Origin of the sequence: Paraburkholderia sp. A1BS-2L, from assembly GCF_051125205.1 — a bacterium.
Classification (GTDB): Bacteria; Pseudomonadota; Gammaproteobacteria; order Burkholderiales; family Burkholderiaceae; genus Paraburkholderia.
Genome location: NZ_CP120430.1, coordinates 283,425 through 341,095 on the forward strand (window position 1 = coordinate 283,425; position 57,671 = coordinate 341,095).

Consider the following 57,671-nt stretch of genomic DNA (forward strand, 5'->3'; position numbering starts at 1 on the left):
CTTGGTGAAAGTGACACCGGTGACCACCGCGTGACCCACGCCATAGAGCGAGGCCAGCACAATGCCCCAAATGGTGTCGTTGTTCTCGGGGAAGGCCTCGTCGTAGATCGTGAAGGCCGAATCCAGCACCACACCCAGGGAGGTGTAGATGTACATCCACTTGCCTGCGCCCTCCGCTGTTGCGCAGTCCGGTCCGCCGGACGAAAAGATCCACGGGCAGGCAGCGGCCTGCGCGACAATCTCGCCGCCCAGGGCGAACTTCGTGAGCGTCTTGGTCAGCGGGTCCACCACGCCTGTCCCGGTGGTCGGCCGTACATCGAGGGCGGCGGAGATAAAGGCATAGGTTGCCATGGAGACCACGGAGGCAATGCCCATGAGCTCTTGCGCGGCGTTCGGCGTACTTTCCGCGGCGGGCGTGGCCTGTGCCCGGGTTGCCTTGACCGATACGGCTTTGCCCGTTGCGCTGGTCGGCGCGAGGCCGGAGTTGGCCAGCATCGTTTGCGCGCTGAAAGAAGCCTTGAAGCTGTCCACGCTCGCCTGGTCGGGGAAGGGTGCCTTGCCGTAGATTGCCTTGTAGATGATGGTCGAGGGAATCGCGAGCACGAGTGCGAACAGGTCACCGAGGCTCAGTTGCGATCCATTGGTCAGCCAGCCGTAGAACTGGGTCACGAAGGGGATGTTCCAGTCGGCGGTGAACAGGTCCTTGAGCGAGCTCAGGAACGTCTGCACCAGTTGCAGCACCCCATCGACGACGGCCTGAACGCCCGAAAGCATGGCGTTGGCGAGACCCTGCATGACGCGCAACAGCGCGCTGAGCAACTGGCTGAAGATCTGGTCCGGACTGCCGCCCAGGTTGTTCATGTACGCGAGGGCATCATTGAACGCCGGATCGTTCTGCACCGAAGTTGCCAGGTTCTGGATCTGCTGGGTCAGGATGTCCCATGGGCCGGTGTTGGATGGCGGCACCACCGTGGTTTGCTTCGCCGCGGGCGAGTTTTCCACGGTGGCGTTGAGCACGATGTTGTTGGCGTTGCCGGAGCTGTAGACCGGCGCTGTCGGCGTTTTCGAGTCGGTGTAGCCGCCCAGCGTCGACGTCCCGCCTACGCTGTTGACCAACTGGTCGAAGATGGCGCTTATCTGGTCCTTGACCTGGGCGATGCCCTGGTCGAACCTGGTCTGGATGCCGCCGACCGCGCCGGGAAGGAAGTCGAGGAATTGCTCCAGCGTGTAGTAAAGCGCATCGTGGGTGCGCAGGATGTCCGGCCAGGAGAACACGAAGCCAAGCCATTCGAAGATCTGCTCGAAGATCACCTTCACCTGGGCAAAGAACACTTCGACAAGGTCGAAGGCATCCTGCACGAACTGCACCACGGTCTCGAAGAGGTACTGCACGCCGTTGACCACGAAGGTGATGGCCGCTTTGACGGCGCTGCCGACCGTGGTGATGATGGTGTCGACAACGTTCACGATGCCGCTGACCACCCCTTCGACGAAATCGCCGATGCTGCCGAACCAGTCCAGGATGCCACCCGCTGCTTGCGTGGTCAACACGTGCCGGGCACGTTTTTCGTGGATCAGGTGTTCGGCCTGCTCGGCCGTCATCGTGCGGAATTTGGGCTTCCCAGCGCTGAATTCGAGCTGCCAATGCCGGGCTTGGGTCGCCGCGCCCAAACGGGTGAGGTCGGTGGTTCTGTCGGCATCGACACATGACACACCCACCTTGGGCGCCGCCCCGAGAACCGGCGTCTGCAACGCGCGCTTCACATAAGCGGACTGCGTGATCGCCATGCACTGGTTGAAGGCCGATGCCAGTTCATTGGTCTGTTCGACGGTGCGGTACTGGTCTTGCAGTAGGTACTGCCCATCGGCCGTGCGTGCGTTCATCAGGTCGGTGCCGCTGACCGTGGCGAGTTGCTCCTGTACCCCGGCGTATTGTTCGAGTGCGATCGCTTGCCCCGACGGCATCAGGTTGACCAGATTGATCTGCAGCGCGGGAATGCCGAGCATGCCTGTGCCTTGCGTGATGCTCAGGGTGCCGCCGGGCGAACAGGTGAGGTTGGCGGGCGTATGGGCATCCACGGTGTAGCTCGCGCCGTTGACGACGATCTGGGTTTGCGACGAAGCCCAAACCTGTACAGGGGCGTTGGGCAATGGCGCGCCGGCGGCGTCATAGACCATCAGGTCGGTGGAGTAGGAGATGAATTCCTCGACCTGCCCCGAGGTTGGCACCTCCAGAGGCGAAATCTGCCAGTTGCCGCTGTCCTGCTCCTTGATCAGGTGGCTGAGCGTGGCCTGGGTCGTTCCTACCGTGAAGGCTTCGATGTTTCCCTGGTCGAGTTGGGTAACCCCCAGCAACGCCACGCCCGTCTGGATCGCCATGGTGTTGGACCATCCCGTGGCCGATTGCTGATCCGGCGCGAAATGACATAGCCGCGCGCCGGTGTCGAGCGTGAAGAGTTCGATCTGCCCGGACGCGGACACGGCGCTTTGCACGTCCCGAAAGCTCATGCTTTGGGTCACCTGAGCCCAGCTATAGGGGAGGCCGCCCGAGCCGCCCACCATCTGGTAAAGGTTGCCGTCCGACAGCACACTGAAATACCTGTTGTTGCCGGCGGGGTCGAGGCTCGTCGCGACGGCAATGGACTTGAATGTGGCCGCGAACGGATAGCGCTTGACCTGCTGCGTCGAGACGTTATAGCCGAGGAATACCGTATCGAGCACCGTGAATTCGGCGGTACTGGCTGATGATCCGGACCAGACGCAATTGAGCGAAGACAGGGTCACGGAAGTGGACTGGAATACGCCTGGTTTTTGATCCCAGATGGACGTCGCCAGGGAATAGGAGCTGCCGGGGGACGCGCTCTGGAATTTGGTGAGCGCAGCCACATAGAGCTTGCCTGCTATCTGCGCGGCATACAGGCCGGCGATGGCCGTCGCGTTGACGGGCAGCGGCAAGGTGGCGGTCATCACGCTTGACCAGCGGTCGGATCCTGTCTTGCTGGTCTCGACGACGTAGTTCAGGTTCAGATTGTTTGCCGCAAATAGCACGATACGTCCCGCGGAATTCAGGCCTGCCACCACCCAGCGCGCGGCCAGGCCCGTGCTTATTGCGCTGTAGCCGGTGTCGCTCGCCGGGTCAGGGAAAAAATTCCAGACGGTACCGTCGGTGCCGACGGTGAAGGCTTCGACCCGACCGTTGCCGTTGCGTACGGCGACAATGTCTCCTCCGCCGTGTACAGCCGCAGCGATCCGGTATTGCTGCATGAATTTCGTTTCGGTCTCGAGGCGGGGCGAAGCAGCGCCGGTTGACCGGGCGTAGGGCCTGGCCACGGCTTGCGCCACAGGCGTCCTGATGCTGGGAGGTTTCTGGGTCATGGCTGACAACTCCTGTTGAAGTGGTCGGGCAGACCCGGAAAGGCATGAAGCCCCCGTGCTCCCCGATGGTTTCGAGATCCGCCAGAGCATGGCGGAGCAAACGAAATGGATGTCTTGGTCTAAGTGCCTCAGGTCGGCGTGACAAAACCGTTACCCGTGCATCGGCTGTTCTTGTTTCTTCAATACTTCGTCAAGTGCCGGCCTTGTCGGAATTCTTCCCGCACACAAGACGGCAATACCGCTATGGGCATTTCATCCGCTTAATTGATTTAATATGGATTGCTAACAAAAATGAGCCGCGAAGCACCCGGAAGATCCCAACTGACAGCTTTCAGGCACGGCCCGCTTACGCCGATAGCTGAACGACGCGTGACGAAAAGGCCGTCGCCGGATAAGCCACGTTCGAGCTTCGCAATTTTGAATATGGTGAATCGATCATCGTATTGCTGTGTGGTCTAACCGGATAAGCAGCGCCCGCAATTGTTTGCAATCATCTGCCTCAATGGCATGGGGGAATCGCGGCGCACTAAGGAGGGTGGGGGTAATGGAATGGCAGGTTCATCGCTTCTCCTTGTCCAGTCAAAACGACACCTGCTGCGTAATCTAATCCTCAGAGGGAATATGCAAATAGCTGTTGGAGTTAGCAGGTTGAGTTAACGTCTAGAGTGGTCTATGGCCAATTTGATGGCGGCAGGCGGCCATCGAATCGAATCGGAATACATGAAGGAAGCACCTCAGGGAATGAACCGGCGGCAGCCACGCTACCAGTCTCCCCCCGCCTTCTTCGCTTTCCTGTCAGGTGCAGCTAGTGGTCGCCGCGCCGGTCCGTTTCTGGGTGTCCCAGCGTTGCGCCGATGAGCTCGCGGGCCGATCACATACTCGAAGTCCAGCAAAAAGCGTAACCGTTCGAGGCCGGTGACACCTTTGGGGGTGGCTTGCCTTGTCAGATGAAATGCTATGCCTATACTCTTCTCAATTGCCTGAGGATTTCCGGTGATCAGGTTCATGACAGCCGCGGCTGCGACTGAGGTATCAATCGACGCTGCCTGAAACGCCTGTATGAGCCGAAGGGGCGCCGAGAAGCCCTCGTTTGGAATTTGCCGTCCGGACAATGCCTGACCCGGCGACCCAGGCTTGCCGGCAGCGCCACGCGATCATGCCGGAGCCTCGTGCACATAGGCGACGGTCCGTCTTGAGGAGGTGCTCGTTCGAACGAAATATTCGAGAGGCATCTGAGCGTCAGGAAAAAGAGCTGTCATGCCGCGCGAGCGCGCTGGCGATCGCCTGTGAGGCGAGAGCAGTGCGGTGACGAAGGCATCGACAAGCCATTGGTAACCCTAAGGGAGGGGCACCACGATGACATTGCTCGACCAGGAAATTGCACACATCACCCGCGCGGTGCGGTCCTCAGATTGGAGGGACGCCGGCGCGTCCATCCTGCCTGCCGGGTACTGGCGCCAGCGGCTCTACCGGCTGCTCGACTCGGGGCACGTCACGAAAGCGCAGTTATGCGCGATCGACGCCCTGCTGCTCGAACTGGACACGTGGGAGGTGCAACGCCATGAACAGCGAGAGCACAGCCGGGGCGATACCTGAAACGGGTCGTTGAGCCGCCACCGGGCATGATTGCCCCCCCGGCCTGTGCGCTCAGCGTCGGGGGCGGAGTCCGTATGGCCGTTCGGTGAAGCGATCCACCGCTTACAGCTGCAGCGCGTCCGGCGCCTTGGCGCGTCCATCGCACTGCCGTGCGTTCCACGCCGCGGACGGCGCGAACCGCTGTGCTTGAGTTGATCGAATTTCCCTGCGAGGCAACTGGCGGATATGTCGAATGCTGGCAGCAGCGAATCGGGCGTGTCGAGTCAAGTGAAGCGAGGCCGGCATCTGCGTCACTCCTCAAGACACTCGCGCAACGTCTGCGCGAGCCGGGCGGCCTCACCCGCATCGGCGACGTTCGCGAAGCCCATTACAAGGCCGCGCGGTGTGTGTTGCGTACGGCCATTCGCGTACCAGATCGAAAGCGGCAGCACCGCGAGCCCCGCCTCGCGTGCGCGCGCAGCAACGGCGACGTCGTCGACCGGACCATCAGGGCCTTCGGCGAAGCGCACCGCGAACTGGATGCCCCCCGGCGGCAATTCGACAGTCAGCCGTTCGCCGAAAGCCTGCTCGAGAGCGCGCACGATCAGCACGCGCCGCTGCCCGTACAACGCACGCATGCGCTTCAGATGCCTTGCAAAATGCCCCCGCTCGACGAAATCCGCCAACGCTGCCTGGAACAGCGTCGGCGATCCGGCATTCATGCTGTACGCCACCCTGGCGACGCGCTCGACGGCCCGCTCCGGCACCACCGCATACGCCAGCCGCAAACCGGGAAACATCACCTTGCTGAACGTGCCGCAATAGATCACATGATCGTGCCGGTCGAGGCTTTTCAGCGCCGGCAAAGGACGGCCGAGATAACGGAACTCGCTGTCGTAATCGTCTTCGATGATCCAGCTCGATGCCTGCTCTGCCCAGTCCAGCAGCGCCATGCGCCTCGCGAGAGACAGCGTGCGCCCGAGCGGGCTCTGATGCGACGGCGTGACCAGCGCGAAGCGCGCCTGCGCGTCCAGGCGTTTGCCGCGTTCGACGTCGATGCCTTCATCATCCGCCGGTACCGCTATGAGCTGAACGCCGGTCTCGGCCAGAAAACCGCGCGCGAGCAGATAGCCCGGATCTTCGAACCATACGCGATCGTTCGGGCGGGCGAGACTGCGCAATACGAGTTCGAGCGTCGCACGATAGCCGCCGGTCACGAACACCTGCTCCGGCAGGCAGGTCACCCCGCGAGACAACCCGAGATAGGTGGCGATGTGCTCGCGCAGGGGCCGGTATCCCGCCGGATCGGGGTACGCGAACATCGCGCGCTCGCCGCTGCGCGCGCGATGTGAAACAAGACGATTCCATACCTTGATGGGAAACGCGTCGAGTGCCGGCAACCCGGGCTGCAACGGTCGTGGCTCGCCGCTCATGGCGGCAGCGATGGCAAGCGTGCGCGGCGCCACGGGCGCGCCGCGCACGTCGGCCGGTGCTTCCGGCGCGGCCTTTCCCTTCGTGTTTTGGCTGCCGTTCGACTCCCTCGCGACCTGCGCATGCCGCGTGACCGACGCCGGCAGCGACGGTGACACGAAGGTGCCTGCCGCACCGCGCATTTGCAGGTAGCCCTCGTCGACCAGGATCGTGTAGGCCAGTTCGACCGTGCCGCGCGCCGTATTCAGCTGGGTGGCGAGGCTGCGCAGGGCGGGCACGCGGTCGCCGGGACGCAGGTGCCCGGCAGCGATCGCCGTTCTGAAGCGCTCGCAGATCTGCAGGTAGATCGGCGAGTGCTGCTGGCGATCGATATCGATGGTGAAGGTGGCGGGCGGCGCGGGCATGACTGTCTTGCTGGCAAGGAGCTCGGAAATGACTTGGCCTGGTCGAAACGGTAATTCTTGGCACTTTTCGATGGTTCATGATCTTCCCACAATAGCCTCACGCGATGCGCCGGCGGCGAAATCTTTCGGTCGATGCGACCCGCCAGGCGCTTTCGCGCGTTCATTGCCTCTCATCTGGAGAATCTGTCATGAAGATCGTCGTAATCGGTGGTTCCGGCCTGATCGGGTCGCGTCTTGTGAAGCTGCTTGGCGATGCGGGACATGAGGCGCTTGCCGCGTCGCCGCGTAACGGTGTGAACGCCGTGACGGGGGAGGGCTTGAGCGGCGCGCTAGCGGGTGCGGACGTCGTCGTGGATGTGGCGAACGCGCCGTCGTGGGAGCCCCAGGCGGTGCTCGACTTTTTCCGCAACTCGGCGCGCAACCTCGGCAAGGCGGAAGTGGCCGCTGGGGTACGCCATCACGTCGCACTGTCCATCGTCGGCTGCGAACGCACACCGGAGAATGCGTATTTCGTCGCCAAGGTTGCGCAGGAAGAAGCGATCGAGGCGGCGGGCGTGCCTTACACGATCGTGCGCGCGACCCAGTTCATGGAATTCATCGGCGCCATCGCCGATTACGGCACAGAAGGCGGGACGGTGCGTGTTGGGGACGGGCTGTTTCAGCCGATAGCCGCGGATGACGTCGCGGCAGCCCTCGCTGAGGTCGCGCTCGCCGCGCCGCTGAACGGCTCGGTCGACATCGCCGGCCCCGACCGCGGACCGTTCGCGGAGATCGTCTCGCGCTATCTGAAATCGGTGGGCGATGGCCGCCCGGTCGTGACGGATCGCGATGCGCTCTACTACGGCGGCCGTGTCGAGGAACAATCGCTTGTCCCGCTCGGCGATGCACGGATCGGCCGCATCAGTCTCGACCAATGGCTGGCGCAGACAAAAAAGGGCTGAGTGCGCTTCGCTTGATTGGAGCCGTCGGCCCGGCTTTGGCATAAACTCCTCGCGGGGTTGAGGGAGTCGCCCACCGCAAATAGACCGGACACGACTGTTTGCGGGTAATCCTGAGGTAGACCGGCCTGGCTTTCGTCGGCCGATATGCAGAGGGCCAATCAATACGCAGGCGGCCGCGCGCGCCCCGAGCATAGCGTTCGAGGCATCCGGGATTCCCTCAGCAGAGCAGGAGTAGCCATGCGCCACGCGCTTCGTTCGGTTTTGTCCTGTCTTGTCGCTGTAACGACGCTGCTCGTCACGCCGGCCGCGTCGCTCGCCTGCACGCGGGTTGTCTATCTGGGCGCCGACAACGACGTCATCACGGGCCGCTCGATGGACTGGAAGCAGGACGTCGCCACCCATCTCTACATTCTTCCGCGTGGTATCGCGCGCAACGGCAAGGCCGGTCCGAACTCACTGAAGTGGGTTGCCAGATACGGCAGCGTCGTCGCAACCGGCTACGACGTCTCCACCACCGACGGCATGAACGAAAAGGGCCTCGCTGCGCAACTGCTCTGGCTCGCCGAGTCACAATATCCGCCTTTCGACAAGAACTCGAAACCCGGACTGACCATCGCCGCATGGGCGCAGTACGTACTCGACAACTTCGCTACCGTTTCGGAAGCCGTGGACGCGCTCAGGAAAGAGCCCTTCACCATCGTCACGGACAACGTCCCCGGAGACCAGCGTCTCGCCACACTGCACCTCTCGATGTCGGACGCCACCGGCGACAGCGCCATCATCGAGTACATCGGCGGCAAGCAGGTCGTCCACCACGGCCGGCAGTATCAGGTCATGACCAATTCACCGACCTTCGACGAACAACTCGCCCAGAACGCGTACTGGAAGCAGATCGGCGGCACCGCCTGGCTACCGGGCACCAATCGCGCGGCCGACCGCTTTGCGCGCGCCTCGTTTTACATCAACGCGATCCCCAAGAGCGAAGACCCTGACATCGCACTCGCCAGCGTTTTCAGCGTAATTCGCAACGTGTCGGTGCCATACGGAATTAGCGCTGAGAATGAACCGAATATCTCATCCACGCGCTGGCGCACCGTTGTCGACCATAAGCGCATGCTCTACTTCTTCGAATCCGCCCTTACCCCCAACACGTTCTGGGTCGACCTCAAGAAGGTGGACTTTTCCTCGGGCGCGCCCGTCAGGCGTCTCGACCTCGGCAAGGATCAGCGCAATACCTTCAGTGGCGAAGTTTCCGCAGACTTTCAGCCCGCGCAGCCGTTTCCGTTCCTCGGTCTCGATGCAGGAAAGTCCCGCTGATGCAAACAGTGATCAACGAATCGTTAGCGTGACAGAAGGAAGTAAACCTGCTGGGCCTCCATAAGCAAATTGGCTGTGGCTGCAATAAGGCGTACCCACCAGGCGCAGGAAAGCTGCGCCTCTCGCGCAGCAAGGTCAACTCACGAATGCGCGAAAATCGGGCCAAGACCGGGAATCTCGGAGCCGTCCACGCGGGCACCCGAGGCCCAAGTGCCCGCGGCCGAGCCGCCATAAGACGCCGTGGCGACACGGTCGTGCGCGTGCAGGCGTGCTTCGGCCTGCTGGATGTTTCTCGGGTACTGCGTTTCGTCTGCGGAAGGGTTGTAGCCGGCCTGTTCCAGTGCGACCAGTTCCTGATGTACCTGGGCGCGCGTGAGCGGCTGGGTCGACTGGGCAAACGAGAGAGCGGGCAGGGCGATGGTGGCGGCAACGATGAGCGATTTGACGAGGTTCACGGTGTTCTCCAGAAGAAAATTTAAAGGGCTTGCAGGCGGGTATCGCGTTCCGGTTTTCGTTCGGTGCTGCATTGCGTCCTGCCATGGAAGTATTTGACTGCGCGCACGTATCTCGCTTGTGTCGGGAGTGAGGGGCGGGTGCAACGCTGTGTATCGGCTGGCAGCGCGGATACATGCGGATACAAAATCTGTATCGTGACCGTGATTGAGAAACAAAACTGAAAGATTGTTGGCGCGTGCAGCGGCGATTGTTGTCGGCGCAGTCATAGAGTGATGCCGCGCGCGACGGTTGTGCTGAGCCGTCTGGTCAGCTAATCTGTGCATATACACAGAAATGCCCGACGCTTTTGCGCGCACTGCGTCCGCTCCTGTGCAACGCTCTGGTGAAGGACACGGCGGGCGCAAGCGATTGCCGCCGCCGTCGCTTCGCACTTGCGCCGGCGGGCCTTGCGCGGCTTGGCGAGCGGGTGTGCATTGGCGCGCGGCGCAAGACGAGTTCGAGCAGCGCTTCGGAGCGATGCATGCCGCATGCCGCCTGTCGCGTGGCCGTGGCGCGAGGGTAATTACGCGCGTGGTCGGAAGTTTCCGGTGATTCACGCATGGGCCGCTTTCAGTTGTTCGGCGGCTTTTTTTAATTTTTATAGTGCATATGCACAGGTGATCGTCATGTCGAGTCCTTCCACACCCGCGCCGGCTGAATCGCGGCGCGAGCGCGTCGGCCTGCCCTGGAGGCGTCTCGCGGTGGGCGCGGTGGCGCTTGTGCTCGCGATCGCGGGTGGCTACTGGTTTTTCGTGTTGCGCTTCATACAAACCACCGACGACGCCTACGTGGGCGGCAACGTCACGGTGATGGCGCCGCGCGTGAGCGGTTTCGTCTCCGGGATCTTCGTGCAGGACAACGAGCGCGTGCATGCGAATCAGGTGCTCATGCGGCTCGACGCGCGAGACTACGACGCGAAGCTCGCGCAGGCCGACGCCGAGCTCGCGAGCGCGCGCGCCGCAGTGACGGAGCTCGAAGCGCAGCGCACGCTGCAGGCCGCGGTGATCGGCCAGCATCAGGCCGAAGTGCGCGCCTCGGACGCGGAGCTCATTCGCAGCGCGCAGGATCAGACGCGCTACCGCGAACTCGTGAAAGACGATGCCGTGTCGAATCAGCTGGTCGAGCGCGCCGATGCTGATTATGCGAAAGCGCAGGCCTCGGTGGCGAAGAGCGGCGCAGCGGTGGTGGCCGCGCAACGCCAGCTCGACGTGCTCGCCGCGCAGATCGCCGACGGCGAGGCGCGCGTGGCGACCGCCGAGGCGAACCGGCGTCTCGCCGCGCTCAACGTCGATTACACGACGATCCGCTCGCCGGTGGACGGTTACGTCGGCAACCGCACGGCTCGGGTGGGCATGCTCGCGAACGCGGGCGCGCCGCTGCTCACGGTGGTGCCGGCCACCGACCTCTGGGTGGACGCGAACTTCAAGGAAGACCAGCTCAAGAAAATTCACGCAGGAGACCGCGCCGACGTCGCACTCGACGCCGCGAGCGGCACGCTGCACGGCACGGTGGAAAGCCTCGCGCCCGCCACGGGCGCGACCTTCAGCGTGCTGCCGCCCGAGAACGCCACGGGCAACTACACGAAGATCGTGCAGCGCGTGCCGGTGCGCATCCGCGTGAAGGTGCCGCAAGGCATGGAAGGCGTGCTGCGGCCCGGTCTTTCCGCCACGGTGACGGTGCATCTGGGCGACGGCGCGCAGACCGGCGCCTCCGCGCGCTGAACGAGGGCGGCACGCCATGAACGACACGACTTCCATCATCGAAGTACGCCCTGTAACGGCCGGGCACGAGGCCCGCGCGGCGCACCTCAAGCTCGCGCCGCACGAGCAGCCCATGGCGCAGCGCGCCTTCGCCTTTGCGCTGATGTGCATCGGCTTTTTCATGGCCACGCTCGACATCCAGATCGTCGCCTCCTCGCTGCGCGATATCGGGGGCGGGCTTTCCGCGAGCCAGGACGAGCTGTCCTGGGTGCAGACCGCCTACCTGATCGCCGAGATCATGGTGATCCCCCTGTCCGGCTGGCTCTCGAAGGTGTTCTCCACGCGCTGGCTGTTTGTGGCCTCGGCGGTGGGCTTCACGATCACGAGCATGCTGTGCGGTCTCGCCTGGGACATCCAGTCGATGATCATGTTTCGCGCGCTGCAAGGCGCGCTGGGCGCGGCGATGATCCCCACCGTGTTCACCACGGCCTTCGTGCTGTTTCCGGGCAAGCAGCGGCTTGTGGCGTCCACGACCATCGGCGCGCTCGCCTCGCTCGCACCCACGCTCGGCCCCGTGATAGGCGGCTGGATCACGGACCAGTGGTCGTGGCACTGGCTGTTCTACCTGAACCTCGTGCCGGGCATCGCCGTGGCCGCGCTCGTGCCGAAGTACGTGCATATCGACGAGCCCGATCTCTCGCTCATCAAGCGCGGAGACTATCTCGGCATCGTGCTGATGTGCGGCTTTCTCGGTTGCCTCGAATACGTGCTCGAAGAAGGCCCGCGCAAGAACTGGTTCGGCGACGACGCCATCGTGGCCTGCGCATGGATCTCGGCGATCTGCGGCTTTCTCTTCGTCGTGCACGCACTCACCGCGAAGGATGCGGTGGTCGACCTGCGCGCGCTCGCGGTGCGCAATTTCGGCATCGGCAGCCTGCTTTCGTTCGTCACGGGCATCGGCATTTTCGTGGCGGTGTTCCTCACGCCGCTCTTTCTCGCCGAAGTGCGCGGCTTCAGCTCGTTGCAGATCGGGCTTTCGCTGCTCTCGGTGGGCGTGTTCCAGATGCTCGCGCTCGGCGTTTATGCCTTCGCTACGCGCTTTTTCAGCCTGCGGGTGTTGATGCTGTTCGGCCTCGTTTGCTTCGGCCTCGGCTGCTATTTGTACGTGCCGATCACGCACGACTGGGGCTGGCAGCAATTCCTGCTGCCGCAGGCCCTGCGTGGCGTGGGCCAGCAGTTCGCGATTCCCCCGATCGTCACGATGTCGCTCGGCTCGCTGCCGCCCTCGCGGCTCAAGTCGGCAAGCGGCCTGTTCAACCTGATGCGCAATCTGGGCGGCGCAATCGGCATTGCGGTCAGCTCGACCATGCTCAACGACCGGCTCAACTTCCACTATCTGCGCCTGAACGAGCACGTCGTGCAAGGCGTGCCACAAGTCCAGACCTTGCTCGCGGGGAGCACGGGCCACTGGGCCTCCGTAGCAGGCAACACGCTCGACGCGTCACAAGCGAGCCTTGCGCAACTGCATGCGCTCGTGCTGCGCGAGGCGCAGGTGATGACGTTCTCCGATACGTTTTTCGTACTCTCGCTGTGTTTCGTGGTTGCCATTGCCTGTGTGGCGTTCTCAAATCCGATCCATGGGGCGCCGCCGCCCGATGCTCACTGAGTTCATGAGGTTTCCTATGCTATCGATAAACCAACGTTTCCGGAGCTCGGCACGCATGGGACTCGCGGCGCTAGCGGCGGCCGTGTTGGCCGCCTGCGCCGTGCAGCCCGCGCAGCACGCCGACCTGCCTGCCGCCGTGCAGGCGACGGCTCCTGCCGCATGGCGCATCGACGCGCCTGCGGATGCCGTCGACGTGCGCGCGTGGTGGGCCCAGTTTGGTGACCCGACGCTCGACGCGCTGCTGTCTACCGTGCTGAGCGGCAATCTCGACCTGCAAGCCGCCGCCGAGCGTGTGAAGCAGGCGCAATCGATCACGACGCAGAAGCACGCCGCGCTGCTGCCGCAACTGGACTTCACGGCGCGCGGCGCGTACGCGCGGCAGAACACGCCGCCGCCGCTCGGCTACGTGAAGCAGGCGGGCGCGGGTCTGGCGTTGGGCTGGTCGCCCGACGTATTCGGCGGCGAGCGCCTCGAACTGCTCGCGGCTCAGGCGAATCTGGTGGGCCAGCAACACGCGCTGGACGCAGTGCGGCTCGCGCTGGCGGCGGACACCGCGTCGGCGTATATGGACTTGCGTTGGGCACAAGCCGAATTAAAGATACTCCAGGATAACGTATCGATCAGACAACGCACGTGGCAGCTGACTCAGGACCGCCTGAAATATGGCCTTTCGACGCAACTCGACGTATCGCGCGCGCAAACGCAGTTGAGCGAGTTGCAGGCACGCATTCCGCGTGCGCAGGCGAGCGTCGATCATCAACTGAACCTGATCGCGGTGTATACGGGGCGCACACCCGAATCGGTTGCGCAGCTTGCGCTGGCTGAGCCCGCGCCGATTCCCGCCGCGCCCGCGAGCGTGCCGCAATCGCTGCCCTCGGAGGCCCTGCTGCGCCGCCCCGACATCCAGGCCGCTTACGCGACCGTGCAGCAGCGCGCTGCGGAAGTGGGCGTCGCGCGCGCGGAGCGCTATCCGAAGTTCACGTTGAATCTCACGGACGGCGTGCTCGCTTCGTCGTATCTCGGCCTGCCCACGCTTACCGACAATCTTTTCAGCGCGGCACTCAGCGCCACGAGCCCGATCTTCAACGCGGGCCGCATCACCGCCGACATCGAGCAGAACGAGAGCCGCATGCGCGAGTCGCAACTGAACTTGCAGCAGACGATGTTGCAGGCGCTGCGCGAAGTGGAGGACAGCCGCAGCGACCTCGTGAGCACGGCGGGACAGACGCAGCAGTTGCGCGACGCCGTGGCGTCTTCCGGGCAGGCGCTCAAACTCGCGAATCAGCTATACAAGGGCGGCGCAACCGACTTTCTCGACGTGCTGAGCGCGCAGCAGACCTGGCTTGCCGATACCGATCTGCTCAACGACGCGCAGCGCGAGCGCGCGCTCGCGGCGGTGGCGCTCTACCGGTCGCTGGGTGGCGGCTGGAGTCAGAGCGGCGAGGTGGTCGCGGCGGGCGCAAGTATGGCGGCCACGCGCGCGGCTCGAGGCGGATGACCATGCGCGCCGCGGTGCGAATCTGCGTGCGGCCGGAGCAGTCGTTTGGGTCATGGCGCTCATGTACCCGCGCGCACTGTAGCGCGCCATTGCGCGGGCGTCATCCCCACGTGTCGCTTGAAGCTGCGCTGAAACGCGGCATCGGACTGATAGCCCACGAACTCGCCGATCTCGGCTACCGGCTGGCCACCTTGCGCGAGCAAGCGGCCGGCGAGCGTCATGCGGATGTCGGTGAGCACCTCGGTTGCGCTGCGCCCGATTGCTTCGTCGAAGTGGCGCGCGAACGTCGCGCGCGACATGTGGCACAGCGCGGCGAGCTCCGGCAGCGTCCACGGCTTGCCGGGCGCATCGAACATGGCGTCGATGGCCGGTTGCAGGCGCGGTTGCCGTGCGAGCGCGAGCAGGCCGCGCGGCGGCACATCGGCACGGCTTGCATAGCGCAGCGTGAGCGCGAAGAGCGCACCCGAAAGATGGTTGACGAGCGATTCGCTGCCGGGCTGCGCGTCGAGCGCCTCGTCGCGCAGCAGCGCGATCAGGCGCACGAGACGCTCGGGCGGGTTGTCGCCGGCACTGGCGCTGTGCACCACGAGCCGCGCGGGCAGATTCTCGCGCAGCAGGCGCTGCGGAACGGCGGGCAACAGGAAGCTGCCGCAGAGCACATCGGCGGCGCGGTTTTCGGCAAGGTTGGTTTCGACCGCATGACCGTGCTCGAAGCGCCGTTCGACAGCGGCCGGCGGCGCGCCGCTGCCATCGTGCAGCAGATGGGGCGCGCCCGAAGGATACAGCACGATGTCGCCCGCATGCAGGGCCGTGGGTGCGCCGTGCGCATCCTCGACGATGGCCTTTCCGCTCAACATCACGTGATAGCGGATCTCGCGCGCGTCGGCGGCGGGCTGATCGATGCGCCACGGCGCGCCGAAGTGGCAGCGCACGTCGAGGCGGCCCGCGACGGGCATGAGCGTGAGCAGGCGGCTGAGGATGTCCATGGGCGGCATGGATGAGACGAATGGGCATGAAGTCGCGTCATTCTGGCATTAATAGCTTGGGGGCGCGCGACTAAAGTGACTGCATGCCATCGACGATGGCTACGCAACGCAGTCAGTGCAATTCAACTCAAGGAGTCGATCATGTCCCGTCTTTCCGCCATTCGTCCCGAAGCCGCCACGGGCGCAGCCGCCGAAATCTTCGCGAAGATCCGCAAGGCCATCGGCAAGGTGCCGAACGCTTATGCCACCATCGGCACGCACAGCCCCGAAGCACTCGGCGCGATGCTGGCCGTTGATGCGGTGCTGGCCGGCGGCTCGCTTACGAAGCCCGATATCGAAGCCGTCAAGCTTGCGGTGAGCGAAGTAGCGGGCTGTGACTACTGTATCGCTGCGCATACGCTGGCAGGCAAGGCCGCGGGTCTTTCCCCCGAAGCCATGAAGCAGCTTCGCGCCGGCGCTGCAACCGGCGACGCGAAGCGCGATGCGCTGGTGCATTTCGTGCGCGTGCTGGTGCGCACGCACGGCACGGTTGCCGAAGCCGAGGTGAATGCGATTCGCGGCGCAGGCTATACGGAGCGCCAGATCGTGGAGATTGCGCTTGCCATCACGTCGATCACATTCACGAACCTCGTAAACCGGGTCAACGATACGACGCTTGATTTCCCGGCAGTGGCGTAATTGCATAGCGACGCTCGCGCGCTGGAATTTCGCACTGCCTGGATGGCGTGCCATAAAACGTGCCACGAATCACGAGCATCGATTCGGCGAAAGCAGCCTGCCACCCGGTACGTACCGCCATCGGCGCATACAATGGCGCACAAAAAGGCGTGCAGGCGACGGAACTGGGCGCGATTTGGTCGTGACGCTTTGCATCGGCGGCGGCCAGGGTATCGCGCTCGCGCTCGAGACAGTATGATGGCCGGGCGCGGACGGGGCCGAGCGAGGCGAGCAGGGCGCATGATGGACGAAGCAAATCGAGGTAATCACAGATGGCAAAGCGAGTGGCACGTGAGGAATGCAATTGTTTCGCGTTGCGGCAGGCGGCGCGCTTCGTTACGCAGCTTTATGAGCGCCATCTTTCGCAGGCGGGCGTCACGGCTGCGCAATTCACGATTCTTTCGCGTCTCGCGGGCCGTCCGGACGCCACGGCTGCGGAACTCTCCGACGACCTTGTGATGGACCGCACGACGCTCGTGCGTGCACTCAAGCCCTTGCAGCGCGACGGCCTCGTGCTCGCGTTCGCGGCGGAGCACGACACGCGCACACTGGTCTATCGTCTTTCGGCGGACGGCGTGCGCCGCTACGAGAAGGCGCACTCGCTGTGGCTCGACGCGCAGGCTGAATTCGAGCAGCACATGAAGCGCGACCGCGCCAAGGCGCTGCGCGCAGAACTCTTCGCGCTTACCGGCGCTGCGGGATGAACGTTCGAGGTTCACCCGGCGCACTGGGTGGGGTCCGAAGGTTATCGCCGGCGTCCAGACGTACCGGGTAAAGCCACGATATTGTGGTGGGTCAGATGGTGGTCCAACAATTGCACGAACGCCCACGTCCAATACAGATAAGACTTTGACGGGAATAGCAGGCTTTCGCATGAAAATCCTCATCGCGCGCATGAATCACGAGACCAACACGTTCTCGCCGGTCGCGACGCCGCTGGCCGCGTTCGGCGGCAACGGCCCCGCGTGGGGCGAGGACGCGTATCGCGAGAACAAGGGCATGCGCACGGCGATGTCGGCGTTCATCGACGCGGCCGAGCGCGAGGGCGCGCAAATCGTCACGCCGGTGTCGGCATCGGCGAATCCGAGCGGGCCGGTGGCCGCCGATGCCTTTGCGGCGATCTGCGAGGCGATCGTTGCGGCCGCGCCGGGCTGCGACGCGGTCTTGCTCGACCTGCATGGCGCAATGGTTGCGGAGCAAACGCCAGACGGCGAAGGCGATCTGCTCGAACGCGTGCGCGCGACCTTGCCCGATGCGCCGATCGCAGTCGCGCTCGATCTGCACGGCAACGTCACGCAGAAGATGATCGAAAACGCGGACGTGATGGTGAGCTTCAAGACCTATCCGCACGTGGACATGTACGAGACGGGAGAGCACGCCGCGCGCCTGCTATTCGCGCGCGTGAAGGGGCGCGCGCGCCCGGTGCTCGCATGGCGGCGTCCGCCGCTGCTCACGTCGACCCTGCGCAGCGCGAGCGCCGATGGCGCGATGCGCCGCGCCGTCGAGGCCGCGCGCGCTGCCGAGGCCGAGGGCATGCTGGCCGTATCGGTGCTCGCCGGCTTTTCTCTCGCGGACATTCCCGCGCCGTGCATCAGCGTGGTAGTGGTGGGCGACGGCGATGCCGCAGCGGCGGAAGCGGTGGCCGAACGCATTGCGCGGCAGATCTGGGACGAGCGCGGTGAGTTCGTCTATCGCAGCCCGCCGCTCGCGGAGTCGGTCGCGCAAGCGGCGCGGCTCGCGCAGGACGCGCACGATGCCGAAGGCACAGGCAAGCCCGTGCTCCTGCTCGATCACGGCGACAACTGCATGTCGGGCGGAACATGCGACACGATGGATCTGCTCGAGGCGGCACTCGCGCAGGGGCTGACGGGCATGGTGAGCGGTCCGCTGTGCGATCCCGAGGCCGTTGCCGCGCTGATCGAAGCGGGCGTAGGCGCGCGCGTGACGCTCGGCATCGGTAACAAGCTCGCGCGCGAGGGCGCTGCGCCGCGCGCGCCGTTCATGGCCACCGGCGTCGTGCGCGCCATTACCGATGGCGAATACGTAATCACCGGCCCGACCTATACCGGCCAGCGTGCGTATATGGGACGCGCGGCGGTGCTCGACACGGGCGCGGCGACGCTGGTCGTGACCGAGCGCACGCACGAACCGTGGGACCTCGGCGTGTTCGAGAGCGTGGGCATCGATCCGCGCCGCGCGCGCTTTCTGCTGCTGAAGTCGCGCATGTATTGCCGGCCGGTATTCGTGCCGATCGCGGCGGGGCTGGTCGAATGCGACAGCCGTGGCGTCACGGGATCGGACTATGGGCTCTTCCGCTACACGCGGCTCGAGCGCCCCGTCTATCCGCTCGACGAGGACACCGCGTGGCGCGAGCGCTGAATGCGTTCAGCCCGATCGATACGCGTGCGAATCTCTACGACGATATCGTGAAGCACACCTCGGCGAGGCCGGGCAAGAAGCGCAGCGTGTAGAAGGCCGCAAGGGTCTTCACGAACACGAAGCACGCCGAGAGCGGGCCCCACGTCACCATGATGCGGCCGATCCAGATCTTCGCGCCGAACCAGGTGCAGCGCGAGATTACTTGGTACTTCGAACAGAAAACAGCCGATGAAGAAAATGCGGTGGTTTCCGCCGCGTCTCCCTTGTCCTGTTATCAGATACGTCAGTGCTGCCGCGCCGGTCCTCGGGGTGACCAGCGAGAGCATCTACAAATGAGTCGAATTGGATTTTGCATGCAATATATATTTTTATAAACATGCGGCTTCTGGTAGCCCACGTTAGACCTTAGGCTGAATGGACGATGGCGCGGCAGGGGCGTCCCACTAACTTGTCAACATTCGTCGCGATGCCGAATCGCCACTGGCTCGAAGCCACGAATGCCCCGCACGTTTTAATCGGGAGACGGTCCATGAAGCTGACGAAAAAGGTGTGCACGCTTACCGTTGCGGCACTCGCTACTGTCGCGGCCGTGAGTTACTCGATGGGCGCGCCCGATCAGGATCGGTATGCCGCCGGCGCATCGCCGTGCCGTCCGGCCGATGCCAGCGGGCAGCCCCAGGGCTGCGCGCCGCTCGACCGATCCCGTCTGACCATTGCCGCGCTGCACGGCATGTGACGCACGCCGCGGTCCCGGCGTGTGATTTCTGCCTGATCTGAAAACCTGCCGGGCGCGCATCGGCGCGCTCGGCAGATTGTGCTTTCCGCGAGGCAAACGACGTGGCCCGCCTCGTCCGCGAGTGCTGGACGAGGCGGGCCGGTGCTTGCCGCTTTAACGATGCAGGAGCCAGTCGACGATTCTGCCGGCCGCGTGCTCCGGCGTGTCGGCGGTCGTGTCGATGCGGATCTCGGGATGCTCGGGCGGCTCGTACGGCGAGTCGATGCCGGTGAAGTTCTTCAACTCGCCGCTGCGCGCCTTCTTGTAGAGCCCTTTGGGATCGCGCTCTTCGGCCACGGCGATCGGCGTATCGACGAAGATCTCGACGAAGCTGTCCGGTCCCGCGAGCGCGCGCGCCATGTCGCGTTCGGCACGGAACGGCGAGATGAATGAGACGAGCGCAATGAGCCCGGCGTCCATCATGAGCCGCGCCACCTCGGACACGCGCCGGATGTTCTCGACGCGATCGGCTTCGGAGAAGCCCAGGTCCTTGTTCAGGCCGTGTCGCACGTTATCGCCGTCGAGCAGATACGTGTGCTTGCCGAGCGCATGCAGCTTTTGCTCGACGAGGTTGGCAATCGTCGACTTGCCCGCGCCCGAGAGCCCCGTGAACCACACTACGCGCGGCGTCTGATGTTTGAGCGTAGCGCGTGCGCCGGCGTCGACGACCGTGGCCTGCCAGTGCACGTTCTGCGAACGCCGCAACGCGAAGTGCAGCATGCCCGCGCCCACGGTGTTGTTGGTGAGCCGGTCGATCACGATGAAGCCGCCCGTTTCGCGGTTTTCTGCATACGGATCGAACGCCACGGCGCGGTCGAGATTCAGGTTGCACACGCCGATTTCGTTCATCTCCAGCGTGCGCGCGGCCAGGTGCTCGAGCGTATTCACGTTCACGCGGTATTTCGGCTGCTGGCAGGTCACGCCCACGGTGCGCGTGCCGATCTTCAGCAGATAGGGGCGGCCGGGCAGCATCGGCTCTTCGTTCATCCAGACCAGCGTGGCTTCGAACTGGTCGGCGACGGCGGGTGGCGCGTCGGCGCGCGCGATGACGTCGCCACGGCTGATGTCGATTTCGTCTTCGAGCGTGAGCGTGATGGCCTGGCCGCTGCGCGCGCTGGCCGCTTCGCCTGCAGCAGTGATGATCGACGCGACGCGGCTATCGCGGCCCGACGGCAGTACGCGCACGCGTTCGCCGCGGCGGATCTCGCCCGCCGAAATGTTGCCCGCGTAGCCGCGGAAATTCAGGTTTGGACGATTCACCCACTGCACCGGCAGCCGGAACGGCTGGTTCAGGCGCGCGTCGTCTTCCACGGGCACGCTTTCCAGATACGCCATCAGCGAGGGACCGCTGTACCACGGCGTATTGGCGCTGGAGTCGGTGACGTTGTCGCCCGCGAGCGCCGAAAGCGGAATGCTCACGATGTCGTGCAGCCCGATCTGCGCCGCGAACGCGCGATATTCATTCGCGATCCTTTCGAATATCTCCCGCGAATACCCGACCATGTCGAGCTTGTTCACGGCGAGCACGATGCGGCGAATGCCGATCAGCGAGACGAGATAGCTGTGGCGGTGCGTTTGCGTGAGCAAGCCCTTGCGCGCGTCCACGAGAATCACGGCCACGTCCGCCGTGGAGGCGCCCGTGATCATGTTGCGCGTGTACTGCTCGTGGCCCGGCGTGTCGGCCACGATGAACTTGCGCTTGTCCGTCGCGAAGAAGCGGTAGGCGACGTCGATGGTGATGCCTTGCTCGCGCTCGGCCGCGAGGCCGTCCACGAGCAGCGCAAAGTCGAGATTGCCGCCCTGGCTGCCGACCTTCTTCGAATCGGCTTCGAGCTGGCTCAGCTGGTCTTCGAACAGCATCTTCGACTCGTAGAGCAGGCGGCCGATCAGCGTGCTCTTGCCGTCGTCCACGCTGCCGCAGGTGATGAAGCGAAGCAGGCTCTTTTCCTGCTGCGCGCTCAGGTATCGCGCGATGTCGTCGGCGATCGTGGTGGTGACTGTGGACATTAGAAGTAGCCCTCCTGTTTCTTCTTTTCCATCGATCCTGCCGAGTCGCTGTCGATCAGCCGGCCCTGGCGCTCGGACGTCTTCGCCAGCAGCATTTCTTCGATGATGCCGGGCAGGGTGTCGGCCTCGCTTTCGATCGCGCCGGTGAGCGGGTAGCAGCCGAGCGTGCGAAAGCGCACGTTCTTCATGTGCGGGACTTCGCCTTCGCGCAGCGGCAGGCGCTCGTCGTCAACCATGATGAGGGTGCCGTTGCGTTCCACCACCGGGCGCTTCTTCGCGTAGTAGAGCGGCACGATGGGAATAGTCTCCAGATAGATGTATTGCCAGATGTCGAGCTCGGTCCAGTTGGAGATGGGAAAGACGCGAATGCTTTCGCCTTTGCGTTTGCGGGCGTTATAGAGATGCCAGAGCTCAGGGCGCTGCATCTTCGGGTCCCAGCGGTGCTGCTCGGAGCGCAGCGAAAACACGCGCTCTTTCGCGCGTGATTTTTCCTCGTCGCGGCGCGCGCCGCCGAACGCGGCGTCGAAGCCGTAGTGGTCGAGCGCCTGCTTGAGGCCTTGGGTCTTCCACACGTCGGTGTGGACCGCCGAGCCGTGCGTGAACGGGTTGATGTCCTTTGCGACGCCTTCCGGGTTCACGTGAACCAGCAGGTCGAGGCCGAGGCGCTGCGCAGTCTGGTCTCGAAACTCGATCATCTCGCGGAACTTCCAGGTGGTGTCCACGTGCAGCAGGGCGAAGGGCGGCTTGGCGGGGTAAAAGGCCTTCATGGCGAGATGCAGCATGACGGAGCTGTCCTTGCCGATCGAATACAGCATGACCGGCTTCTCGCACTCCGCCACGACCTCGCGCATGATGTGGATGCTCTCGGCTTCGAGGCGCTCCAGATGGGTCAACGTCGGGCTCAACATCGATAGTCTCCTGTTTTTCATGCATCGCTCGCGGTTCGGGTTGATCGACGGGGGAATCGACGGGGGAATCGAAACACGCGGCTGCATGGAGGAGAACTTACCGGTTTGGGGGCTGTGAATTCTTCGTCCGACCGGACTAAGATCCGGCGGTCCGCGATCGGACGGGCAGGATCAACTTGCGGCGAGTTGCTGCGTGAGCGCGGGATCGTTGGCGGGGCCGAGCACGCAGCTCACGCCCGCCGGGTCGTAGATTCTCGCGACGCAGGCGTTGCAGCTATTGCACGCGGAGCGCGTGACGGTGCCGTCGCGAAAGTGCGTGACCAATGCGGGATCGTGGATCAACGCCCGCGCGAGCGCCACGCAGTCGAACCCTTCGGCCATCAACTGCCCGACGCCGTCGATCGACAGCACGCCACCGACATAGGCAAGTGGCATTTTCACGGCATCGCGTATCGTTCTGGAATCCTCAAGGAAATAGTGCTCGCGGAAGCGCAGATCCCGCGGCGTGCGCATTTCCAGCACCTTCACCCCGAAGCGCGCGAACGCATGCGGCGCGGCGGCCTTCATCGCTGTAGTGGGCATGGGACTGCCGAACAGTACCCAGGGGCTTTCCACATTGCGCCCGCCGCTCAGCGTGAGGAGATCGGCGCCGGCCGCTTCCAGCAGGCGCGCGGTCACCGCCGAATCGTGCGCGGTGTTGCCGCCCGGCACGCCGTCGTTCACGCTCAGCTTGCACGTGACCGCGAGTTGCGCGCCCACGGCGTCCTTGACCTGATTGAGCACGTGCACGGGAAAGCGGCTGCGCTGCTCGACGCTGCCGCCAAAGCCATCGTGGCGGCGATTGCTGAGCGGTGAGAGAAACTGGTTGAGCAGATAGCCGTGGCCCATATGGATTTCCACGGCGTCGAAGCCGCTCTCGCGCGCGAGCTGCGCCGCTCGAGCGAACTCGGCGGCCATGCGCACCATGTCGACCTCGCTCATCGCGCGCTGGAAATACACGCCGTAGAGCATGCCGAATGCGTTCAGTCCGCCGGACGCCGAACCCGGCGCACGGCTGCCGCCGTGGCGCATCATCGTGAACGAGCCGGCATGCGTCAGTTGCAGGCACGCGGCAGCGCCTTCGCGATGCACCGCATCGGTCAGCGCGCGCAAATGCGGCACGATGCCTGCGTGCATATGCATTTGATGCGGGAACGTCAGGCCGTCGGCGGCCACGGCCGCATAGGCCACTGTCGTCATGCCGATGCCGCCGGCAGCCAGGTCGCGATGGTGTTTGAGCAGCGCCTGGGTGGGCAGTCCGGCGGGCGTCATGCCCTCGTTGGCGCCCGCCTTGATGAAGCGGTTGCGCAGCGTGAGCGGGCCGAGTCGCACCGGAGAAAATGGCGAGGGCGGCGGATCGCCAGCGTGTTCTTTGTGCATGTCGCTCACTCCGTGGTGATTTCAGAAAGCGTCCGGGCGCACCGTCGCGTCGTGGCCGCCGTCGATAAAGAGCACGCTGCCATGCATGAACCCGGCCTGCTCGCCGCAAACATAGTGGATCAGCGAAGCGATTTCGCCGGGCTCGGCGCGGCGCCCGACCGGTGGCACGAACTGGCGGATGGCCTCGCCGTAGCGCGCATCGCGCAAGCCCGCTTCGAGCAGCGGCGTTTGCACCGCGCCCGGTGCGACAGCGTTCAGGCGCACGCCGGCACGGCCCCATGAGTCGGCGCGGCGGCGCACCGCGACGGCGAGGGCGTGCTTGGAGCTGGCGTAGGCAAGGTAGCCGGCCTGGTCGGCGGGGCTTGCATCGACGAGAGCGTGCACGCGAGCCTCGTCGCCATCGAGAAAGGCTTCGTGCAACGGATGACCGCTCCACGGTTGCAGTGTCGCGGAGTTCGACGACACCACCACGGCCGCCGGCTGGCTGCCGCGCTTGAGCGCTTCGAACAGGCCGTCGAGCAGCGCAAGCGCGCCGAAGTAGTTGACGCTTGCGCCCAACGTAGCAGGCTCGGCCTGCGGACCGAGGCCCGCGCAACAGACCAGCGTGTCGATGGCGTCGCCGCTGCGCGCGAGCACGGCATCGAGGGCGGCTGCGCGGCCGGCGGCGTGCGAAAGGTCGGCGCATACGTCGGCGCGCGCGATATCGACGCCGATCACGTGCATGCCGGCATCGGCGAATTGACGATGAACGGCCGCGCCGATGCCCGAGGCGCTGCCGGTGATGACTGCGGTTTTCATGTGTGGGCTCTTCGGTTGGAGTGGCGGGATGAGGGGAAGCGCCGCGCCTGGTCCGCCGACCGTGCGCGCGGCGCAGGAGCTGGCTGCATGCCTGAAAATCAGGCGGTTTGTGCCGCGCGGGCCTCGCGGTACAGCGTTTCCGCGCGCTGCTTGAGCGCGTGTGCGACGGCGGAGAATCCCTGACGCACCCATTCACCGTGCTGCGCCATCACGGTGGGCGCGGTCGGCCCGATGAACAGATCGGTGGAGTGATAGCGGCAACGCGCTTCGTCCAGCACCTCAATGATCTGGTCGCGGCGTGCCGCGTCGGGATTGTCCGCGCTTGAAATCATTTCCCACGAGAGCAGTTTCGGGTGGTCGAACGCGGCCAGGTGCTCGACCACGTGGATCAACTCGCCGTTGCGCGTCGGGTCGGGCAGATACAGGTTGACCGGCTCGCCCATGCGCAGCGTCGATTCGACTTTCACGGTGTAAGGGTTCCACTCGGGATAGCGCGGGAGATCGATCAGGATGTCCCAGACGAACGATGCTGGCGCATCGATTTCGACTTTGTCCGAGATGACGAGGTAGGGCGAGTCGGGCATGCAAGGCTCCTTGGGGTGGAAAGGGGTTGTGCGAGGCGTGCCCGCCTCACGCGTCGACATCGTGTCACCCGAAGGGCCACGCCTTCCTCGTCCGGACGGACTAAAGGCGGGCAAACCCCAGGAGGCTGTGGCGTGGTGGTGATCGGGGAGGCAAGCCGGGTGGCCTGGTACACGAAAATGCTTCGTATAAGAGGCGTTTAAGAGAATCAGAGTCCACTTGTCCTACATTTATGAGGCAAAGGAGATGATCCGCGGATTGCACCCTGCAAATATTCCTGAACGGTCACTGGGTCGATTGTGCGCAGGTCGAGCCCGGCGGCAGCCGTTGCCAGTGGAATGCCTGGTGCCGTCCATCGATACGCAGGTCCGACAACTCAAAGCCCTTCAACCGCCAGAGGATCATCATGCCGCGCCGGACACGCCCCACCCATGAAGAGCAGAATGCCCTGCGCACGGCCTTCTACGAAAGGATCAATCGGGGTGACATGAGCATTCCCGAGGCGATGAAGGCGATGCGCAAGATGACTGGCCTGACCCAGGCGGAATTTGCCGCGCACCGTGGCGTGAGCCGCCGTGTCATTCAGGACATCGAGCGAGGCACCGGGAATCCGACCGTCGACTCTCTTAACAGCATTGCAAAGCTATTCGGCTTGCAGGTCGGTTTCGTTCCGGTTCGGCACAACGAACCCCGCAGCGAACCCCTTTCTTCGTCCACGAACTGAGTGGTCTGGGCGCTCCGCGTCTCACACCCTTTTCCCGGTGATTTATCCATCGATTTATTTATGTTTTTTTTAACCACCGGCGCAGGTAGGCTCCATGCCATTGACTAGCAAAAGGGGCACATCATGTCCGGAGCGCCTGCGTCCCGCGCACCGTCGGCCAAATCGCTGAAGATCGACGCGATCCGGTTCATGGCGGCGCTCTGGGTGATGCTCTATCACTTTGGTCCGCCGCCGTTCAAGGCATTCTTTCCGGCCTCGCTGGCGGGTGTCGGCGGCGCGTTGTGGTCCGGCTCCGTGCTGTTGTTCGCGGGACCGGCTGCGGTGATCGTTTTTTTTGTTATTTCCGGTTATTGCATTCACAACGCATATCACCGCGACGCCACGCTGCGGCCCATTAATTATTTCGCATCACGCTATGTGCGTATTGGATTGCCGCTCGCCGTTGTTGCGCTGCTCTGCCAGCCGCTCGGCAATGCGGCCAATCTGCTGGAATCGGTGCTCTGGTCCCTTTACTGGGCGTTGTTGCGTAAATCAGGCGTAGAGACGACATGATCTGTGTGCTCTCAATCTCAGGCGATACGGACGGACTGCGGGCGAGCGAGGGCTACCATGCGATTGAGTACACCCGCACGGATTGATACCTCGGTGGCTTGCGAGCCCGTCGCGCGCGCCCACAGACAGGAGCCCGTGAGTACCTTGAGCCGGTACATCAAGGTCTCGGCGAGCGATCGCCGGTGGTAGCCGCTCGCCTGCTTCCATTCGCGCCTGCTGCTTCCTTCGATAGCGGCAATAGCTGCATTGCGCCAGGTGGCGCCGGGCGTGCGGTCTGGCCACGGCTTCGCTCCCTCGCGCGGCGGAATCGACGGGCTGGCGCCACGCGCGGCGATCTGCGCGTGACAAGGCTTGGTGTCGTAAGCGCCATCGCCTGCGATGGTATCGATCATTACATCAGCCGGAATCTGGTCGAGCAGATCGGGCAACACTTCGCCATCGCCTTCGTCCTGATGGGTCATCAGCGCGGCGCAGATCTGGCCTGTGTTCGCATCCATCGCGAGGTGCACCTTGCGCCAGGTGCGACGCTTGGACCAGCCATGCTTGCGCACCTTCCACTCGCCTTCGCCGTAAACCTTCAGCCCGGTGCTGTCGATCACGAGGTGCATGGGCTCATGGGGACGTTGCGCCGGCAGCGCGACCTTGAGGGTCTGGGCGCGACGGCTCAAGGTCGTGTAGTTGGGTACCGGCAAGCTCGGAAAGGCGAGCTTGCGCAAGCTCTGGGCGAAGCCTTGCAGTGCGCGCAGCGGCAGATGAAAGACTTGCTTGAGACTGAGCAGCATCTGGATCGCTGCATCGCTGTAGACACGCGGTCGGCCGTGCCTGGTCGGGCCAGCCTCGGGTACCTGCGTCAGTACGCCTTCATCAATCCACATGGTTACATCGCCTCTTGCGATCAAGCCCGCGTTGTAATCCCGCCAGTTCCTGACGCGGTACACCCCTTTGGGTTCGCTGGCCTTGCGTTCGTCCTTGCGCATCTTCTCGGGGAAAAAATCGAGAATCTACGCAGCTCGATGCGAAGTTAACATCCTGGTCAACCCGAGCGTTGCACGTAAACGTCAGTCCACCTGGAAGCGCCCCAATTTCTGCAACAACGCCCCTTTACTGCGAGATCGTCTATTACACGATTTACCCGCTGCTGCGCAGCCGCTTTCGCTATGTGGGCGAGATGATTGTCGGCGTGGCGCTGGCCGCTGCGGTGATGGTCTGGTACCGGCACACGCATACCCAACTCGTGTGCGCGCATTGCGTCTACGAAAACTATGGCGTGGCGGGTACCGCGTTCCTGTATCTGCCGGGCTGGCTGCTCGGCTGTCTCGTGGCCGAGATGCACCGCACCGCCCTGGACGGCCGCTCGAGCTTTCGCGCGTCGGCGCTCACGGCGGGCATTGCGCGATGCATCGGGGCTGTGTCGGGCTGGCTCGCGAAGCATCTGGCTGCTGCGCGCGTGGTGATCGTGGCCGCTGGGTCGTTTACGTTCCTGCTCGCGTCCACCTCGCATATCAAGCCGGCTTTTCTGCCGTTCATCGGGCCGGATATCACGCTGCCGGTGTTTCAGTTCGTCGTGGCTGGCTGGATCGCTGCAGAAACGGCCACCCAGGGTAACAGTGCGTTCTGGCGATATGCGGGCGCGCTCGGAGCGTGGTCGTATAGCCTGTATTTGTGCCATAAGCTGGCGCTTGCCATTCTTGGCGTGACCGGCTATCCGCAGGGGCAGACGCTCGCATGGCTTGCAACTGTGGCTGTTGCGATCGCAACGAGCTATGCGTTTTATTGCGCCGTCGAACGGCCGTCGCACAAGCTCGCGCATCGCCTGCGAAAATTCGTTGCCAAGGCGCCTGCGCAATCGGTGGCCGATTGAGGGAGTGGGGCGCAAACCCCACGAATTGACGCACTCACACCATCGACACCACGCTGTTGAGCAGCGTTTTCACGAGCACGGCCTGGCGCGTCGCGCCGGTTTTTCCGAAGATGCCGCGCAAATGCGCCCGCGCGGTATTCTTCGCGATTCCCAGCGCTTCCGCCGCTTCGTCGAGCGTCAGCCCATCCACGAGCAATAGCGCCAATTCCGTTTCCGTCGGCGTGAGCCGATAAAGCGAGCGCAGCATCGCGCGTGAATGCTGCGGCGAAGAAGCCGGGTCGCGGATGAAAACAGCCACGGCCGGACGGCGCGCGCGTTCATCGGTGCGGTAGTTCAGTGGAATCGGCCGCAGCAGCACGCTGAGCGGGATTTCGCCGGAGGCCCGCGACAGCGTGCTGGCCTCGATGCACGAGGTCGCGGCCATCAGGTGGTGATGGATCGCCGCTTGAATGGCCTTCTGCAGGCGGCGATCCTCCACCGGGCAGCGCGCGCGCAGCCCGTCGTTCACGAGCGTGATGCTGTCGGCGGCGGCAAACAGGCGGTTGGCCGCGCCATTGCTCTTCATGCTCTTGCCGTGTTCGTCCAGAATCACGGTGCCCACCAGCATGCGGTCCATCGTGCCGGCGTACAGCGTGCGCTCCGATTCGAGCACGTCGAACGTCGAATGCAGGTCGACCGCGCGTTGCAGATGCGGCAGCAACACGGCCACGAGCGCTTTGTCGGCTGCATCGTAATCGTGTGCGTCGTGGCGACGGCTCAAGAAAAAGGCGCAATCCACGGCGTCGTGCGTGCGGATGTTGGCCACGAGGATATAGCGCAGGTCGAGCGGCTTCAGGTATTGCTGATAGAACTCGTGCTCGCACCATGCCTGCGAGCCGAAGAGCTCGTCGGCCGTCACCGCCTGGCCCGGGGGCACGGTGGTGAATGGGCAGATCGAGTAGTAATGCTCACTATAGGAGGGCTCGCCAGGCAGCAGCGGGCCATGGACCGACGCGTTGACGATCAGGCCAGGATGCCCCGATGCCGGATTGCGCAGCACGAGCGTCACGAAGCTCGCATCGAGCCGTTGGCGGATGTATTCGAGCAGGGCCGCCCAGGGCGTCGCTTCCACCGGCCCGCGGTAGACGAGCGCCAGCAGCGCGCTCACGTCGCGCGGTGCGAGGCCGGCCGCCGCGAAGCTTGCGGGGGCAATGCCTTCGTAGTCGGCTGCTATTTCCGTCGACACGTTGTTTGCCTCCGTGGCGTTGCGGCGGGTTTCGGCCTTCGGTTCGAGTAGCCGTCTGTGACGATGATAGGCACGCGCGCGCTGCCCGCATCGTCCTTTTGAGGTAGGCGGGGCGGGCAGGCAAACCCTGGGTAGTCCACCTGGACGAAGAACGCCGCGCATCGGTGTCGGTATCGTCTCCCCACGGCACAACGGAGGAGACAGAGCATGACGACGCCAACCGGCGAAGCACAGTTGCTATCGGGCGAGACATGGGCAGCCTTTTGCGAAACACTGCGGCGCAGCGGCGAGCAGATCCTGCGACCCGAGGCGCCTCAAGACGCGTTCACGCGCGCCGAAGGGTTCCGCTATCTGAGCCGGCTTTTGCGCGTTGGGCTCGAAATGCACGTGGAATTCGCGGATGCGGATTTTCCGGGTTTTTTCTCGCCCTCGCACGAGACCGCCAAAATCGGCGCCGATAATCCCGACAATCTCTACCAGTACGCGCGCCTCAACGGTGCGCACGAATACCGTGTGAGCGGTCATCGCGGCACGGTCGCGTATCTGAGCTTCGGCACGCAGAAAGGCGGCTACGAAACCGATGGCAAGATGCTGCAAACCGGCTTTATCGACGCGGACCATATGCGCGTCGAAGCCAACGGCAGCTTCGAAATTGTCCTGAGTGCCAAACGGCACGAAGGCCGGGAGGGCCGAGGGGGCAACTGGCTGCCGATGGACCCGGCCACCAACGCACTGGTCGTGCGCCAGACCTTCCTCGACCGCAAGACCGAGAAGCCTGCGCAACTGAAGATCGAGCGCGTAGGCGCATCGAGCCAGCCCGCGCCGCTCGACCCGATGCGTTTGCATAACGGCCTCCAACGCGCTGCCGCATTCGTCGAGCAGACCTCGCGCATCTTTGCCGACTGGGCGCAGGGCTACCAGGCGCATGCGAACGCGCTGCCGCCCGCCGATCAGGCCGTGTGCCAGGCCGCGGGCGGCGACCCGAACATTTTCTACTACCACACGTACTGGGCGCTCGCAGACGACGAGGCGCTCGTGATCGACGTAGCGCACGCGCCAGAATGCGACTTCTGGAACGTCCAGGTGAATAACTACTGGATGGAGTCGCTCGACTATCGCTATCACCGCATCTGCCTGAACAAGCACTCGGCGCAACTGCGCGAGGACGGCGGCGTCACACTGGTGCTGAGCGCGCGCGACCCGGCCGTGCCGAACTGGCTGGAAACCGCGGGCCATCGCGAGGGCACTTTATGCCTGCGCTGGGTGGGCGCGCAAACGCCCGTGCATCCGGTCACGCGTGTGGTCAAGCTCGAAACGCTCAAGGAGACCGCATGAACGCCGCCGCCCCCATCGCGCCGCGCCGGGACGCTCAGCACCTCGTCAGTCAGCTCATGGAGGCCGCCATCGAGCGCTCAGGAGGGCTGAGCAATTTTGGCGAGGGAAGCTATCGTGTGGCACTCGAGGTGTTGTTCGACGCGCTCGCCGGGCAGGCAAACCTTTCGCCGCAAGGCGAAGCGATGATGCACGAAAAGGTGCGCGCGCAACTCGTGAATCGGCTCGTGATCGAAGATTATTGCCAGCGATATCCCGAGATTCTCGCGCGGTCCATCGACGATCCCGTCGTGGTCGTAGGACTGCCGCGTACCGGCACGACGTTGTTGCAGCGCCTGCTCGCCACCGACGCGCGCTTTCATTCGGCGGCGTGGTGGGAAACACGCTACCCCGCGCCGCTGCCCGGCGAACCGCCTGGCGAGAGCGCGCGGCGCATCGCAATCGCGCGCGCTGAAGTGGAGCAGATGATCCGGCATATCCCGCAGATTCTCGCGATCCATCCGCTGGACGCCATGCAGCCCGACGAAGAATTCATGCTGATGGAGCATTCGTTCCTGTGCGCGATGGACTCATACGTGAATGTGCCGCGCTACACCGCATGGCTCGCCCAGCAAGATCATACCGAGGTGTACGCGTATCTGAAGAAAATGCTGCAGTTCCTGCAATGGCAGAAGGCGCAGCGCGGCGATCCGGGCGCGCTGCGCTGGGTGCTCAAGACCCCGCAGCACCTGCACGCGCTCGAAGTGCTGTTCAAGGTGTTCCCGCGCGCGAAGGTGGTGTTGACGCATCGTGACCCCACCGCAACCATCGCGTCGATGGCGAGCATGGCGCATACGCTCTGGAAGCTCTACGCCGACGAACCCGACGCACGCGAGGTCGGACGGCAATGGAGCGCGCAGATGCAGCGCGCCGTGCATCACGCGATGGACGTTCGCGCGAGCCTGCCGGCGGAGCGCTTTCTCGATGTGCGCTTCGAGGACACGGTGGCCGATCCGCTCGGCGTAGTCGAGCGGGTGTATGCGTTTGCGGACATGACGTTCCCCGATCACGTGCGCGCCGGCATGCAGGCGTGGCTCGCGCAGAACGGGCGCGAAAAGCGTGCGCCGCACGACTACACGCTCGAGCAGTTCGGCCTGAGCGTCGAGCAGTTGCAGCGCGATTTCGCGCGCTATCGCGAGCGTCATATCGGAGCCGGCCATGGCGGGTGATCTCCAGTATCTGCTCGACCGCGCGGACATCGGCGATCTGCTGATCGATTACGGCACGGCCATCGATCGGCGTGATTTCGCCGTGCTTGAGCGCCTCTTTACCGAAGACGCCGCCATCGATTATCGCGCCACCGGCGGACCGCTCTGCACGCTGCGCGAAGCCCAGCAGTTCCTTGCGAAGGCGTTGCGGCAATTTCCGCGCAGCCAGCACATGATGGGCAATATCCGCATCGAAATCGACGGGGAGACGGCGCGCGCCCGCACGATGTGCCACAACCCGATGGTGTGGCGTGCGCCCGACGGCAGCGAACGCGTGATGTTCTTCGGCATCTGGTACGCGGACGCGCTCGTGCGCACGCCCCAGGGCTGGCGCATTCGCCATCGCGAACTGGAACTCGGTTATTCGTACAATTACGAGAGGGGACTTTGAAATGCTTTTGAACAACAAGGTGGTGATCGTGTCCGGCATCGGGCCCGGGCTGGGCATGAAGCTCGCAGTGGAAGCAGCGCGTGAAGGCGCTCGCGCGGTGGTGCTTGCCGCACGCACGGCTGCGAAACTCGATGTCGCGGAAGCGCGCATTCGCGAGCTCAATGTGGACTGTGAAGTCTTCAAATGCGTGACGGACATTACGGATCGCGCGCAATGCAGCACGCTCGCGGAGGCGACGGTGGCGCGCTTCGGCCGCATCGACGCGCTCGTGAACAGCGCCTTCGTGCACGGCAACTTTCCCGAGCCGGTGGACGGCGCGGATCTCGACGGCTGGCGCGCGGTGTTCGACACCAATCTCGTGGGCACGATGACGATCACGCAGGAGGTGGTGGCGCGCATGAAGGCGCAGCGCAGAGGCGCTATTGTGATGATCAACACCCAGGCCGTGCGCAAGCCGTTCGTGGGCGAGGCGGGCTACGCGGTGTCGAAGGGCGCGCTTGCCGTGGCGGTGAAATACCTCGCGAAGGAGCTCGGCCCGCACGGCATCCGCGCGAACACGATTCATATGGGCTGGATGTGGGGCGCGCCGGTGCAGGGCTACGTGCGGCATGCGGCGGCCGAGCACGGCGTGCCCGAAGAGCAGATCGTCGCGCCGATTGCGGCGAACATCGCGCTCGGCGCGATTCCGAATGACGACGATTGTGCGAAGGCCGCTCTCTTCCTCGTTTCCGATTACGCGAAGGCCATCACGGGCGCTGCGCTCGACGCTAACGGCGGGGACTTCATGCCATGAGCCATGCCGCATTCATGACGGAGCGTGCGGGCATCGCGCCGCCCATTTACGCCTTCAACGGCGATGCGGACGGGCTCTGCGCGTTGCAGCAACTGCGGCTGACCGAGGGCGTGCAGGCGCGGCTGATCACCGGCGTGAAGCGCGACATCCATTTGCTCCAGCGCGTATCGGCGAAGCACCGCGAGCAGGTCACCGTGCTCGATGTCTCGCACGACCAGAACCGCGATGACGTCCAGCGGCTGCTCGACGAAGGCGCGTCGCTGCGCTATTTCGACCACCATTTCGCTGGCGAGCTGCCTATGCATCCGCGCTTCACGGCGCACATCAACACGGCGCCGGACGTGTGCACGAGCGCGCTCGTCAATGGTTACCTTGGTGGACGACATGTGCGCTGGGCAATCGTGGGCGCGTATGGCGACGCGCTGACCACGCTTGGCGAAGCGCTCGGCCGCGCGCATGACATCGATGCCGAGACACTCGGGCAACTCGCGCAACTAGGTCTGCTGTTGAACTACAACGCCTATGGCGAGACAGTCGACGACCTGCATTTCGCACCAGAAGCGCTGGCCGATGCGCTGCTGCCGTTCGCCGATCCGCTCGCGTTTACGGCGGCCGATGGCACGAATGGTGCCGGTGGCGTGTTCGCGGCGCTGAGCGACGGCTATCGCGACGACATGACGAAGGCGCGCGCGCTGCGTGCCGAGCGCGACGCGCCGGGTGCGCAACTGATCCGCCTGCCGGACGCGACATGGGCGCGCCGCGCAACGGGCACGCTTGCCAACGAGCGATTGCAGCACGAACCTGACCGTGCGCTTGCGGTGCTTTCGCCGAAATCGGGCGGCGGCTTCGTCGTGAGCTTGCGGGTGCCGGCCGGCTGTGCGACCGGCGCTGACGACTTCTGTCGCCAGTTCGAAACGGGCGGTGGAAGAAAGCGCGCCGCGGGCATCAACCACTTGCCCGAGGCTGAATTCGATCGTTTCGCCGCGCGCTTCGAGGCGGTGTTCAGAGTGTGAACGAAGTTGTCGTGGCGAGCGGCCTCAATGCTTGCCCCAGCGCCAGCGGGGCGGCTCGCCCTTGAGCCAGCACACGGCAACGAGGACGACGCTGTACAGCACGAACAGCGAGATGAAGGCGGCGCGATGCTGGTCGGGCGGGGCCAGGCGCACGGTTGCGCCGATCAGCGCGAAGTAGACGAGCAGGACCGCCCATCCTTGCCAGCGCGTCGGCAAGCCCCATCCCCAGCCATAACGTTTGGCCCGAAACCAGTAGTTCGGTGTGGGTGACATGATGCGACCTCCGGTTGCAGCGCGTTGCCCCTTGCTGGTCAAAGGCGGGCCGCGCGGTTGATGTCCATGTGCCTATTGTCTGCGATTTCGCCGCGCATGGACGAAGCGACGATCTATCATGCCGGGATTGCAATCCATGTTGGGCCCGCCATGCGTATCGCTCCCTTGCCGCCTCTTCACTGTCTGGTCGCTTTCGAAGCCGCCGTGCGGCACGCGAGCTTTACGCGGGCGGCCAGCGAATTGCACCTGACACAAAGCGCGATCAGCCGCCAGATCCAGCAGCTCGAGGAATTTCTCGGGCGCTCGTTGTTCGTGCGCGAGCATCGTTCGCTGCGCCTCACGATCGCGGGCGAGCAGTATGCCGCGCAAATCCAGCGCCTGCTTGCGCAATGCGCCGACGCCACGCGCGACGTCATGAAGCATTACGGCGATCTCGAGCTGACCGTTGCGTGCTCATCGGGCGTCTCGGTGCTCTGGCTCACGCCACGGCTCCCGGCTTTTATCGCGGCCCATCCGAACATCAAGCTGCGCCTGATCGTGCGCGACGGCCTCGCGTCGATGTCGCCGGCGGAATTCGACGTGGGCGTGTATTACGTGCGCCAGCAGGCGAGTGCCGCTTATACCGCGCGCCGGCTCTTTCACGAAGAGGTCTTTCCCGTCTGCTCGCCCGCGTATCTGGCGGGGCGCACGCTCGATGCCGGCGACCTCGCGAACGAGACATTGCTGCTGCTCGAAGACGGGCAGCGCCAGTGGATGTCGTGGCCCGAATGGCTCGGCCTGAACGGGGTGGACATGCCCAAGGCCCCGCGCAGCATCACGATCAACCACTACCCGCAAATCGTGCAGATGGCGATCCTGGGCCAGGGAATCGCGCTCGGTTGGCGCTATATGATCGACGCGTGCCTGAACGCAGGCCTGCTCACGAGGGTCTCGCCGGCAATGGCCAGCCACGGCGGCGGCTACTACGTGCTCTCGCCCAACGATCGCGCGGAGAACCAGGCGGCGCGCCTGTTCACACGCTGGCTGTTCGAGCAGGCCCAAGCGCAAATGCCGGCGCAGTCGCCCCAAATGAGCACGGCGTAGAAACTTCTCGCATGCGCCTGGCGCATGCATGCATGCGAATCTTTCGTTCGGAGATAAGCGCGAGTGTCCTTAGCATGTCCTCCATGCGGGCAAGCCCCCGCTTCGATCAAAAAGGGAGGAGACGATGCAAGGAACGCTTTCTCAGGGAACGGCGCCCTCAGTCCACATAGCCGCGCGGCAGCGCCGCCGCGCCATTATCGCGACCGTGCTGGGCAACGGCCTCGAATGGTTCGACTTCACTGTCTACAGCTTCTTCGCCGTCATCATCGCGAAGCTGTTTTTCCCAACTGGCAACGAGCTGAGCTCCGTGCTGCTCACCGTAGCGACCTTCGGCGTGGGCTTCGTCATGCGCCCGGTGGGCGGCATCGTGCTGGGCGTCTACGCCGACAAGGCAGGCCGCAAGGCCGCGCTCTCGCTCACCATCTTGCTGATGGCGCTGGGCACGGCCATCATCGGCCTCGCGCCCACCTACGACCAGGCGGGCCTCGCGGCGCCGTTGCTGATCGTCGTTGCGCGGCTGCTGCAGGGCTTTTCCGCCGGCGGCGAAATGGGCGGCGCCACGGCGTTTCTCACCGAGTACGCACCGCCCGGCAAGCGCGCGTATTACTCGAGCTGGATCCAGTCGAGCATCGGCTTCGCGGTGCTGCTGGGCGCGGCCACGGGCACCTTCGCCACTACCTTCCTCGACACCCAGGCCCTCTATGGCTGGGGTTGGCGCGTGCCTTTCCTGCTCGGCATTCTGGTCGGACCGGTGGGCTATTTCATCCGCAGCCAGATGGACGAAACGCCCGCGTTCAGCGCCATCGAGGAGCAGGGCAAGGAGCATTCGCCGCTCAAGGAAGTGCTCGCGCGCTTTCCGCGCGAGACGTTCGCGAGTTTTTCGATGGTGATTCTCTGGACCGTGTGCACCTACGTGCTGCTCTTCTATATGCCGACTTATTCGGTGCGCACGTTGCACCTGCCGCAATCGACGGGCTTTTTCGCCGGCATGATGGGCGGCCTCATGATCATGTGCTGCTCGCCCGTGGTCGGCAAGCTTGCCGATATCTGGGGCCGCCGCGTGTTTCTTTGCGGCTCGGCGTTCGCGATCCTGGTGCTCGCGTGGCCCATGTTCACGTGGATCAACCGGGCGCTGGGACTGATGTCGATGCTCGTGTTCCAGACGGTGTTCGGCGTGTTGATCGCCGCTTACACCGGGCCGATTCTCGCGGCTTTCGCCGAGCTCTTTCCCACCAGGGTGCTCTCGACCGGCCTTTCGGTTGCCTACAATTTCGCGGTCACGATCTTCGGCGGCTTCGCGCCGTTCCTGATCACGTGGCTGATCGCCCGCACGGGCAGCAACATGGCGCCCGCCCTGTACGTGATCGTCGCTGCGGCGATCAGTCTGGTCGGCACGTTTTTCATCAAGGACGTACGGCACAGCGCAGGACGTGCGGGCGCGGCAATTCAATAAGGATGACGAATATGTCCATAACCGTAATTCACGGCGGTAACGTACTCGACCTCATTCGCGGCGTGCTGCTCGACCATCATCATGTGGTGATCGACGGCGAGCGGATTGTCGAAGTCACGGATCGCCCGGTCGATTATCCCAACGCCCGCGTGATCGACGCGCGCGGCAAAACCGTGATGCCGGGCTTCATCGACTGTCACGTGCACGTGCTGGCCTCCAATGCGAATCTGGGCATCAACGCCGGGCAGCCGAATATCCTGGCGGCCATTCGCGCATTGCCGATCATGCAGGCCATGCTTTCGCGCGGTTTCACGAGCGTGCGCGATGCAGGCGGCGCCGACTGGGCGCTGATGCAGGCCGTGGAGACGGGGCTCGTGCCGGGGCCGCGCATTTTCCCGTCCGGCAAGGCGCTTTCGCAAACGGGCGGCCACGGCGATTTTCGTCCGCGCGGCGACCTGTTCGAACCTTGCTCGTGCTGCTTCCGCACGGGTGCGATTGCGCGAGTGGTGGATGGCGTGGAAGGCGTGCGTCTGGCGGTGCGCGAAGAAGTCCAGAAGGGCGCCACGCAGATCAAGATCATGGCGTCGGGCGGCGTGGCCTCGCCGGTGGATCCCATCTCCAATACCCAGTACTCCGAAGATGAAATTCGCGCGATCGTTGCCGAGGCCGAGGCGGCCAACACCTACGTGATGGCACACGCCTATACGGCGCGTGCGATTGCGCGTGCCGTGCGGTGCGGCGTGCGGACGATCGAACACGGCAATCTCGTCGATGAGCCGGCGGCGCGCGTCATGCACGAGCACGGCGCATTCGTGGTTCCCACGCTCGTCACCTATGACGCGCTCGCGCAACACGGCGCACAGTTCGGGCTGCCGCCCGATTCCGTGGCGAAAGTCGCAAGCGTACAGCGCGCGGGGCGCGAATCGCTGGAGATCTACGCGAAGGCGGGCGTGCCAATGGGTTTCGGCTCAGATCTGCTGGGTGAAATGCATGCATTCCAGTGCGGCGAATTCCGCATTCGCGCCGAGGTCCTCGGCAATCTGGAAGCGCTGCGTTCCGCGACGAGCGTGGCCGCCGATATCGTCAACATGAAGGGCGAGTTGGGCGTGATCGCGCAGGGGGCGATTGCCGATGTGCTCGTGCTCGATGGCAATCCGCTCGCTGATATCGGGGTGGTGGCCAACGATGGCGAGCGCGTCGAGGTGGTCTTGCAACGCGGGAAGGTGGTAAAGAGCGGTTAGGATTCGGGTGGAATGATGCTAAAAGGGCGGCGTGCAGCAAATGCACGCCGCCCTTTTTTATTGCACACATTATGTTCGCCTCACTTCAAATGGCCTTGGAGCACCCTTAATAAGTGAATTGCCGCCGTATTGATTTTTGTGTCACGAACACGAAATGACTGCCGCATATCATCTGAATGGCATGAAGTATGCTTCGTCGCGCAAGCGCAGCGCGCGCGTCCAGCGCGCCGGGAATAATGCTTCATGCTAGGCTGCGCGTTCATCTGGCCGAATGCATGGGATCGGGGAAGCACTTGTCGTGTTGTGCGTCGCATCATTCTTCAATAAAGCCTCAACGGATAAAAGGACTCTCATGAAAACCACTCAACAGCGCAATGGCCGGTTCGGCGTTGGTTTGCGAGCGGCGTCTGCGGCGCTGATGCTCGCCGGGCTGATGCAGGGCGCTCACGCAGCAACCGAAATCCAGTTTTGGCATGCGATGGAAAGCCAGCTTGGCGAGCGCGTGAACGAGATCGCACAGCAGTTCAATGCGTCGCAAAGCCAGTACAAGATCGTGCCGGTTTTCAAGGGCACTTACGACCAGACGATGGCTGCAGGCATTGCCGCGTATCGCAGCGGTGACGCGCCGGCGATCCTGCAGGTGTACGAAGTGGGCACCGCCACGATGATGAGCGCAAAAAAGGCGATCGTGCCGGTGTACGACGTGATGACGAAGGCCGGCGTGGCGTTCGACGAGAAGGCGTTCGTGCCGACCATCGCGAGCTACTACAGCGACGCGAAGACGGGCCATCTGGTGTCGATGCCGTTCAACAGCTCGACGCCGGTGCTCTACTACAACAAGGACGCATTCAAAAAGGCCGGCCTGAATCCGGACGTGCCGCCGAAGACCTGGGCCGAACTCGCCGACGATGCCGCGAAGCTCAAGGCGTCGGGGATGACCTGCGGCTTTACGACCGGCTGGCAGGGCTGGATCCAGATCGAGAACTACAGCACATGGCACGCTGCGCCGATCGCAACGCGCAACAACGGCTTCGACGGAACCGACGCCCAGCTCGAAATCAACAAGCCGCTGCAGGTCGCCCACATCGCCTTCCTGCAGAACATGGCGAAGCAGGGCACCTTCACCTACGTGGGCCGCAAGGACGAAGCCACCGCCAAATTCTATAGCGGCGACTGCGGCATCATGATGGGCTCGTCGGGAGCACTCGCGAACGTCCGGCAGTACGCGAAGTTCAAGTACGGCACCGGCATGATGCCGTACGACCCGAGCGTGAAGGGCGCGCCGCAGAACGCGATCATCGGCGGCGCAAGCTTGTGGGTGCTGGGCGGCAAGAATGCCGATACCTATAAGGGCGTGGCGCAGTTTCTGTCCTATCTGACGTCGGCGCCCGTTGCTGCGAAGTGGCATCAGGACACCGGCTATCTGCCGGTCACGAGGGCGGCCTACGACCTGACGCGTCAGCAGGGCTTCTACGACAAGAATCCCGGCGCCGATACGGCGACCAGGCAGATGCTGAACAAGCCGCCTCTGCCGTACACGCGCGGCCTGCGTCTGGGCTACATGCCGCAGATCCGCACGGTCGTCGACGAGGAACTGGAGCAGGTCTGGGCAGGCAAGAAGACGCCGCAGGAAGCGCTCGACAGCGCGAACTCGCGCGGCAACGACTTGCTGCGCCGCTTCGAGAAGACAGCAAACCCGTAAGCGGATACCTCGATACATGGAACGCCGGACGAATTTTGGAGCGGGGTGGCTACCCTGGCTGCTGATAGCGCCGCAGCTCGCGATTACGGTCGTATTTTTTCTGTGGCCCGCGGGCGTCGCGCTCTGGCAGTCCACCTCGTCCCAGGATGCGTTCGGCATTTCCACGGTATTTGTCGGGCTCGCGAACTTCAAAGCCCTGTTTGCAGACCCGCTGTACCTCGCTTCATTTCGCACGACGCTGGTTTTCAGTGCGCTCGTCACCGCGATTGGGCTCGTGGTGTCGCTGTTTCTCGCGGCGATGGCCGATCGCATCACGCGCGGCAAGCTCGTCTACCGGACATTGCTGATCTGGCCTTATGCGGTCGCGCCCGCGATTGCCGCGGTTTTATGGGGATTCCTGTTCAATCCGAGCATCGGCATCGTCACGTTCGTGCTGGCACAAGCGGGCATTACGTGGAATCACGCGCTCAATGGCGGCCAGGCGATGGCGCTCGTCGTGGTGGCGTCGGTCTGGAAGCAGGTGAGCTATAACTTCCTGTTCTTCTACGCGGGCCTGCAGGCCATTCCCCGCTCGTTGATCGAGGCGGCTGCGATCGACGGTGCGGGACCCGTGCGGCGTTTCTTCGGTATTGCGCTGCCGTTGTTGTCGCCGATCAGCTTCTTCCTGCTGGTCGTCAACCTGGTGTACGCGTTCTTCGACACGCTTCCGGTAATCGACGCCGCGACCGGCGGCGGACCGGGACAGGCCACCAAGACGCTCGTCTACAAGATTTTCACCGAGGGCTTTCAGGGACTCGACATCGGCAGCTCGGGCGCACAGTCAGTGGTCATGATGCTGATCGTCATCGGGCTGACGGTGGTGCAATTCCGCTTCGTCGAACGCAAGGTGAAATATTCATGATTGAGAACCGGCGCGGCTTCGATCTGTTCTGCCACGCGATGCTGATTGGCGGCGTCGCGATCATTGCGTTTCCGGTGTATGTGGCTTTTTGCGCAGCGACGATGAACGAGTCGGAAGTATTCTCCGTGCCGCTGCGCCTGGTGCCGAGCACGCACCTGGTCGAGAACATCGTCTCGGTGTGGACGTCCGGCAGCGGCAATGCCGCCGCGCCGTTCGGGCGGATGCTCGCCAACAGCCTCGTGATGGCGCTCGTGATTTCGGTTGGCAAGATCGCCGTGTCGATCATATCGGCGTATGCGATCGTGTTTTTCCGGTTTCCGCTGCGCACGGTGTCGTTCTGGGTGATCTTCTCGACGCTCATGCTGCCGGTCGAAGTACGGATCTTTCCGACCGTTCAGGTCGTGTCGACGCTGAACATGTTCGATGGCTACGCGGGCCTGACGCTGCCGTTGACCGCGTCGGCCACCGCGACGTTCCTGTTTCGCCAGTTCTTTCTCACGTTGCCCGACGAACTGGTCGAGGCGGCGCGTATCGACGGCGCAGGTCCGATGCGCTTCTTCTGGGACGTGCTGCTGCCGCTCTCGAAGACAAATATCGCGGCGCTTTTCGTCATCACGTTCATTTACGGATGGAACCAGTATTTGTGGCCAATCCTGATTACGAATTCGCAGTCGATGACGACGGCGGTCGTTGGCATCAAGAGCATGATCGCGAGCGGGGACGCCGCGACTCAATGGCATCGCGTGATGGCCGCAACGCTGCTCGCGATGCTGCCTCCGCTCGTCGTGGTGCTGACGATGCAGCGCTGGTTCGTGCGTGGGTTGGTCGATTCAGAAAAATGAGTGCAAAAGGGAGGGGCATGAGCGGATTCGCGGCAGACGTTCCAATGGTTCGATCGACGCTGGAGGGCGACGCATGGCGGCCCTGACACTCGACGCCGTGCACAAGAGCTATGACGGCAAGCACACGGTGCTCCACTCGGTCAGCCTCGATGTGGCCGATGGCGAGTTCGTGGTCCTCGTCGGCCCTTCGGGTTGCGGAAAGTCCACATTGCTGCGGATGGTCGCCGGGCTCGAGAGCCTGACTGGCGGCACGATCTCCATCGGCGATCGCGTCGTCAACACGCTGGAGCCCAAGGACCGCGATATCGCGATGGTGTTCCAGAATTACGCGCTCTATCCGCACATGAGCGTCGCGCAGAACATGGCGTACGGACTCAAGATCCGCGGCATCGAACGTGGGCTGATCGAGCAGCGCGTCGCGAACGCTGCGAAGATTCTCGAGTTGGACAAACTGCTCGATCGGCGGCCTCGCGACCTTTCCGGCGGCCAGCGCCAGCGGGTCGCGATGGGGCGCGCGATCGTGCGCGAGCCGTCGGTGTTTTTGTTCGACGAGCCGCTCTCGAACCTCGACGCAAAGCTGCGCGTACAGATGCGCTTCGAGATTCAGCGGCTGCATCAGCGGCTGAAGACCACGAGCCTGTACGTGACGCACGATCAGGTCGAGGCGATGACGCTCGGGCAGCGGATCGTGGTGATGAACGGCGGGCACATCGAACAGATCGGCGTGCCGAGCCAAGTGTACGAGGCGCCAGCGAGTGAATTCGTCGCGAGCTTCATGGGTTCGCCCGCAATGAACCTGCTGAAAGGGCGTCTTTCGAACGACCTGTGCTGCTTCGAGGTCGCGGGCAACGGTCCGCACCTGCCGATCGGCGCGGACGGAGGCGCGTTTCAGCTGGATCCATCCGTTCTCGCCAAGCTGGTACCTGGAGGCGAATACACGCTGGGCGTGCGTGCCGAGCACATGACGCCCGCTGCCGGCCTGCGGTCGATCGCCGTGGAGGTCGAAACGTGCGAGCTGCTGGGCGCCGACAACCTCGCGCACGGCCGGTTCGGCAATCAGGAAATCGTGTGGCGTCTGCCGGCGGCGCATCGGCCGCAGCCGGGCGAACGGATCAACGTCGCATGGCAGCCGCAGCATTTGCACTTCTTCGATTCGGCGACCGGATTGCGCGTGTGACGAGCGACTCGAATACGCCTTCTACGGCTGGAATCTCCAACGCCCTCTTAAAGTCCAGCAGGTCTTGAACGTGGCGTTATTGATTCGTTGTGTGTACAGAGATAAGGCAGATACATTGGCATACAACGTTCTCTTATGACTCGGCTATAAATCCGTTGCAGCCCTCTAACACCATCAAAAAGGAGAAGTGAGTCATGTCAGATCCCGTCAATGTCCGCCGTCGCCGCCTTCTTGGCACCGCGCTGGCGAGCGTCAGCCTCGCGGAACTCGGTATGAGCAGCATTGCGCGCGCGCAGTCGTCGGGCGCGCGCACGGGTAGCGGCGTGTCATTCGGGCCGATCCAGCAGATCGATGCCGGCGTGCTCAACGTAGGCTACGCGCAGGTGGGGCCGGAGAACGGCATTCCGGTGTTGCTGTTGCACGGCTGGCCATACGATATCCATAGCTATGCCGAGGTCGCGCCGCTGCTCGCGGGGGCAGGCTATCGCGTGATCGTGCCATATCTGCGCGGCTACGGATCGACGCGCTTTCTCTCAGCGGATACGCCGCGCAACGGGCAGCAGGCCGCGACCGCCGTCGACATCGTCGCGCTGATGGATGCCCTGAAGATCGATCAGGCCGTGCTTGGCGGCTACGACTGGGGGGCGCGCACGGCCAACATCATCGCCGCGCTGTGGCCCGAACGGGTCAAGGGGCTGGTTTCGGTGAGCGGCTACCTGATCGGCAGCCAGGCGGCGAACAAGAAGCCACTGCCGCCGGAGGCGGAGCTTCAGTGGTGGTATCAGTATTATTTCGCGACCGAACGCGGCGAGCGGGGTTACGCGGAAAACCGTGAAGCATTCAACAAGCTGATCTGGAAACTGGCGTCGCCCAAATGGAATTTCGACGATGCGACCTACGCGCGCTCAGCTGCGGCGTTCGAGAATCCGGATCACGTGGCGGTCGTCGTCCACAATTATCGGTGGCGTCTCGGCCTCGCACAGGGTGAATCGAAATACGACAGCATCGAGCAGAAACTGGCCACCGCACCCACTATTTCGGTGCCCACGATTACCCTCGAAGGCGATGCCAATGGCGCGCCGCATCCGCAACCGGCCGCTTATGCGAAGAAGTTTACGGGCAAGTATGTCCACCGCGATATTGCCGGCGGCATTGGTCATGACTTGCCGCAGGAAGCACCCAAGGCATTTGCCGAAGCTATTTTGCAAGTGACGCATTTGTGATGTGGGTTCGTCGCGATTATTCGTAAGGATGTAAAAAAAGCACCGTTGCCGGTGCTTTTTCTTTCAGAATAACGTATCACCCGTGTTTGCCATCCACTCCCAGCAGATCCCGAATCGTCCGCTCGGTCTCGTCGTAGCGCCCCTCGCCAACGCGCTTGTAAGCCACCTTGCCGCTTTTATCGATGAGATAAAGCGCGGGCCAATACTGGTTCCCATACGCATTCCACGTCGCATATTGGTTGTCCTGAACGACCGGATACTGAATGCCGAACCGCGCAATGGCTTTCTTCAGATTGCCCGTGTCGCGCTCGAACGGATATTCGGGCGTATGCACGCCAATCACCACTAGCCCCTTGTCGTGATAGCGGGCGTACCAGTCCTTCACATAGGGCAGCGTGTGCGCGCAGTTGATGCAATCGAACGTCCAGAATTCGACTAATACCACCTTGCCGCGCAATTGCTTGAGGTCGAGCGGCACGCTGTTGAGCCACGCGCCGGTGCCAGTGAAGTCGGGCGCGATCGCGCCGGTTTGCACGGGCGCCGGTTCGGACTCGGGATTCGGGTCGGATGCAAAAGCCGCCCAGGCACCAGTGGCGGCCAGCCCGGCGAACGTGGCGAGGGCCGCCGCAATCTTCAGTCGATCGAACATGGGGACGTCTCCTTGATGAAGTGTTCGACCATAGTGGGGTGCACGTGTATCGGGCAGATGTCTGGCCCGCTCGCCCACGAAACAGCGTGTGTCGCGGAGCGCGCCAGATACATCGCGATACAACCTCGCATGTGCGGTCGCGATGCCCAACCCGTACTCCGCTCGCCGCCGCGAGAGCTCCATTTGCTCCGCCGTAACGACTTTCGCCCCCGGACCATTGAGCTTGCCGGCCCGGAGGCCTTCAGCCCGTTGCGCAGGGAGTGCATCGACATACCCAATTCCCGGGATACGGCGCTCAGGCCTTGTCCGTCCTTGACTCGTTGCACGGCGGCTACCTTGAACTCAGCGGTGTAGTTCGTGGCGTCGCTCTGGGACTCAGCATGTATGGTTCAAAGGCGAGGAGAACTTCATCAAGAAGGGGGCAGGGCCGGGCGCTGGAGTGTTGACCATCCATGCCATGAATCCCTCACGTCGCGAGAGGCCTGCACGCTTGATGAGGTTAGCGAGATCGTGCGAAGGACAGCGCTTTGGCAATCTCCGCTATGAGCTGCTTCTGCTGATAAGGTTTGCGCAGCCGTGGAATATCCATGTTCGTGTTCTGTGGCAGATCTGCGTATCCTGTGGCGATGAGAACCGGGAGACCGGGTCTTAGCTCACGTGCAGCGCGCGCCAGCTGCGCGCCATTCATTTTGGGCATTGAGTAATCGGTGATGAGAAGGTCCACTTTCTGCTCGTTCCTGAGGACGTCCAGCGCATCCTCGCCCGAATTGGCGCCGATGACCTCGTGCCCCAGGTCTTCGAGCAGATATGCGGTACTCGTCGAGATCAGCGCATCATCGTCTACGAGCAAAATGGTGGCGCGCCCAGCAAGCTGCGCACTTTCCTGAGAGGCCCTTTCGGGGGGCTCCGGCGCGCAGGGCGCCCGCGAGGTGACCGGCAGCCACAGCTCAGCCTGTGTGCCGTGGCCGGCCTCGCTGTTGAGCCGTAACGCGCCGTTCAACTGGCGCGCCAGGCCATGGATCATGGAAAGGCCGAGTCCCGTGCCTTTGCCGACTTCCTTCGTCGTGAAAAAAGGCTCGGTGGCCCTGGAGAGCGTTTCCGCATCCATTCCACACCCGGTATCGCTCACGATGACGCGCACATAGTCGCCCCCGGTGAGATCCACGCAACCGGTTGACGAAACCGCGTCGACGCGGACCATGATCGTCCCGCCGTCAGGCATCGCGTCACGCGCATTGACGACCAGATTGAGGAGAGCAAGTTCGATCTGGTTGGCATCGACAAGCGTGAGTGGCAACTGGTCGGGCAACCCGAACTTCAGTTCGATGCCCGGCCCCACAGAACGCTCGAGCAGGTCGGTCATTCCACGAATCAGGCTGGACAAGTTACTCGGTTCTATCCGGAGGTCTTGCTGCCTGGCGAATGCGAGCAGACGCTGGGTCAGTGACGCGCCGCGCTGTGCGCCCCGAAGCGCACCATCGATCAGGCGCACGATCCTTTCCCCGGAAAGTTGCTTGCGTAATAGTTCGAGGTTGCCCATCACCGCCATGAGCAGATTATTGAAGTCGTGGGCCACGCCACCCGTCAGCTGCCCGATCATTTCCATTTTTTGAACCTGGCGCAGCGCTTCTTCCGTGCGCTCGCGCTGGCGGGCTTCCTCGAGGACGGCCTCATGTGCGCGCTCGAGTTGCGCCGTGCGCTCGAGCACCTTCGCTTCAAGCGTCTCATTGAGGCGCCGCAGGTGTTCTTCAGCGGTTTTTCTTGCGGTGACGTCGGAGCAGACGCCAACGAGACGCATGGCGTTATTCGTTCTGTCACGCACTAGCCGGGCTCGAAGCTCCCCCCAATGGAGCGTGCCGTCAGGCCAAAAGTTGCGGCATTCGCAAGCGAGGTCACAGCCCGTCCCCATGCTCTGACGCACGGCCTCGCGCACCCGGGCCCGGTCGTCGCTGTGAACGCTCGCCTCCAGGTCTCCATAGGTAAAGGACCGGCCCGGCGGCCGGCCGAATACGGCCCTGCAGGCTGCGGACGCGCTCAACCTGAACATGGGCAGGTCCAGTTCCCACGCGCCAAGCTGGCCCGCGGTCAGCGCCGTCCGCAGTCGTGCCTCACCTTCGTGCAGCTCTTCAATTAGGGAACGCGCTTCGTATTGCCGGGAACGTCCTCGTTGTGCGGTTCGCACCACGCTGATAAATGTCATCGGGTGAAACGGGCGTTCGAGAAAGATGACGTTGCCGAGCCGCTTCGAGAGGCTTTCCGCGCCAGGGTACGGATCAGAAAATCCGCCGTGCTGCGTCAGGACGATAAACGGGAAATCCGACCAGCTCGGTTGCCCCGCCACCCAGGCCGTGACGGCAGCGAGATCGGCGCCGCGCAGTGCCTCTTCGGTCACGACCGCAGAGCAGACTCCGTCGCCCAGCAGCGCTGCGAATTGCGGCAGATCCTGGCAAACAATCGACTCAATCCCGGACTGTTGCAAAAGGGTAGCCGCGACGGCTGCATCTCGCCCGAGCGGCGCCAGGATCAACGCAGGACAGCCATTTCGCTTAGACGTTGCCATCGCCAGTGAGCCCGGGGTTCAGCAGCGGTCCGATGTTTCCGACGAACGACGGCACGCCGTGCAATACGCCCTGGAATTCTTCTAGAGGGGCGCCCACTGTCAGCCCGCCCTGGCCGATGCGAAACTCGCGGATCGTTTCTTCGTGGCGACCGGTGCGCTTCTTGATCACGGACACCGCGCGGCGCACCCGGCCAAGCGCCTCGAAGTAGCGCAGGAGGATGACCGTATCCGCGAGGTAGGTGACTTCCACCGGGGCCTTCATGTCGCCGACCAGGCCATGCTGCGCAACGGTGAGGAAGGTGGTCGCACCCTGGCGGTTCAGATATTGCAGCAACTCGTGGATGTGAACCACAAGCGCGTTTTCTTCTGGCATGGCTGCCTGATAGCCATTGAGGCTGTCGATCACCACCGTTTTAGCCTGCGCCTCATCGACGGCGGCGCGCACGCTGCAGGCAAACTCTCCGGGAGACATCTCCGCCGCGTCCACCTGAGCGATGTGCAGGTTGCCCGCCTCGAACATGGTCTCCAGGTCGAATCCCATCTTTCGGGTGCGATCGAACAGCAGCCCCAGTTCCTCGTCAAAGACGAACAGGGCGGCTTTTTCGCCACGCTCAAGCGCCGCGCACACAAACTGCAGCGCGAAGGTCGATTTGCCCGCCCCGGCGGGCCCAAGAATCAGCGTACTGGACCCCTGTTCCACGCCGCCGCCGAGCAGCGTATCGAGTTGCGCGACGCCACTGCTGACGCTCTCTCGCGCGAGCCGGCTGCGATGTTCGGCGGCGACGAGGCGCGGGAAGATGCGAACGCCCCCCGTTCTGATCGCAAAGTCGTGATAGCCGCCGCGGTAAGCCTGGCCACGGTACTTCGAGATTTTCAGCCTGCGCCGCTCGGCTCCATAGTCCAGCGCGAGTTCATCCAGCTTGATAACGCCGTGGGCGATGCTATGGACAGTTCTATCGGTAGCCTCCGAGCTCAAATCGTCGAGCAACAGAACCGTTGCGCCGTACCGCGAAAAATAGTGCTTCAAGGCCAGGACCTGTCGGCGGTAACGCAGGGAGCTTTGGGCGAGCAGACGAATCTCGGACAGGCTGTCGAGGACAACGCGTCGTGGCTTGACGCGTTCGAATGCGCCCAGGATTGCCTTGATGGTCTCGCCCAGTTCCAGGTCGGACGAGTACAGCAGACTCTGCTGCTGGTTGGCATCAACCAGGCTCTCCGGGGGAGTCACCTCGAACACCTCGATGTTCTCGCCCAGACGCCATCCGTGCGAGAGGGCGCCATTGCGCAATTCCTTTTCCGTTTCGGAGAGGGTGATGTAGAGGCCCGGCTCGCCCGCTTGCGCACCGGTAAGGACGAATCGCAGGGCGATTGTCGTCTTGCCGGTCCCGGGAGCACCCTCCAGAAGAAAAAGGTGTCCTTCAGTGAAGCCCCCGATCAGAACATCGTCGAGCCCGGGGACGCCGGTCCGGGCTTTGCGCACGCATTCCGTCTCAGCGTTCATCAATCGCTCCCAGCTGTTTAAGGATTTCCGGGGAAAGACGGTGCCGCGGTATCGCGGGGAGGACGTTCACCAGCGAAACCTGGGCGCGCTCAAGGTCGTACTCGCACTGCAGATGTAGCCAATACATCGAAGGCACACCGGACAGTCTCGCGAGACGGGCAGCCGTTCCCGGGGTGAACGCTGACGTGCCGCCGAGCAGGCGGTGCAGGGATTGGCGCGAAACGCCCAGTTCCCGCGCGGCCTGACTGATGGTCAAACTCAATCCTGGCAGCACGCAGTCACGCAAAATCGTCCCCGGATGGGGCGCCTGGACGACCCCGGCGGGAAGTTGGCCAGTTGGCATTCCGACTCTCCTGTAAAGTGCCACGTGACGGAAGCAATTCGCGAACCCGAAGGCATGCAGCGGGAATCGTGCGGGAAGCTGGTGCCGCCTGGTTTGCTGTTGACTGATGTGGCCCCCTCAAGGTCGGGCCGTTTTGAACCGTTATTCCGTGGTGAGAAGCCGCTTGCACCCTGGGCGCGCTCTTTTTAGTATGCGGAAACCAGTGCCACATAGGCTCCCCCGCCCGTAAAAGACAATGAAGACTCGGGAAACAGCCCCTTACGCCATCGTGGTGGGTGGCATCCTGATCGCCTGCGCGCTGGTCGGCCTTTGCGTCTTGCAATTGCTGCAAAGCCGGCAGGATGCGCTTGACCGGGCGAGCGAAACCTCGCGCAATCTCGGTCTCGTCGCCGAGCGCGACATCGAGCGCAACTTTGAGCTTTATGATCTGTCGCTGCAGGAGGTGGCACAAGGGCTGCAAAGGGCGGACGTGATGGCGTTGCCGCCGCACTTGCGGCATGATGTGCTGTTCGATCACGCGATGACAGCCAAATTTCTCGGCTCGATGCTGGTGATGGATGCCGCCGGCAACATCGTGCTGGATTCGGCCAACGACGTGCCGCGCAAGGGCAACTTTGCCGACCGCAAATCCTTCACGGTCCAGCGCGACAATCCGAACGTCGGTCTCTATGTTAGCGATCCGTACGACTCGCGACTACGCAACGGCACACCCAGCATCGCCCTGTCGCGACGACTCTCGCATCCGGACGGCACGTTTGCCGGCATTGTGCTGCTGGCGATCAATCTCGAGTATTTTCACAGCCTGTTCTCCGGCCTGTCGCTAGGCCCGCATGGCTCGATGTCGTTGATTGGCAAGGACGGCATCATGGTCATGCGCCAGCCGTACGACCCGCGCATTCCCGGGCGAGATATCAGCAAGGCGAGCACCTTCCGTCGTTTTGTGTCCGCGTCGGAAGGGACGTTTATCGAGACGGCATCGATTGATGGCGTTCGACGGCTTTACTACTTCAAGAACCTGCCAAATCTGCCATTGATCATCATGGTCGCGGAAGCCGAACAGGATATCTATGCAGCGTGGCGTCATCGCGCCCTGACGATTGGCCTGCTGGTGGCAGCGTTTGGCGCAGCACTTATTGCGCTGTCCGTGCTACTGAGCGTCCAGTTGCGTCGCCGCATGCGGGCAGAATCGGAACTGGTGCTGCTGGCCCGGACCGATGGTCTCACCGGACTCAACAACCGCCGCACGTTCGGCGAGATCCTCGAACAGGAATGGCGCAGGGCGCGTCGCGCACGCAGCGTGTTTTCGCTGTTGTTTGTCGATGTCGACCGCTTCAAGGCGTACAACGACACGTATGGTCACCAGGCAGGGGACGATGCGCTGGCAGCCGTCGCGCGGTGCATCGGCGAGAGCATCCGCCGTCCGGGCGATATCGCTGCCCGCTATGGCGGGGAGGAGTTTGTCGTGTTGCTGCCCAACACGTCAATGACCGGGGCCTTTGCGATCGCGGAGAAAATCCGGGCCGCGATCAGCGGACTCGCCATCGAGCACGTGAGCAGCGAGTATGGGCGCGTGACTGCCAGCATCGGAATGGCTAGCTGGACGCCGGAAGAGGATGGCGACGCCGGCGCGGTGATCAAGGCGGCCGACGAGGCGTTGTATGACGCGAAGACAACCGGCCGGAACAAGATTGCTTCGTTCCAGACGACCTCCTGACCCATGGGCCGTGAAGGGCATCACGCAGGCGGCGGGGCCGACTCCAAGGACCGGATCGAATCGAAGCTGAACTGATCGCATGCGAAGCGGCCGCCACCTGTTCGCCAGGAATCGCCTGATTTCGCGCGATAGTATGGTTAGTTCGAGCGCTGCGGAAGTCCGATTGGACCGCTTCAGGCTGCCCATGTAGTTGGTGACAGCTACGGTTGTTATGCAGGGCCGCCAGTGAAGCGATCGAATGAGAAAAGCGATAAATCCGCACGGCTCACACCTTGTGTGAGGCGCTCGGCCAGTGCCTCGCCGATAGCGCTGGCAAACTTGAATCCGTGTCCGGAAAAGCCGGTTGCGACCAGGACGTTCGGGCAGGCAGGCACGGTATCGATGATGAAATGCTCGTCCGGTGTGACGTCGTACTCGCAGATCCTTCCCGTTCGAAGCGCTCCGGCTCCCGGCAGGAATTGCTGCAGGAAGGCCCGCAGATCACCGAGATCGGTCGGTTCGGACCCGAACGGGGTGAGCTCTGCGTCTGCCGCGATGTGCTGTCCCCCGTCATGCCTGCCGAGCTTGAGTCCCTCGCCGCCCAGGTCGGGGAAGCCGTAGAACTGGCCGGTCGCCGATGTGACCGCGAAGCCGGGGAAACGATCCGGGCCGAAGTCCGGCGCGGGCTCGAACCAGGCGAAGCTCTTGCGTACGCGAGTCACAGGAAGCGCCATGCCTAGCGGGGCCAGCAACGTACGCGTCCATTTGCCCGCACACACGATGAGCGCTTGCGCGGAGTACCGTTCTCCCTCGCGCGTCACGACATCGACGCTGTCCGGCGCACGCCATTCGATGCCGCTGACCGTCACATTCGTACGCAGCGCCGCGCCATGCATGGAAGCGAGTGTCCGGTAAGCGCTGAGCGCACGTTCGCAATACAGCACGCCAGCGTCGGGTTCGAAGTGAACGATATGCTCTTCGGAAAGTCGCCATGCTGGCCATCGGTTGCGTGCCTCGGCGCCGTCGAGTGTCTCCAGCGTCAGCCCGTACCGGATGGCGCTTTGCCTGACCTCATCCAGAAAGTGGTCGCCGGGCAGACCGATGTTGGCCACACCGGTGCGCACGAAGAAGGGAGTAGCCGTCTCGAGCTCCAGTTCGGTCCAGAGCTGCTGCGCCCGCAACGCCAGCGGGACATAAGCGGCACCCTCTCCGTAGGCATGACGGATAAGGCGCGTGCTTCCATGATGCGAACCAATGTCATGAGGCGGATCGCCGGCGTCGAGCATGAGCACCCGGTTGCCGGCTTTGGCGAGGTAATACCCGGCAGCCATGCCCATCGAGCCAGCGCCGATGATGATTGTGTCGAAGGCGCGCGCGTTGACGTGCAGAGAGGGCATCAGGGATGTATGTCGTGTCGAAGAGTGAGGCAGCAAGCGGTTCCCGCCGCGAGGGCGGAGCGCATTTCACGGTCGTCGATCATTGTCGTCGATTAGTGGTTGCCGGTCGAGCGCGGCGGCCGGTGATCTAGAGTGTCTCAGGCGCGCGGGGCGAGTCGGTATCGACGCCGCGCACGGCCTGCTGGGCTTGCATGCGGTCCTGCCGCATGGCTTCCGCCAGGTCCTGCTCAGTGATGGGCGTGAAGTGCGAGCCCCACTGGTCTGAGTGGCGTGCCCACGGTATCGCCGGGCGCTCGAACGGCCAGACGTGGTAGTAGAGATATAACAGTGAGTTGTCGTGGGCGTGCTGCGCCAACCCCGCGAAGCGGTAGATGCCGCCGTCGATGTGCCGAAACAGTTGCCCCCACTTCGGGGCGCTCATCAGTGCTGCCAGAATCTGGTCGCTCATCGCTCAATCCTCGGTTGTGTTTTCGGAATCCGCGGTCACGAGCTCCGTCTTCCCCGGTCGCGCCATGGCCGCCCTTTGCGTTCTGCCAGCGTCGATGTTGGTGCAGCGCGCGCTGCATTACCGTGCAGTCGCGCACATGTAGTTTCGCGCCCGGGTTGGCGCCAGGCTCACGCACGTCCGGCGTGGCAAGGCTGCGCGACCTCGCAGTTCTTGCGCAGGCGACGGATGCGTAAGTATGTGAACAGTCGTCGCTTTTCCAGACAAAGCGCCAGATTTTGCACGATTCGAAGGTCAAAGCCTGCCGCCCATGTCGAATATCCGCGCGTGGCGCACGTCCTCGTCGATTGAGGAAGAGGCGCTTTATGTTCTCTCAGTGCGGAGGCTCGCCGGAATCGGTTTCCTTCCATATCTGCTCGTATTCATCCAACCCCGCGTGGGATACGATACGCATTAGGCGCGTGCCAGCGTTGCGCGACTCTTGTTTTTCGTTTTGCTTTCAACGATTGACTGCCGGCTTTCTTATTTCAGGCCGCCCTTCCTTTTCATTGCCAGCCCAATTTCATGCTCAGCGCCATCGCCTTGTTCGGCATCTTGATCGTATCTTGCCTGATGAGCGTTGCCATCCTGGGTTCGCTGCTTCGGACAGCCGTGGCGGGAGTTGGTCGTTGGTGTTTCGCTTACGCGCTATTGGCTTCGGCTTCGTCATGGGTGTTGGTCGTCGGCAATCAGCCTGGTCCGGGCGCAATCCTGGGCGTCCTGCTCCTTACGCTGGGCGCCGTGATGCTGCTTGTTCAGGGCATGCGTCAGTTTTTCGGCCTTAGTCCTGTACGTCGTGACGAGTCAGTGGCGATCGTGATCGTCGTTGTAGCGCTGGCGTACTTTACGTGCGTATCGCCTGATCTCCATGCAAGGGTCACGCTGGCATCCATTGTGTTTGCGTATGGACGCATCACCGTGGGTACGTTGGCCCTGCGTCACGCGCCGAGGGACGGCACGCGCTACGCGCATCGATTCCTGGCTGCAGCGGCTTACCTTGGCGCGTTGGTACACATCGCGCGGATCGTTGCGGCAGCGTCCGGTGTCGTGCCGCCCACTACATTCCTGCAACTGTCGCTCTGGAACGTTCTGCTGCTCGGACTGGCGGTTGTCACGTTACCGTGCATGTCGATCGGCATGGTGATGCTCGCACACGATCAGCTCGCCCGAAGGATGGAAAAACTCGCGACCATCGACGAACTGACGGGCGTACTCATGCGGCGCGCGTTCATGTCCAGGGCGAACCTGCTGCTTTCCGAGGCGCAGGAAAAGTCCAGGCGGCTGTCCATCGCGATCCTCGACGTCGACAATTTCAAGGCCGTCAACGACGGCTTTGGCCATGCAGTCGGTGATCGTGTTCTTGCGCGCGTCGCATCGGTGGTGTCCGACGGGCTGCGGTCGTGCGATCTTTTGGGACGGCTGGGCGGCGAAGAGTTCGCGATCTTGTTTGCAGATACCCGCAAAACCGATGCCGCGCGAATGGCCAACGCACTTCGGCTTGTTGCCGAACAATCGCCTGACGATGGCGTGCGCTGCACGTTCAGCGTCGGGGTCAGCGAGATCTTGCCTGGCGATACGCTGGAGAGCGCAATGGCGCGGGCAGACGCGGCACTCTACATGGCGAAAGCGGCAGGCCGCAATCGCGTCGTGGTGGCGCCCGAGACGGACGAACTCGATACGCTGGAGTTCGTGAGGGTGCGGGACGGTAGCGGTTAGCGTCATCCGGAATCTCCCGGACATTTCGGGCGCTCCGCCAAATACATGCGTGCGCGGCTTGTGCGCGAGCGCGCGCAGCATGAGCGCCCAATGGGCGTGGTATTGAACGCCGGCGGCTTTCAATGCGTCATTCACCGCGTTAAAGCGGTGCAGCTTCGCTGCATTGCGATATCCGGGCTTGCCTTGTGCGATCTGTGCGCGGGGGACATGCTCGATGCCCATGCCTACCGATCGCCCGCTGCGCTACGTGAACCCCACCGCGCCCGGCAGAAAGCCTTGGCCGAGGGTCACGCAGCCGTCTGGCCCGAATCGCGGCAGGTTCAATGCGCCCCTGGCGGAACTTGAAGGCGGGGCGTGCTTTCTCTCTTCAGTTTGAGCGGGCCTCGGCCGCGAGGTCCGGGGTCGACCTCCATGTCCGAGTCACAGGAGGGGGCACGTGTGCTGCATGCCGCATCTCGACCACTATCGAGCGTTGCTTCGCGTCGGCGAAGAAACGCTCGAGCAACTCACGGACGTCGTGATCAATGAAGTCGGCACGCGTGGTGTCGACGATTACCGTGGCACGGTCAGGAATGCGGGTGAGCATCTGCTTGAGCGGCACCTTGCCGAGGAACGACACATCCTTGCGAAACGAGAGCAGAAAATGGTCGTCGTGCTGCGCGAGCGCAATCGGCCGATGCAGGTTCGCCCACAGTGCCAGCCCGACGCTGCAGAGCACGCCAAGCATGATCCCGGTAAGCAGATCGGTGGCAAGGACACCAGTGACAGTCACAATGAACGGCGCGAACGGCGCTGCGCCCTGTTTCGCGAGTCCGACGAATAGCGAGGGTTTGGCGAGCTTGACGCCTGTATGTATCAGAATTGCGGCCAGGCTTGCGAGCGGAATCAGGTTGATGACATCGGTGAGGGCGAACACGCTGACAAGCAGCAGCACGCCGTGCACGATTGCTGAGAGCCGGCTTTGCGCACCGGCGTGCACGTTTGCCGAACTGCGTACGATGACCGATGTAATTGGCGTTGTTGCAGAAATTGGGGCGCTTCCAGGTGGACTGACGTTTACGTGCAACGCTCGGGTTGACCAGGATGTTAACTTCGCATCGAGCTGCGTAGATTCTCGATTTTTTCCCCGAGAAGATGCGCAAGGACGAACGCAAGGCCAGCGAACCCAAAGGGGTGTACCGCGTCAGGAACTGGCGGGATTACAACGCGGGCTTGATCGCAAGAGGCGATGTAACCATGTGGATTGATGAAGGCGTACTGACGCAGGTACCCGAGGCTGGCCCGACCAGGCACGGCCGACCGCGTGTCTACAGCGATGCAGCGATCCAGATGCTGCTCAGTCTCAAGCAAGTCTTTCATCTGCCGCTGCGCGCACTGCAAGGCTTCGCCCAGAGCTTGCGCAAGCTCGCCTTTCCGAGCTTGCCGGTACCCAACTACACGACCTTGAGCCGTCGCGCCCAGACCCTCAAGGTCGCGCTGCCGGCGCAACGTCCCCATGAGCCCATGCACCTCGTGATCGACAGCACCGGGCTGAAGGTTTACGGCGAAGGCGAGTGGAAGGTGCGCAAGCATGGCTGGTCCAAGCGTCGCACCTGGCGCAAGGTGCACCTCGCGATGGATGCGAACACAGGCCAGATCTGCGCCGCGCTGATGACCCATCAGGACGAAGGCGATGGCGAAGTGTTGCCCGATCTGCTCGACCAGATTCCGGCTGATGTAATGATCGATACCATCGCAGGCGATGGCGCTTACGACACCAAGCCTTGTCACGCGCAGATCGCCGCGCGTGGCGCCAGCCCGTCGATTCCGCCGCGCGAGGGAGCGAAGCCGTGGCCAGACCGCACGCCCGGCGCCACCTGGCGCAATGCAGCTATTGCCGCTATCGAAGGAAGCAGCAGGCGCGAATGGAAGCAGGCGAGCGGCTACCACCGGCGATCGCTCGCCGAGACCTTGATGTACCGGCTCAAGGTACTCACGGGCTCCTGTCTGTGGGCGCGCGCGACGGGCTCGCAAGCCACCGAGGTATCAATCCGTGCGGGTGTACTCAATCGCATGGTAGCCCTCGCTCGCCCGCAGTCCGTCCGTATCGCCTGAGATTGAGAGCACACAGATCATGTCGTCTCTACGCCTGATTTACGCAACAACGCCGATGTAATTGGCAATCCTCCAACGGCGCCCGCGATGAAATTGCCGACGCCTTGCGCCTTCAGTTCGCGGTCTGGCGGTGCCGTGCGTCGCAGCGGGTCGATCTGCTCGACGGCTTCGAGACTCAACAAGGTCTCGAGACTTGCAACGACGGCCAAGGTCAACGCCACGATCCAGATCTCCGGAGAGGCGAGAAGTGCGAAGCTCAGCTCAAAGTCGCCAAATTTCAGGGCGTCGCCCAGTGCCGCTAACGACCCGATTGCAGGCAGCGCCACACGGTGTTCGACCGGGAGCGCAAACGTAGGCCCGAGCGCGCCGCAAACCACTGTGACACTTACGCCGGCAACCACAACGGCAAGCGGTGCAGGCACGAGCCGCACGAGCGAAAAGCGTCGCAGGGCACGTGTTTCCCACGCCGCGAGGATGGCGAGCGAAAGCGCAGCAACGATGCATGCGATGGGAGAAATCGACTGAAGTGCAGCCAGGAATGATTCGGTGCGGGGCGCTGACGCAAGTCCCAGTGCGAGCGGGATTTGCTTCACGACCAGCAGCAGACCGATTGCGGCGAGCATGCCTTTGATAACGGGCGTGGGCACATAGGAGGCGAGCCGGCCGGCTCTCAGCATTCCAAAGCCGAACTGTATGACGCCCGAAAGCAGCACCGCGAGCAGAAATGCGGAGAAGCCGCCAAGGCGTGCGATGCCATCCACGACGATCACAACGAGTCCCGCGGCGGGGCCGCTCACACTCAAGCGCGAACCGCTGAGCGCGGCGACGACGATGCCGCCGACAATACCAGAAACGAGACCGGCTAATGGCTCGGCGCCGGAGGCTCTTGCGATGCCGAGACACAAGGGTAGCGCGACGAGAAAGACGACGGTGCCCGCAGCGAAGTCGCGCGCAAGCGCGGACAGAGAAGCTCTTGAAGTCATGACGGAAGCAGGAAGAAGAGACGGGTGGAAAACGCGAGTGCGTGCTTTGTGCAAGTGCCGGGCCACGACGGCCGACGCACGCCTGAAGGGGACACGCAATTCAGAATGAATGATCAGCTTGCCGCGATTGCCAACGTTGTTGTCGCATCGTAGCCCGAAGCGAGTTCGCGCAACTGGCCGTCGCTGAGCGAAAAGATCCATCCGTGCACGAGCGGTGCGGGTTCGCTCTCACGCACGAGTGGATG

The 57,671-nt window shown here is 63.4% G+C and carries 48 protein-coding genes and 4 pseudogenes (2 of these 52 cut by a window edge); 29 read left to right on the forward strand and 23 right to left on the reverse strand.

Translation table 11 applies throughout. The features are described from left to right. Positions 1–3,375, reverse strand: partial view of a hypothetical protein gene (locus P5W98_RS25815; protein WP_421027603.1) — the 5' portion only. 312 nt of this gene lie to the left of the window's left edge; only the first 3,375 of its 3,687 coding nucleotides appear in the window; it begins with the start codon at positions 3,373–3,375; its stop codon lies off the left edge, out of view. Positions 3,376–4,731: 1,356 nt separating this feature from the next. Here P5W98_RS25815 and P5W98_RS25820 point away from each other — a divergent pair. Continuing rightward, on the forward strand, positions 4,732–4,971 hold the full coding sequence (locus tag P5W98_RS25820; RefSeq protein ID WP_421027604.1) for a hypothetical protein: 240 nt from the start codon (positions 4,732–4,734) through the stop codon (positions 4,969–4,971). A gap of 290 nt (positions 4,972–5,261) precedes the next feature. Here P5W98_RS25820 and P5W98_RS25825 read toward each other — a convergent pair whose 3' ends face one another. After that, positions 5,262–6,785, reverse strand: coding sequence for a PLP-dependent aminotransferase family protein (locus P5W98_RS25825; RefSeq protein ID WP_421027605.1), 1,524 nt, complete (start codon positions 6,783–6,785; stop codon positions 5,262–5,264). A 188-nt stretch (positions 6,786–6,973) separates the two neighbouring features. Between P5W98_RS25825 and P5W98_RS25830 the strand changes: the two genes are divergently transcribed. After that, positions 6,974–7,726, forward strand: a complete 753-nt coding sequence (locus tag P5W98_RS25830; protein ID WP_421027606.1) for an SDR family oxidoreductase — start codon at positions 6,974–6,976, stop codon at positions 7,724–7,726. Between the two features lie 237 nt (positions 7,727–7,963). After that, positions 7,964–9,043, forward strand: coding sequence for a linear amide C-N hydrolase (locus P5W98_RS25835; protein WP_421027607.1), 1,080 nt, complete (start codon positions 7,964–7,966; stop codon positions 9,041–9,043). 140 nt (positions 9,044–9,183) lie between these two features. Here the strand turns inward: P5W98_RS25835 and P5W98_RS25840 are convergent, their stop codons facing one another. Continuing rightward, on the reverse strand, positions 9,184–9,498 hold the full coding sequence (locus P5W98_RS25840; protein ID WP_421027608.1) for a DUF4148 domain-containing protein: 315 nt from the start codon (positions 9,496–9,498) through the stop codon (positions 9,184–9,186). A 666-nt stretch (positions 9,499–10,164) separates the two neighbouring features. Here P5W98_RS25840 and P5W98_RS25845 point away from each other — a divergent pair. From P5W98_RS25845 to P5W98_RS25855, 3 genes are all read left to right on the forward strand, one after another. Beyond that, on the forward strand, positions 10,165–11,259 hold the full coding sequence (locus P5W98_RS25845) for an HlyD family secretion protein (RefSeq protein WP_421027609.1): 1,095 nt from the start codon (positions 10,165–10,167) through the stop codon (positions 11,257–11,259). Positions 11,260–11,371: 112 nt separating this feature from the next. After that, entirely contained in the window at positions 11,372–12,904 is a 1,533-nt protein-coding gene (locus P5W98_RS25850) for a DHA2 family efflux MFS transporter permease subunit (RefSeq protein ID WP_421028026.1), read from the forward strand. A 55-nt stretch (positions 12,905–12,959) separates the two neighbouring features. Then, positions 12,960–14,402 (forward strand): efflux transporter outer membrane subunit, encoded by a 1,443-nt coding sequence (locus P5W98_RS25855; protein ID WP_421042746.1) that lies wholly within the window; start codon positions 12,960–12,962, stop codon positions 14,400–14,402. 59 nt (positions 14,403–14,461) lie between these two features. Here the strand turns inward: P5W98_RS25855 and P5W98_RS25860 are convergent, their stop codons facing one another. Beyond that, positions 14,462–15,388: an AraC family transcriptional regulator gene (locus tag P5W98_RS25860; RefSeq protein WP_421027611.1), complete on the reverse strand. Its 927-nt coding sequence runs from the start codon at positions 15,386–15,388 to the stop codon at positions 14,462–14,464. A 141-nt stretch (positions 15,389–15,529) separates the two neighbouring features. On the opposite strand from P5W98_RS25860, the gene P5W98_RS25865 reads away from it, so the two are divergent. The 3 genes from P5W98_RS25865 to P5W98_RS25875 all read left to right on the forward strand — a co-directional run bounded on the left by P5W98_RS25865 (position 15,530) and on the right by P5W98_RS25875 (position 18,484). After that, positions 15,530–16,066, forward strand: coding sequence for a carboxymuconolactone decarboxylase family protein (locus P5W98_RS25865; protein ID WP_421027612.1), 537 nt, complete (start codon positions 15,530–15,532; stop codon positions 16,064–16,066). A 311-nt stretch (positions 16,067–16,377) separates the two neighbouring features. After that, positions 16,378–16,809, forward strand: a complete 432-nt coding sequence (locus P5W98_RS25870) for a MarR family winged helix-turn-helix transcriptional regulator (RefSeq protein WP_421027613.1) — start codon at positions 16,378–16,380, stop codon at positions 16,807–16,809. 169 nt (positions 16,810–16,978) lie between these two features. Beyond that, positions 16,979–18,484, forward strand: coding sequence for a M81 family metallopeptidase (locus P5W98_RS25875; protein ID WP_421027614.1), 1,506 nt, complete (start codon positions 16,979–16,981; stop codon positions 18,482–18,484). Positions 18,485–18,530: 46 nt separating this feature from the next. Here the strand turns inward: P5W98_RS25875 and P5W98_RS25880 are convergent. After that, a pseudogene (locus P5W98_RS25880) lies at positions 18,531–18,723 on the reverse strand (MFS transporter); the annotation flags it as partial. A 290-nt stretch (positions 18,724–19,013) separates the two neighbouring features. Here P5W98_RS25880 and P5W98_RS25885 point away from each other — a divergent pair. After that, on the forward strand, positions 19,014–19,220 hold the full coding sequence (locus P5W98_RS25885; protein ID WP_421027615.1) for a hypothetical protein: 207 nt from the start codon (positions 19,014–19,016) through the stop codon (positions 19,218–19,220). 153 nt (positions 19,221–19,373) lie between these two features. Here P5W98_RS25885 and cysN read toward each other — a convergent pair whose 3' ends face one another. From cysN to P5W98_RS25910, 5 genes are all read right to left on the reverse strand, one after another. Beyond that, positions 19,374–21,266, reverse strand: a complete 1,893-nt coding sequence (gene cysN, locus P5W98_RS25890; RefSeq protein WP_421027616.1) for a sulfate adenylyltransferase subunit CysN — start codon at positions 21,264–21,266, stop codon at positions 19,374–19,376. After that, on the reverse strand, positions 21,266–22,174 hold the full coding sequence (gene cysD, locus P5W98_RS25895; protein WP_421027617.1) for a sulfate adenylyltransferase subunit CysD: 909 nt from the start codon (positions 22,172–22,174) through the stop codon (positions 21,266–21,268). The genes cysN and cysD overlap by 1 nt, the downstream gene beginning before the upstream one ends. 171 nt (positions 22,175–22,345) lie before the next feature. Then, positions 22,346–23,593 carry an NADH:flavin oxidoreductase gene (locus tag P5W98_RS25900; RefSeq protein WP_421027618.1) on the reverse strand — a complete coding sequence of 416 codons (1,248 nt, stop codon included), beginning with the start codon at positions 23,591–23,593 and terminating at the stop codon, positions 22,346–22,348. Positions 23,594–23,614: 21 nt separating this feature from the next. Then, positions 23,615–24,391, reverse strand: coding sequence for an SDR family oxidoreductase (locus tag P5W98_RS25905; protein WP_421027619.1), 777 nt, complete (start codon positions 24,389–24,391; stop codon positions 23,615–23,617). Between the two features lie 98 nt (positions 24,392–24,489). After that, positions 24,490–24,975, reverse strand: a complete 486-nt coding sequence (locus tag P5W98_RS25910) for an SRPBCC domain-containing protein (RefSeq protein WP_421027620.1) — start codon at positions 24,973–24,975, stop codon at positions 24,490–24,492. Positions 24,976–25,379: 404 nt separating this feature from the next. Here P5W98_RS25910 and P5W98_RS25915 point away from each other — a divergent pair, with 404 nt between their 5' ends. After that, positions 25,380–25,697, forward strand: a complete 318-nt coding sequence (locus P5W98_RS25915) for a helix-turn-helix domain-containing protein (protein ID WP_421027621.1) — start codon at positions 25,380–25,382, stop codon at positions 25,695–25,697. A 123-nt stretch (positions 25,698–25,820) separates the two neighbouring features. Then, on the forward strand, positions 25,821–26,249 hold the full coding sequence (locus P5W98_RS25920) for an acyltransferase family protein (RefSeq protein WP_434718540.1): 429 nt from the start codon (positions 25,821–25,823) through the stop codon (positions 26,247–26,249). A gap of 17 nt (positions 26,250–26,266) precedes the next feature. Here P5W98_RS25920 and P5W98_RS25925 read toward each other — a convergent pair whose 3' ends face one another. Beyond that, on the reverse strand, positions 26,267–27,226 hold the full coding sequence (locus tag P5W98_RS25925) for an IS5 family transposase (RefSeq protein ID WP_421026637.1): 960 nt from the start codon (positions 27,224–27,226) through the stop codon (positions 26,267–26,269). Positions 27,227–27,408: 182 nt separating this feature from the next. Between P5W98_RS25925 and P5W98_RS25930 the strand changes: the two genes are divergently transcribed. Further along, positions 27,409–28,110, forward strand: coding sequence for a hypothetical protein (locus P5W98_RS25930; RefSeq protein WP_434718541.1), 702 nt, complete (start codon positions 27,409–27,411; stop codon positions 28,108–28,110). A 34-nt stretch (positions 28,111–28,144) separates the two neighbouring features. Here the strand turns inward: P5W98_RS25930 and P5W98_RS25935 are convergent, their stop codons facing one another. Next, positions 28,145–29,302 carry a helix-turn-helix transcriptional regulator gene (locus tag P5W98_RS25935; protein WP_421028027.1) on the reverse strand — a complete coding sequence of 386 codons (1,158 nt, stop codon included), beginning with the start codon at positions 29,300–29,302 and terminating at the stop codon, positions 28,145–28,147. A gap of 240 nt (positions 29,303–29,542) precedes the next feature. Between P5W98_RS25935 and P5W98_RS25940 the strand changes: the two genes are divergently transcribed. From P5W98_RS25940 to P5W98_RS25960, 5 genes are read left to right on the forward strand one after another with little or no spacing between them, the layout of a single operon-like run. Next, complete coding sequence (locus tag P5W98_RS25940) at positions 29,543–30,670, forward strand: DUF1214 domain-containing protein (RefSeq protein WP_421027623.1); 1,128 nt, start codon at positions 29,543–29,545, stop codon at positions 30,668–30,670. Positions 30,671–30,726: 56 nt separating this feature from the next. Next, complete coding sequence (locus P5W98_RS25945) at positions 30,727–31,875, forward strand: sulfotransferase family protein (protein WP_421028028.1); 1,149 nt, start codon at positions 30,727–30,729, stop codon at positions 31,873–31,875. Beyond that, a complete protein-coding gene (locus P5W98_RS25950; protein WP_421027624.1) occupies positions 31,865–32,305 on the forward strand; it encodes a nuclear transport factor 2 family protein in 441 nt (146 codons plus the stop codon). The genes P5W98_RS25945 and P5W98_RS25950 overlap by 11 nt, the downstream gene beginning before the upstream one ends. Position 32,306: 1 nt before the next feature. After that, positions 32,307–33,098, forward strand: a complete 792-nt coding sequence (locus P5W98_RS25955; protein WP_421027625.1) for an SDR family oxidoreductase — start codon at positions 32,307–32,309, stop codon at positions 33,096–33,098. After that, on the forward strand, positions 33,095–34,111 hold the full coding sequence (locus P5W98_RS25960; protein WP_421027626.1) for an acetyltransferase: 1,017 nt from the start codon (positions 33,095–33,097) through the stop codon (positions 34,109–34,111). The genes P5W98_RS25955 and P5W98_RS25960 overlap by 4 nt, the downstream gene beginning before the upstream one ends. Before the next feature lie 24 nt (positions 34,112–34,135). Here P5W98_RS25960 and P5W98_RS25965 read toward each other — a convergent pair whose 3' ends face one another. Further along, complete coding sequence (locus P5W98_RS25965) at positions 34,136–34,384, reverse strand: hypothetical protein (protein ID WP_421027627.1); 249 nt, start codon at positions 34,382–34,384, stop codon at positions 34,136–34,138. A gap of 150 nt (positions 34,385–34,534) precedes the next feature. On the opposite strand from P5W98_RS25965, the gene P5W98_RS25970 reads away from it, so the two are divergent. The 8 genes from P5W98_RS25970 to P5W98_RS26005 all read left to right on the forward strand — a co-directional run bounded on the left by P5W98_RS25970 (position 34,535) and on the right by P5W98_RS26005 (position 44,006). Continuing rightward, the gene (locus P5W98_RS25970; RefSeq protein WP_421027628.1) at positions 34,535–35,467 is read left to right on the forward strand and encodes a LysR substrate-binding domain-containing protein; all 933 of its coding nucleotides are present in this window, start codon (positions 34,535–34,537) and stop codon (positions 35,465–35,467) included. 124 nt (positions 35,468–35,591) lie between these two features. Beyond that, positions 35,592–36,920: an MFS transporter gene (locus tag P5W98_RS25975; RefSeq protein ID WP_421027629.1), complete on the forward strand. Its 1,329-nt coding sequence runs from the start codon at positions 35,592–35,594 to the stop codon at positions 36,918–36,920. Between the two features lie 11 nt (positions 36,921–36,931). Continuing rightward, a complete protein-coding gene (locus P5W98_RS25980; protein ID WP_421027630.1) occupies positions 36,932–38,161 on the forward strand; it encodes a metal-dependent hydrolase family protein in 1,230 nt (409 codons plus the stop codon). A 418-nt stretch (positions 38,162–38,579) separates the two neighbouring features. Continuing rightward, the gene (gene ugpB / locus P5W98_RS25985) at positions 38,580–39,863 is read left to right on the forward strand and encodes a sn-glycerol-3-phosphate ABC transporter substrate-binding protein UgpB (protein WP_421028029.1); all 1,284 of its coding nucleotides are present in this window, start codon (positions 38,580–38,582) and stop codon (positions 39,861–39,863) included. 16 nt (positions 39,864–39,879) lie between these two features. Beyond that, positions 39,880–40,764, forward strand: a complete 885-nt coding sequence (ugpA, locus tag P5W98_RS25990) for a sn-glycerol-3-phosphate ABC transporter permease UgpA (RefSeq protein ID WP_421027631.1) — start codon at positions 39,880–39,882, stop codon at positions 40,762–40,764. Beyond that, entirely contained in the window at positions 40,761–41,606 is an 846-nt protein-coding gene (gene ugpE, locus P5W98_RS25995) for a sn-glycerol-3-phosphate ABC transporter permease UgpE (RefSeq protein ID WP_421027632.1), read from the forward strand. The genes ugpA and ugpE overlap by 4 nt, the downstream gene beginning before the upstream one ends. A gap of 73 nt (positions 41,607–41,679) precedes the next feature. Then, a complete protein-coding gene (locus tag P5W98_RS26000) occupies positions 41,680–42,783 on the forward strand; it encodes a sn-glycerol-3-phosphate import ATP-binding protein UgpC (RefSeq protein WP_421027633.1) in 1,104 nt (367 codons plus the stop codon). A 194-nt stretch (positions 42,784–42,977) separates the two neighbouring features. After that, a complete protein-coding gene (locus P5W98_RS26005) occupies positions 42,978–44,006 on the forward strand; it encodes an alpha/beta fold hydrolase (RefSeq protein WP_421027634.1) in 1,029 nt (342 codons plus the stop codon). A 76-nt stretch (positions 44,007–44,082) separates the two neighbouring features. Here P5W98_RS26005 and P5W98_RS26010 read toward each other — a convergent pair whose 3' ends face one another. From P5W98_RS26010 to P5W98_RS26030, 5 genes and pseudogenes are all read right to left on the reverse strand, one after another. Further along, a complete protein-coding gene (locus tag P5W98_RS26010; protein WP_421027635.1) occupies positions 44,083–44,655 on the reverse strand; it encodes a thioredoxin family protein in 573 nt (190 codons plus the stop codon). A 156-nt stretch (positions 44,656–44,811) separates the two neighbouring features. Beyond that, a pseudogene (locus P5W98_RS26015) lies at positions 44,812–45,041 on the reverse strand (transposase); the annotation flags it as partial. 113 nt (positions 45,042–45,154) lie between these two features. Continuing rightward, positions 45,155–47,215: a hybrid sensor histidine kinase/response regulator gene (locus P5W98_RS26020; RefSeq protein WP_421073377.1), complete on the reverse strand. Its 2,061-nt coding sequence runs from the start codon at positions 47,213–47,215 to the stop codon at positions 45,155–45,157. After that, on the reverse strand, positions 47,202–48,716 hold the full coding sequence (locus P5W98_RS26025) for an ATPase domain-containing protein (RefSeq protein WP_421027637.1): 1,515 nt from the start codon (positions 48,714–48,716) through the stop codon (positions 47,202–47,204). Before P5W98_RS26025 ends, P5W98_RS26020 begins: the two co-directional genes overlap by 14 nt. Further along, a complete protein-coding gene (locus P5W98_RS26030; protein ID WP_421027638.1) occupies positions 48,706–49,059 on the reverse strand; it encodes a HigA family addiction module antitoxin in 354 nt (117 codons plus the stop codon). Before P5W98_RS26030 ends, P5W98_RS26025 begins: the two co-directional genes overlap by 11 nt. Before the next feature lie 235 nt (positions 49,060–49,294). Here P5W98_RS26030 and P5W98_RS26035 point away from each other — a divergent pair, with 235 nt between their 5' ends. Beyond that, entirely contained in the window at positions 49,295–50,773 is a 1,479-nt protein-coding gene (locus P5W98_RS26035) for a sensor domain-containing diguanylate cyclase (RefSeq protein WP_421027639.1), read from the forward strand. Positions 50,774–50,982: 209 nt separating this feature from the next. Here the strand turns inward: P5W98_RS26035 and solA are convergent, their stop codons facing one another. Beyond that, on the reverse strand, positions 50,983–52,149 hold the full coding sequence (solA, locus tag P5W98_RS26040) for an N-methyl-L-tryptophan oxidase (RefSeq protein WP_421027640.1): 1,167 nt from the start codon (positions 52,147–52,149) through the stop codon (positions 50,983–50,985). 127 nt (positions 52,150–52,276) lie between these two features. After that, positions 52,277–52,597: a hypothetical protein gene (locus P5W98_RS26045; protein ID WP_421027641.1), complete on the reverse strand. Its 321-nt coding sequence runs from the start codon at positions 52,595–52,597 to the stop codon at positions 52,277–52,279. A gap of 561 nt (positions 52,598–53,158) precedes the next feature. On the opposite strand from P5W98_RS26045, the gene P5W98_RS26050 reads away from it, so the two are divergent. Beyond that, positions 53,159–54,349, forward strand: coding sequence for a GGDEF domain-containing protein (locus tag P5W98_RS26050; RefSeq protein ID WP_421027642.1), 1,191 nt, complete (start codon positions 53,159–53,161; stop codon positions 54,347–54,349). Between the two features lie 367 nt (positions 54,350–54,716). Here the strand turns inward: P5W98_RS26050 and P5W98_RS26055 are convergent. Beyond that, positions 54,717–55,364 (reverse strand): annotated as a pseudogene (locus P5W98_RS26055) (SulP family inorganic anion transporter); the annotation flags it as partial. 119 nt (positions 55,365–55,483) lie between these two features. Here P5W98_RS26055 and P5W98_RS26060 point away from each other — a divergent pair. After that, complete coding sequence (locus P5W98_RS26060; RefSeq protein WP_421026637.1) at positions 55,484–56,443, forward strand: IS5 family transposase; 960 nt, start codon at positions 55,484–55,486, stop codon at positions 56,441–56,443. Positions 56,444–56,478: 35 nt separating this feature from the next. Here P5W98_RS26060 and P5W98_RS26065 read toward each other — a convergent pair. Continuing rightward, positions 56,479–57,426 (reverse strand): annotated as a pseudogene (locus P5W98_RS26065) (SulP family inorganic anion transporter); the annotation flags it as partial. Between the two features lie 113 nt (positions 57,427–57,539). Continuing rightward, positions 57,540–57,671: the 3' end of a carbonic anhydrase gene (locus tag P5W98_RS26070; protein WP_421027643.1), read on the reverse strand. The gene runs 489 nt beyond the window's last position; 132 of the gene's 621 nt are visible here — the last part of the coding sequence; its start codon lies off the right edge, out of view; it ends in the stop codon at positions 57,540–57,542.

Coding starts and splice junctions, on each gene's coding strand:
- ugpA (WP_421027631.1), top strand. CDS start 39,880: ATGGAACGCCGGACGAATTTTGGAGCGGGGTGGCTACCCTGGCTGCTG.
- P5W98_RS25960 (WP_421027626.1), top strand. CDS start 33,095: ATGAGCCATGCCGCATTCATGACGGAGCGTGCGGGCATCGCGCCGCCC.
- P5W98_RS25940 (WP_421027623.1), top strand. CDS start 29,543: ATGACGACGCCAACCGGCGAAGCACAGTTGCTATCGGGCGAGACATGG.
- P5W98_RS25970 (WP_421027628.1), top strand. CDS start 34,535: ATGCGTATCGCTCCCTTGCCGCCTCTTCACTGTCTGGTCGCTTTCGAA.
- P5W98_RS25925 (WP_421026637.1), bottom strand. CDS start 27,226: ATGCGCAAGGACGAACGCAAGGCCAGCGAACCCAAAGGGGTGTACCGC.
- P5W98_RS26000 (WP_421027633.1), top strand. CDS start 41,680: ATGGCGGCCCTGACACTCGACGCCGTGCACAAGAGCTATGACGGCAAG.
- P5W98_RS26050 (WP_421027642.1), top strand. CDS start 53,159: ATGCTCAGCGCCATCGCCTTGTTCGGCATCTTGATCGTATCTTGCCTG.
- P5W98_RS25865 (WP_421027612.1), top strand. CDS start 15,530: ATGTCCCGTCTTTCCGCCATTCGTCCCGAAGCCGCCACGGGCGCAGCC.
- P5W98_RS25855 (WP_421042746.1), top strand. CDS start 12,960: ATGGGACTCGCGGCGCTAGCGGCGGCCGTGTTGGCCGCCTGCGCCGTG.
- P5W98_RS25965 (WP_421027627.1), bottom strand. CDS start 34,384: ATGTCACCCACACCGAACTACTGGTTTCGGGCCAAACGTTATGGCTGG.
- P5W98_RS26020 (WP_421073377.1), bottom strand. CDS start 47,215: ATGGCAACGTCTAAGCGAAATGGCTGTCCTGCGTTGATCCTGGCGCCG.
- P5W98_RS26010 (WP_421027635.1), bottom strand. CDS start 44,655: ATGTTCGATCGACTGAAGATTGCGGCGGCCCTCGCCACGTTCGCCGGG.
- P5W98_RS26005 (WP_421027634.1), top strand. CDS start 42,978: ATGTCAGATCCCGTCAATGTCCGCCGTCGCCGCCTTCTTGGCACCGCG.
- cysN (WP_421027616.1), bottom strand. CDS start 21,266: ATGTCCACAGTCACCACCACGATCGCCGACGACATCGCGCGATACCTG.
- P5W98_RS25955 (WP_421027625.1), top strand. CDS start 32,307: ATGCTTTTGAACAACAAGGTGGTGATCGTGTCCGGCATCGGGCCCGGG.
- P5W98_RS25910 (WP_421027620.1), bottom strand. CDS start 24,975: ATGCCCGACTCGCCCTACCTCGTCATCTCGGACAAAGTCGAAATCGAT.
- P5W98_RS25835 (WP_421027607.1), top strand. CDS start 7,964: ATGCGCCACGCGCTTCGTTCGGTTTTGTCCTGTCTTGTCGCTGTAACG.
- P5W98_RS25920 (WP_434718540.1), top strand. CDS start 25,821: ATGTCCGGAGCGCCTGCGTCCCGCGCACCGTCGGCCAAATCGCTGAAG.
- P5W98_RS26060 (WP_421026637.1), top strand. CDS start 55,484: ATGCGCAAGGACGAACGCAAGGCCAGCGAACCCAAAGGGGTGTACCGC.
- solA (WP_421027640.1), bottom strand. CDS start 52,149: ATGCCCTCTCTGCACGTCAACGCGCGCGCCTTCGACACAATCATCATC.
- P5W98_RS25860 (WP_421027611.1), bottom strand. CDS start 15,388: ATGGACATCCTCAGCCGCCTGCTCACGCTCATGCCCGTCGCGGGCCGC.
- P5W98_RS25905 (WP_421027619.1), bottom strand. CDS start 24,391: ATGAAAACCGCAGTCATCACCGGCAGCGCCTCGGGCATCGGCGCGGCC.
- P5W98_RS26045 (WP_421027641.1), bottom strand. CDS start 52,597: ATGAGCGACCAGATTCTGGCAGCACTGATGAGCGCCCCGAAGTGGGGG.
- P5W98_RS26030 (WP_421027638.1), bottom strand. CDS start 49,059: ATGCCAACTGGCCAACTTCCCGCCGGGGTCGTCCAGGCGCCCCATCCG.
- P5W98_RS25850 (WP_421028026.1), top strand. CDS start 11,372: ATGGCGCAGCGCGCCTTCGCCTTTGCGCTGATGTGCATCGGCTTTTTC.
- P5W98_RS26035 (WP_421027639.1), top strand. CDS start 49,295: ATGAAGACTCGGGAAACAGCCCCTTACGCCATCGTGGTGGGTGGCATC.
- P5W98_RS25875 (WP_421027614.1), top strand. CDS start 16,979: ATGAAAATCCTCATCGCGCGCATGAATCACGAGACCAACACGTTCTCG.
- P5W98_RS25885 (WP_421027615.1), top strand. CDS start 19,014: ATGAAGCTGACGAAAAAGGTGTGCACGCTTACCGTTGCGGCACTCGCT.
- P5W98_RS25915 (WP_421027621.1), top strand. CDS start 25,380: ATGCCGCGCCGGACACGCCCCACCCATGAAGAGCAGAATGCCCTGCGC.
- P5W98_RS25830 (WP_421027606.1), top strand. CDS start 6,974: ATGAAGATCGTCGTAATCGGTGGTTCCGGCCTGATCGGGTCGCGTCTT.
- P5W98_RS26025 (WP_421027637.1), bottom strand. CDS start 48,716: ATGAACGCTGAGACGGAATGCGTGCGCAAAGCCCGGACCGGCGTCCCC.
- P5W98_RS25945 (WP_421028028.1), top strand. CDS start 30,727: ATGGAGGCCGCCATCGAGCGCTCAGGAGGGCTGAGCAATTTTGGCGAG.
- P5W98_RS25980 (WP_421027630.1), top strand. CDS start 36,932: ATGTCCATAACCGTAATTCACGGCGGTAACGTACTCGACCTCATTCGC.
- P5W98_RS25825 (WP_421027605.1), bottom strand. CDS start 6,785: ATGCCCGCGCCGCCCGCCACCTTCACCATCGATATCGATCGCCAGCAG.
- P5W98_RS25900 (WP_421027618.1), bottom strand. CDS start 23,593: ATGCACAAAGAACACGCTGGCGATCCGCCGCCCTCGCCATTTTCTCCG.
- ugpB (WP_421028029.1), top strand. CDS start 38,580: ATGCTCGCCGGGCTGATGCAGGGCGCTCACGCAGCAACCGAAATCCAG.
- P5W98_RS25870 (WP_421027613.1), top strand. CDS start 16,378: ATGGCAAAGCGAGTGGCACGTGAGGAATGCAATTGTTTCGCGTTGCGG.
- P5W98_RS25950 (WP_421027624.1), top strand. CDS start 31,865: ATGGCGGGTGATCTCCAGTATCTGCTCGACCGCGCGGACATCGGCGAT.
- P5W98_RS25975 (WP_421027629.1), top strand. CDS start 35,592: ATGCAAGGAACGCTTTCTCAGGGAACGGCGCCCTCAGTCCACATAGCC.
- P5W98_RS25820 (WP_421027604.1), top strand. CDS start 4,732: ATGACATTGCTCGACCAGGAAATTGCACACATCACCCGCGCGGTGCGG.
- cysD (WP_421027617.1), bottom strand. CDS start 22,174: ATGTTGAGCCCGACGTTGACCCATCTGGAGCGCCTCGAAGCCGAGAGC.
- ugpE (WP_421027632.1), top strand. CDS start 40,761: ATGATTGAGAACCGGCGCGGCTTCGATCTGTTCTGCCACGCGATGCTG.
- P5W98_RS25845 (WP_421027609.1), top strand. CDS start 10,165: ATGTCGAGTCCTTCCACACCCGCGCCGGCTGAATCGCGGCGCGAGCGC.